The sequence below is a fragment of the Paraburkholderia guartelaensis genome, assembly GCF_004353905.1.
Classification (GTDB): Bacteria; Pseudomonadota; Gammaproteobacteria; order Burkholderiales; family Burkholderiaceae; genus Paraburkholderia; species Paraburkholderia guartelaensis.
Genome location: NZ_SMOD01000049.1, coordinates 1 through 54,000, shown reverse-complemented (window position 1 = coordinate 54,000; position 54,000 = coordinate 1). Strand labels below are relative to the sequence as shown.

Here is a 54,000-nt window from a genome sequence, read left to right as displayed (position 1 = left end):
CCGCTCTTGCCGTTGCGCTGGTTGGTCGCGTTCTCGGGCCGCACGGCGCCGGCCGGATAGCCCAGATGGTGTCCAAGTTCGGCGCCCAGCGCCCGCTCGATCAGCGCCTTCTTGAACGCCGCTGAGGCGGCATGCACCGCTTCGGCCGTCATCGGCCCCTTCACGAACTGGTCGATCAGTTCCTTCGGAATGGACGGCAACGCCGTCAGGGCCTCGGGGGACGTCTTGGGTTTGCGTGGCATACATGCTCCTTGAGCTACATGTTATGCCTTACACACAAAATTTATGACAGGCCCGGCTCGACAAGAAAATCGGGACCCGCGCACGAGTTTACGGCAGCAAATGGGGAAACTTCAGGAAACCCTTTAAAAGACAAGTATTTGCAAACGTTTGCAGCGTTTTGATCGCACTTCCTCTTTGTATTTGGCTCGAGCCCCAGTTGTTTGAGCGTGTGAAACGTGTATTGACGACGCGCAAGATCCGGAAGGCGCGTCCGTCTTCGCCAAGTGATTTGATGATCGCCCACTGACCGCGCGCTTCAGCCACTACCCGCACCACACGCGCTTCGTAACGCATCAACACACCGATCTTCGGGCAGGCCGCCTTCCGCCGACTGCGTCCTGTACGACTCATAACTTCACGCCGGACTTGCGGACAGCTTTCACAGGGACCGGCGCATTGCCGGGCCGCGCGTCGCGGAAACTGCCGTGCCGCACTGCCCGGACCGGACGCGTTCCACCGCAGGAATTCGAGCTCCTGCGCCTGTACAGCGTGGCTCGCCCGCATTGCATCAAATCGCCCGTCCAGCATAACCGTCTGATGGCGAAAGTCCGCCGGTTGTGTCTGCGGGGACGGGATCTCGGCCTGCGCACGCTCGATCTCGAGGAGCGCGCGTTTCTCTGCAGCCTGATCCGACCATACCCATTGCCTGCTCCAGGTCGCCAGCGACTCGTCCGTGTCGACCATGCCCGATAGCATCAACTGGACCTTCAACCCCAAGTCTGGTGGCAACGAACGTACCGCTTCCGCGACCGCGTCGGTCACCTCGCTGAACGCCCGTGCGAGGACATACCGTCGGCGCTCGCCGTCGTTCCTGAGCCGGATCCTATCCTTGTTTCTGTCAGGCGACTCGAACCAACGCGCGTTGACCGGGGCCGTGTCGGGCTTCAGAACCGTCCGCGCTTCAAGCTTGACTTACCCGTCCAGCAATTTTCCAATCGCGTCTTCGCTCGCCTCACTGGCAAACCTCGCGTGGGCGCGGCAAAAACGCCGAGCGGACGACTGGCCTGCGCAAACACGTCGGTCACTTAGTCTTCACGGGCGTTGTTTCACACGATGGCGTCCAGCCGGCGGCCCTCGTAAAAGCTATAGCGCCGCAAGACCACGAATGCGGCCACCCCGTACGGATAAACCGTCACGCAGGTCCAGAACCAGGGCGTCTGGGTTGGTTCGCCCTTTGGCCAGACAAACAGCACGACGAAAGCGCCGACGATCACGATCAGGAAAAAGACAATCGTCCAGCGTAGACGCGATGGTGGGTTATCGGTACAGGCTCCTCAGGGGGCAGGCTTGCGAAGTCAACTGGCATTGGCACTCCCTCAGAAACCGTTCGGCCGCGGACGAAGTGTGCGGGACACAATATCCCACACGGCGACGGCTTCGCTCTCGCTCATGGACGCAGCCTTGATGCGATCCTGCATAAAGGCATTGGGCGAACCCGTATTAAAATCCATCGTCAGCAACGGCGACTGCGCACTGCTCGTCATCGAGTTCGCCTCAAGGGTAAACATGCTCCCTGGCACTTCCAGATCTGTCTCCCCAACGATGAGCCATTCTTCAGCATCAATTCCTTGCAACTTGACGGCACCTTTCCGTATGGCTCGCCCCTCCTTCATGGACCTCAGGCCGGCATTGATCTGATCACCGCGCTGCAGGAGCGTGTTGGGTTCACGAATGCTCGAATTGCTCTCGAGTCCAAGACTCACGTCCCGGTTGTTGGGAAACACAAACTGTGCCCCGACATCTTCCTTGTCCGTTGCTTTTCCAGGAAGAAAGGCACCAAGAAAACAAAGTCCAGGTTCCGTGGGTATTTCATCCTCGCTGCGCCAACGTAGTCTTTTGACAAGGTCGAATATGAGGGCCGTCTTCATCGGGACATCATTCTTCACATCCAACGCCTGGATATAAGGCTTACTCGTTTGATCGGGATGGAGGTAATCATGTCCATCTATTCCCAACTTGAATCGATACCCATGATCCCACTTGTACGCCTCGAAAACGCGACGGCCAGGTCCGATGCTCCGATTACCCCGATGGATGAAGTAGTGCGTATTCGGACCCTCCACCTCACCATCTGCGTAAAGAAAAGGATACGGGTCGATACTCTTCGTCCCCCGGAGCTCCGCCTGGCGGCTCGCAATCTCCTGCAGATACGCTTCATGCGTCATTGCTTCCGAATCGATCATCACGCCCTGCACCGTCGCATCGCCCGACACCAGCACATCGGCCGGCATGTCAATCAGATACCGCCCCACGCAATACGGTTTCAGATTCTGGGTCAGTTCACTCATGTGATGTTTCTCCTGCTCGGTCAGGGGGGCCAGCTGGCGTCCACAGGCGGAAACCACCAGCAATGGAAGCAATAAAAGCCATTTGTTTGCTCGGAGGGTCATCACTTGTATTCCAGGACTGTGCCCTTGACGTTGGAAACAATCCTGGTGACAGCCCATAACGCGAAGTAGTGCTGTGGACGATTCTTGTACGCTCCCTCGTGGTCAACCCCCGGATAGGCCACACAGGCCTGCACACCGGATTGCCCCGTAGGCGCACGACCGGACCGGATCGGAACCGTTCCATCGCCGTTCTCTGAGGGCGGCATCAGGTTATATTGCATATTGATGGGGTCGCGCCCACTGCGCTGGAGCAGTGACTGGCTACCAGTCCCACTGTCCTGTAGTACCTGTCCATTTTCGAGGTGGTCGACCTTCGCATATGAATCGGTCCACTTCAGCACCGGATTCAGCTTGCTCTCCCAGACCACATCACCCCAGGTCTTGTGCTTCTCGTCGTTGCCGTAGAACGCATAGGTGGCGCGATGAAATTTTCCCCGCATCGCTTCATGGAATGGCTGCACATCGTCATTTATCAATGACGTATATGCATCCCAGTCCGCGTCGATGTTCTTCTTCGCCGGATCCATCGGGTTGATCAGCTTGTCATTGACCAAACTCCACCACTGCCCACGTTGCAGGTATACCTCCGAGTAGGGATCGGTCACTGGCAGTGAGGTCTGTTCCTTGCCGTTCCGCAGTTTGAGCCACCCCATCCCGTACTCCACGGCCGGAAGCAGTTGCAGCGGTCCCGGAGACTGCGCAAAAACCGGGGTCATCGTGGAATTGTCCGGCCCGAGGACTCGGCCAGCAGACCCCTCGCTGCCCGTCGTGACACGCTTGTAGGCTGTTGCCGACCCCGTTGTTGGCATCACACCGTGGACGATCCCGAGTACCTTGTCACGATGCCCATCGACTTCCGAGTAATATCGCGCCACCAGCCCACCCATGGAATGGGTAACAATAATGACTTTCTCGCAGAGCTTGTTCTGCTTTTTGTAGTAGTCGGTAAATTCTTTGATCTTGGCCGCAAGATGTTTTGCCGAGTCCGAGTTGGATTGCAGCCAGTTGTATCCGACTGCGTGAACCGGCATGTAATACTTGTATGACAGCGCAACTTCATCGTGTGACAGCACACTCACGCCCGGTGCCTCGGCCACAAGTTCTTTCATGAGGCCCGCCCGGAAACCAGCCTTGCACTCATGCGCATCGTTCAGAGCATTTTCCAGGAAGGGAAGGAACGTTCCATAACTCATCTTCGCCACCGCCCCCCAGCCTCGCCGGCGCAGTTCCGCCACACTCTGCGCGGTCCCGGACGGAATATCACCACCTTCGTAGACGTCTGTAGTCTTCGGATCGAGCTTTTGCTTCCGGGTCTCCGGGCCGCGCCATAACCATGCCTTCGCGGCACCCGCGCCACCGTTTACCAGCCAGACGGGACTTCCCTTGTTTATTCCTTTAATCGCTATGAGGTTACTTCCCATGACCCCCGGAACGAAGATCACGGGAATAACCCGATTGGGGACCATGTAGCACACAGCAGTGCTGTCGTCAGGCTTTGACATGACGGAGGCGTAGTGGGCAGATCCGTCGTCCGCTATGGTCGCCGGGATGATACGTTCAGTTGTGGCCATGTCCAGGAGTTCCTTGGTCGAAGCAAAATTGGCGTCCAGCGTTTTGCGCGCGATCAGGATCACGCGGGATCACCGTCAAGCCGAAGGCGCAAGCTCTCAGCAGCCTGGCCGTGCTGCAGCCCAGTCTTGCCCGCTGCATCTGTCGAGCCCTGGATAACGCTGCCGTCGTCGCGAATAATCGAGAACTTCTGGTTGTAGACCCACTTCAAGGTGTACTCGTCGTCGAAAGGCGCATACTTCCCGTTGTTGACGGTTTCCGCGAGTGAACTGTGCCCCTGGCGGCTGAAGGCCGTCGATTTGATAGTCCGGTTGATTTCGCTCCATCCTCGATACCAGCCGATGCAATTCGGACGTACGATCCACCTCATTTTAGAAGGAGCTCTTCGTTTGGCTCGATAGTGATACATCCATTTGCACTCCTGATTTACATGTTCTTGTCGGAAATCAAGTACATGTCGTCGCTCTGTGACTGGAATCACGGCATCGGCAGTACGCGTCTCTTCACCGATGTGTGCTGCAGCGCTGATACAAGTCTTCCTTCATCCGACGACTTTCGCGAACAACTGGGAACCAGCTTCGTTGCCTGGCGCGAGCAAGCGTGCCTGATCGAGGCGGTCGCCCGGCTGAACCGGGGCGAGTCAGTCACGCGCGTCGCCTACGAACTGGGGTACGGCAGCCCCACGGCGTTTTCGACGATGTTCAAGCGTGTCATGGGCGTGTCGCCGCAGCGATACCTGAGCGGCGAGCCGTAAGGCCGCGCTGGGTCGCTGCGTCGCTGGAGAAACTACCAATAGCACGATCGTACTATTTTAGGTACGCTAGGCGCCTTCTCCTCTCAAGATGCGAGACCGTTCCGCCATGTCGCTGATCCTTTCCCGCCGCGATCTGAACTTCCTGCTCTACGAATGGCTCGATGTCGAAAGCCTCACGCGCATTCCGCGCTACGCCGACCACACGCGCGAGACCTTCGACGCCGCGCTCGACACCTGCGAGAAGATCGCCACTGACCTCTTCGCGCCGCACAACAAGAAGAACGATCAGCACGAGCCGCACTTCGACGGCGAAACGGTCACGATCATCCCCGAGGTGAAGACGGCGCTAAAGGCGTTCAGCGACGCAGGCCTGATGGCCGCCGGCCAGGACTACGAATACGGCGGCATGCAGTTGCCGCTCGTCGTCGAGAAGGCGGGCTTCGCGTGGTTCAAGGGTGCGAACGTCGGCACGAGCGCCTATCCGTTTCTCACCATCGGCAACGCGAACCTGCTGCTCGCGCATGGCAGCGCAAAGCAGATCGACACCTTCGTGCGCCCCGAACTGGAAGGCCGCTACTTCGGCACGATGTGCCTTTCCGAGCCGCAAGCGGGTTCGTCGCTTTCGGATGTCGCCACGCGCGCCGACTTCGAATGCGATTCCCCGCTCGGCGCGCAATATCGTCTGCGTGGCAACAAGATGTGGATCTCGGGCGGCGAGCACGAGCTTTCCGAGAACATCGTGCACCTCGTGCTCGCGAAGATTCCCGGTCCCGACGGCAAGCTCATTGCGGGTGTCAAAGGCATCTCGCTGTTCGTCGTGCCCAAGTACCTCGTGAACGAAGATGGCTCGCGCGGCGAGCGCAACGACGTCGTGCTCGCGGGCCTCAATCACAAGATGGGCTATCGCGGCACGACGAACTGCCTGCTGAATTTCGGCGAAGGCACGAAGCACACGCCGGGCGGCCGCGCGGGTGCGATCGGCTATCTCGTGGGCGAGCCGCATCAGGGGCTCGCGTACATGTTCCACATGATGAACGAGGCGCGCATTGGCGTGGGGCTCGGCGCGACGATGCTCGGCTACACCGGCTATCTGCATGCGCTCGATTACGCGCGCAACCGTCCGCAGGGGCGTCCCGTGGGCGCGGCGGGCAAAGATCCGGCTTCGCCGCAAGTGAGGCTCGTGGAGCACGCCGACGTGCGCCGCATGCTGCTCGCGCAAAAGAGCTATGTGGAAGGCGCGCTCGCGCTCAACCTCTGGTGCGCCAAACTCGTGGACGAAGCAAATGCCGCCAGCGGCACGGCGCGCGAGCCGCTCTCGCTGCTGCTGGACCTGCTCACGCCCATCGCCAAGAGCTGGCCTTCGCAGTGGTGTCTCGCGGCCAACGACCTCGCCATCCAGGTGCACGGCGGCTATGGCTACACGCGCGAATACAACGTCGAACAGTTCTATCGCGACAACCGTCTCAATCCGATCCACGAAGGCACGCACGGCATTCAGGGGCTCGACCTGCTCGGCCGCAAGGTCGTCATCAAGGATGGCGCGGCGCTCAAGATCTTCGTGGAGCGCGTCCAGGCTACGCTCGAACGCGCACGCGCTTCGGGCGCGGCAGACGAGACCGCCCACGCAAGCGCGCTCGCTGCCGCACTCGAGCGGCTCACGCAAGTCACGCGGCGGTTGTGGGCAGCAGGCGACCCGGCAGTGACGCTCGCCAATGCTTCGGTGTACCTGGAAGCGTTCGGCCACGTGGTGCTGGCCTGGGTGTGGCTCGAACAGGCGCTCGTGGCACGCGCGGCGCTCGCAGCGCCCACTCAGGCAAGCGGCGAGGAGGCGGACTTCTATCGTGGCAAGCTCGCGGCCGCCGCCTACTTCTTCGCATGGGAGCTGCCGAAAACAGGCGCGCAGTTCGATCTGCTCGCCTCGCTCGACCGCACTACGCTCGACATGCAGGACGCGTGGTTCTAAAGCCGCGAACACGGCGCGAAAGCAAAACGCCCCAAAAGACCGGACTGGTGTCGGCCTTCTGGGGCGCTGCCCGATACCTCGCCCGAGGCATCGGATCACTTCACGTGCGTTGGACCGTCAGTTCGCCGCCTGCTGCTCGAAGCGCCTGAGCAGGTCGTTGCCGCGCGAGTTGGCCGAATCGAGCGCCTGCTGCGGCGTCTTGGCACCCGTCCACACCTGTTCGAGTTCCTCGTCGACGATCGTGCGGATCTGCGGCATGTTGCCAAGGCGCAGGCCCTTGGTCCACGGCAGCGGCGGCTTGTTGAGCATCTGCTTCGTGGCCGTATCGGCGCCCGGATGCGACGCGTAGAAGCCCTGTTGCTGCGTGAGTTCGTACGCGGCCTTCGTCACCGGCAGATAGCCCGTGTCCTGATGCCACTTTGCAGCCACGGCCGGCGAGCTCAGGTACGCGAGGAACTTCGCCACGCCCTTGTAGACCTCGGGGTTCTCGCCGCCCAGCACCCACAGGCTCGCCCCGCCGATGATGGCGTTCTGCGGCGCGCCCTTCACGCTCGGGTCGTACGGCATCATGCCGGTGCCGAACTTGAACTTCGCATACTGCTGCACGTTCGCCAGCGCGCCCGACGAGCCCATCATGATGCCGCAGTCGCCGCTATAGAACTTGGCGGTGGCTTCATCCTTGCGGCCCACATAGGTGAAGGTGCCTTGCTTCGCCATGTTCTGCAGGAAGGCGATATGCGCGACCTGCAATGGCTTGTTGATTTCGAGTTGCGCGTCGAGGCCGTCAAAGCCGTTGTTGCGCGTCGCGATCGGTGCGCCTTGCCACGCGCTGTAGTTCTCGATCTGGATCCAGCCCTGCCAGCCCGTGGTAAAGCCGCAGCTCATGCCCGAGGCCTTGAGCTTCGCGGCGGCTTCGGCGACTTCGGGCCAGGTCTTCGGCGGCGCGTCGGGCAGGCCGGCCTTCTTGAAGGCGTCGCGATTGTAGTAGAGCACCGGCGTCGAGCTGTTGAACGGCATCGACACCAGATGGCCCGTCTTCGCGTCGCTGTAGTAGCTCGCAATCGTCGGCACGAAGGCCTTTTCGTCGAGCGGCACGCTGGCGGTCTTCATCACGTCGTACACGGGCAGCACGGCCTTCTTTGCGTTCATCATCGTGGCGGTGCCGACTTCGTACACCTGCAGGATGGCGGGCGCATCGCCGCTGCGATAAGCCGCGATGCCGGCAGCGAGCGTCTGGTCATAGGTGCCCTTGAAGACGGGCACGATCTTGTATTCGCTTTGCGACGCGTTGAATTGCTCCGCGATCGCGTTCACGCGCTCGCCGAGCTGGGACTCCATGGCGTGCCAGAACTGGATTTCCGTGGCGGCATGCGCGGCTTGCGCGCCGCCCGCCAGCACCACGGCGGCGATCAGCGCGCGCAAGCGGCCGCGCGAACCTGCGCGTTGTATCTCGTGCTTTTTCATCTGGGTCTTCTTCCTGTTATTGATCGTTGTCCCGACGGATGCGCGCGACGAGGCGCGGCTCGGGACTTTGGTTCAGGACTTCGATTTTCGACTTCGATACATCGGGCCGTCCGCCGGCGGTCGTTCGCACGCGCGCACGGCACCCTCGGCCCAAGGCAGGGCAAGGGTAGCACAGCGAATGGGACGCCCGTGTGATGGCTCGTGCCGCGGCGTGTCAGTGGTCCGCGGGATCGTGGCAACAGACGCAGAGCTTGTTGCCTTCGGGGTCGCGAAAGTACGCGCCGTAGTAGTTCGGGTGATAGTGCGGGCGCAGGCCGGGCGCGCCCTCGTCGGCGCCGCCGTTAGCGAGCGCGGCGGCGTAAGCGGCGTCGACTGCCGCGCGCGAAGGCGCGAGCAGCGCGACCATCTGGCCGTTACCGGGTTGTGCGGCCTTGCCGTCCCACGGCCGGCCGACCAGGAAGAGCGGACGCGGCACACCCGGCTCCATCCAGCCCGCCCAGGGGTAGTCGGGCTCGCGGAATTTCAGCGCGAAGCCCAACGCCTGCATGATCGGAGAATAGAACGTAAATGCCTGGTCGAAATCGTTCACGCCGATGTACACGTGAGAAATCATCCCCATCGTCTTTGCCTCCTCGTTTGCAGCGGCGCGCGGGTTGGTGTCAGCCGCGCCGTTGCGCCATGAACAGGACGGAAGCGGGCTTGCCGCTGCGCGGGTCGAGCGGCTCGCGCATCGCACGCAAGTCGAGACCGCTCTCGTCGAGCAATGCGATCCAGCTTTCGAGCGTGCGAAAGTACCACGGCGGCGCGTCGCGAAACGCACTGCTGAATCCGGCCCACGATCCGGCGCGCCAACCGTCGACATAAGGCTCATCGCCGCATGCCATGAGCGGATGCAGCGTCTGCACGATGAGCGTGCCTTGCGGCTCGAGCAACGTGGACATCGCGCGCAGCAGATCATCGACACTGGTCGAGCCGATGAGCGAGAAGTTGCACACCACCGCATCGGCGCGGCAGTGTAATGCGCCCTGCGCGACCTGATCGTAGGTTAGCAGGCGGCAGTCCGCGAGCCCCGCCGCGCGCGCGGACTCCACGAGTTCGGGCACCGCGTCCACACCCGTGACGGCGACGCCACGGCGCGCGAGCGCCAGCGCGAGCCAGCCCTCGCCGCAGCCGAGATCGATCACGCTACGCGGCGTGCACGCGAGCACGGCGTCGAGCACCGCTGCGTCGGTCACGAGCCGGCGGCTCGCGATCTCGCCGCCGCGCACGGCGGCGATCCAGGGCGTCGCGTTGCGCTGCCACGATGCGAGGACTTCGGCGTCGGTGCGGATATCGCGGCTCATGGGTCTCCTTGTCAACGCAGATCGTGGATGCGCCACTCAAGCGCATATTATGCGCGCCGCCGGACACCCGGAGCGGCGCGAGAACACAGCCGCGGAAAGACCGGTCTCGCAAACTACGAACCGAAGAACGGTACACAAAAGCCAGCCGGCCCGACACAATCGCCGGGCCCGTTGGGCTTCGGATGCAAGTTCGCGCATCCGGAAAAGGCGGCGGCGACTGTAACGCACAGCGCGGCGCGCAACACGTAATAAAGAATGCGTGATTTCATGAATGGGATGGAGTGAGCCGAAGTTGACTGGCCGCGATGCGAGGTTCCGTCACGTCGCGCGGCCTGTTCGCCGCGACGGAAACGCTGCACCGGCTTCAGTGATGCGCGTACAGCGTTCGATCGAGCGTCTGCATCTGCCCGTCGCGTTCGGCGTGCACCAGTTCGTGGCGCACCTGTGCGCGTGTGACCGGCGCGTCGGCCTGCGGGACTTGCGCGCTTGCCAGCTGCTGCACGCTCGCCTGCGGTGCGCTCGCCGCCTGTGCATGCGCGAGCGCCGATATCGACAGCATGATTGCGGCGCACGCGCCGCCCTTGAATATCCTCACCTCGTTTCTCCTGTGCGGCCTTGCGGGCCGGGGCTATCGGTCATGGCCGGAAGCGTTGCGCGTTCCGGCATCGAATCGGCTTGCGACTCGTGAGGCAAGGATAGAGGCGCGACTTTCGCCAAACATCCGCACGCAAATGAAGAAATGTTTAATCAGTCACGTGTGAATATCGGCTGCGATATTTATTTAGGTTTTCTTATCAACCGCGAGAATGCGCCGCAAAAAAACAACGCCAGCGCATGTCACATGCCTTGTGAAGCCGCACTGGCGGCGCATTCGCGCTCATGCAATTTCTGAAACTCAGTCTTTCCGTTTTTCAAATTCGTTCACGGAGGGCCTTACGCATAATCGCCGCTGAATTTCGGGCCGTTGGCAAAGCCGTGCCTCAGCGTGCCTTCACGCGCCGCGATTTCACTCTCACTTATGCCACTCATCAACGAAGACCATTCAATGAAAAGAACCGCTCTCGCCGCCGCCTTCACACTGGCATCGTTTGCCTCCATCGCCCACGCGCAAAGCAGCGTGACGCTCTACGGCTCGCTCGACACCTCCGTTGCCTGGTTCGGCAACCAGCAAGGCAAGAACGGCTCGGGCGGTACGTTCCAGATGACGTCCGGCAATCTGTCGCCGAACCTCTGGGGTCTGCGCGGCACCGAGGACCTCGGCAACGGCCTTTCGGCGATCTTCAAGCTCGAAAGCGGCTTCAACGTCGACAACGGCAAGCAGGGCCAGGGCGGCCGCTTGTTCGGCCGCACGGCGATGGTCGGCCTGAATTCGACCACGGCGGGCACCGTCACGCTCGGCCGCCAGTACGATCCGCTCATCGACTTGCTGCAGCCGCTCACCAACGACGGCGCATTCGGCTCCGCGTTCGCCACGCCGGGCGACATGGACAACTACGACAACAGCTACCGCACCAGCAACTCGATCAAGTATGCGAGCCCTAACTTCGGCGGCCTGCAGATGAGCGCGATGTACGCGTTCGGCGGCCAGCCGGGCAGCACCGGTGCGGGGCAGACGTGGGCCGTGGCGGCTGCGTACAACCATGGTCCGTTCGGCTTCGGTGCGGGCTATTTCAAGGCCAACAGCAACGGCGGCACGGCCGCAACGTTCGACGGCCTGAATCCGAACACCGACGTCAACGTGGATTCCACCGCCATTACGGGCGGCTTCGTCTCCGCGAATTCGCTGCAGATCATTCGTGCGGCGGGCGACTACACGTATGGGCCGGTGACAGCGGGCCTCGCGTACAGCAATGTGGAGTACGCGAACTATCAGAGCGCGTACGGCGCGAACAGCAACACGAAGTTCAACACGGGCCAGGCGTTCATCAACTATCAGGTCACGCCGGTCGCGCTCGTCGGCTTCGGCTACAACTACACGAAGGGTCACGGCAACGGCGTGGACGCGAGCTACAACCAGTTCAGCCTGGGCGGCGACTACTTCCTCTCGAAGCGCACCGATATCTACGCGCTCGCGGGCTACCAGAAGGCGTCGGGCAAGACGATCGACGCGGACACGGGCGAACTCGTCAACGCGGTCGCCTCGTTCGGCGACTTCGGCAACGACGCGAGCAACGACAAGCAGGCGATGGTGATGGTGGGCCTGCGTCACAAGTTCTGATTCGCTTCGCGCGAGGCATGCGCGGCGGCCGCGCCGGAAATCGCTCGCCGCCATGAAGTTCGGCTATAATCGCCCCCTGTCTTAGGGGAGTAGTCTGCAACGCCTGCTTTGGCGTTGCGCCGCCGTCAACATAATTGGTGCCCCCTGCACCATGGCGCCGGCAGCCGTATTGCGAATCATTGCAGCCAATCGCTGCAATTGCGCGGCCTGACGAGACCTATGACGTTTTCCCTTTCACCCGAGCCGGGCGAAGGGAAGCGTCATGGTTTCGGTGCCCGGCTCGCACATCACGGCAATAACAATGACTCGTCTCGCCCCGCATCACCTCTTCATTTGCGCCACGGAGCGTTCGTCATGATCTTGACGTTCGCCTTACTCATTGCCGCGGCCGGCATCATCTACTTGTCCTGCGAGACCTTCGTCAATAGCGTCGAGTGGCTCGGGCACAAGCTCAAAGTCACGCAAACCGCCACCGGCACGATCCTCGCCGCATTCGGCACTGCGCTGCCCGAGAGCGTGGTCACGCTCGTTGCCGTCGCTTTCGGGGGCGATCCCGCGCACAAGGAAATTGGCATAGGCGCCGCGATTGGCGGGCCGCTCGCGCTCAGCACGATCGCCTATGCTGTCGTGGGCTTCGCGTTGCTTGCGACAGCGAAGCGCGTAGGCCGCGAGCGCGCGGCCACCGTCGACGTGAATACGCGCCGTCTGCGTCGCGACCAGCTCTGGTTCCTCGCGATCTTCGTCGCGAAGATCGCGCTGGGGCTCGTGGTCTTCAGCTTCAAGCCGTTGCTGGGGATCGCGTTTCTCGCGGCCTACGCGTTCTACTGCTGGAAGGAGCTTTCCGCTGAAGATAGCGGCGAGGTGGAAGGCGATCTCGAGCCACTGAAGCTGCGCCCGCACGACGAAAATCCCGCCATGGTGTGGATTCTGCTGCAGACGCTGGGCGCGCTCGCGGTGATCTTCGCGGCTTCGCATCTGTTCGTGCAGCAGATCGGCGCAGTGGGACCGTGGCTCGGCCTGAGCCCGCAGTTGACCGCTGTGTTGTTCAGCCCGATCGCCACCGAGCTGCCCGAGATCATGAACGCGATCATCTGGGTGCGCCAGGGCAAAGAGCGGCTGGCGCTGGCGAACATCAGCGGCGCGATGATGATTCAGGCCACCATTCCCACGGCGTTCGGCCTCTTCTTCACCCCGTGGCATCTCGGCGCGCCTTCGATTCTCGCGGCCGTGACGACCATGATCGCCATCCTGATCCTGCAATGGGCGTTTCGCGCGCCGAAGGTGCGCAGCCGTCAGCTCACGCATGTCGGCTGGCTCTACGCAGTGTTCGCGGTGTTGCTGTTCGTGGTGTGACGAGGCCTGGCGCCTCGTTCAAGCCGCCCCGGCGGCGGCCTGGGCGGCGCCCGCGTGGTAATGGAGCCAGCGGATCATGTCCGAATGCCTGACCACGCCAACCAGCCGACGCGCATCGTCCATCACCGGAATGTCGTGATAGGCGTGCTCGATGAAGATCGGCACCAGATGCGCAAGCGGCGTGGCCCGATGAACCGCGTGCACGCCGGCCGCCATCACGGCTTCGACCGTTTCTTCCACGCGCGCCGACTCGCGCAGCACCGCGCGGCGCAGCGTGTTCCAGAATCGCTTGAGGCCAGCCGCCGGCGCAAGGTCGCCGAGCGCGTGATGGGTGACGACGCCGACCACGCGGTCCATCGCGTCGACCACGGGCAGCGTCGAAGCCCCGTGGCGGCGGAACATTTCGTGCGCCGCTCGCGCGCCCATTGTTGCGGGCACGGCGGGACACCCAATCGACATGATTTCCTCGCAAGTTAGTTGTTCGAACGACTTCTGCGGAAAATCCAGCGGCTCGAGCAGATGTTGCGAGAGCGCGGCAAGCGGCGCGGCAACGGCTTCCGGCGTGGGACGAAACGCGGCGCGCGGATAGCGGTGCCCGGTCAGCGCGTGGAAGGCAAGCGCCGCACTGAGCAACGCAAAGGACTGGAACACGATCGGAGCGAGCACGAAGTGAAAGCCGAGCGCGTGAACCGCGGGGCCGCCCAGCACGGCGGTCAGCGCTACGGCGCCTGAAGGCGGATGCACGCAGCGGCACAGGAACATCGCGCAGATGGCGAGTGCCACCGCCACGGAAGCCGCCGCGACCGGCGACGCGATCCATTGCGCGCACGCCACGCCCACCAGCGCGGAAACGAAGTTGCCGCCCATAATCGACCACGGCTGCGCAAGCGGACTGTCCGACGCGCCGAAGAGCAGCACGGCAGAAGCGCCCATGGGCGCCACGAGCAGCGGGATATCGCCCGCGGCGCCGAACATCACGTGAGTTGCGAGTCCCGTGAACGCGATGCCGATCAGCGCGCCGCCGCAACGCCGCGCCCGCTCCCGCCATTGCGGCGCGGCCGGGTTGGGCACGAAACTCGTCAACCATTCGATGATTGCGGTGCGGGACATGTCTGGGGCTTGCTGGTCGGTATGTCGGCCAGATTACCGACGCGCGCCGAATATCAACAATTGATATTTCTGTGCGTACATATAATTCATCCTGTATGCATGTTTGGATTCACCGAGCGAATTTTTCTCGGCAATTTGGAATCGCTTGGTCTAGAATGACGTCATGAAATCCGATCTCCGTTCTGGCCCCGGCCGTCCACGCGAATTCGACGAGCAGGAAGCCGTGCAGAACGCGCTAGAGGTGTTCCGCACGCGCGGCTATGCCGCAACGTCGCTGCCCGACCTGATCGAAGGTACGCAGCTCTCGCGCGGCAGCCTCTACAAGGCGTTCGGCGACAAGCACCAGCTCTTTCTCGCGGCGCTCGACTTCTATACCGAGCGCGGTATCGCGCGGCTCACCCGCAACCTGCGGCACGCCTCGGCGCGCACCGCGCTGCGCGAGGCATTGCGTCACTACGTACGCCTTTCCGTCGGCCTCGAAGGGCTTGCGGGCTGCCCGGTTACGGCCGCCGCAACCGAATGCCTGCCCTTCGATGCCGAAGTGAAAGCCCGCGTCACGGACATGTTCACGCGCATGCAAGCGCTGCTCGCCGGTGCGATCCGGCGCGGCCAGGCTGCGGGCGAACTAGCCGCCGACCAGAATGCCGACGATCTCGCGCGCTTCCTGCTCTGCACGATCGAAGGCATGCGCGTGCTGGGCAAGACCGACCTCGGCGAGGACGCGATCGATGCCATTGCTGAAATCGCGCTGAGCGCCATCCGCTAGTTTTTTTGGCAAATTCGGAACTGATTAGTTCCATATGGAGGCCGCATGACGAACCTTTCGACTGTGGAAATGCCGCCCACCCGAGCGGGCGCACGCACCTGGTGGGCGTTGACCGTGCTGCTGATGGGTACGCTGTTGCCACCGCTCGACTTCTTTATCGTCAACGTCGCGCTGCCGTCCATGCAGTCCGGGCTGCATGCAAGCGCCGCCATCGCGCAACTGGTGATTTCGGCTTATGCGGCGACCTACGCGATCTTTCTCATTACGGGTGGCCGGCTCGGCGACCTGTACGGGCGGCGGCGCATCTTTCTCGTGGGGATCCTCGCGTTCGCGGCGGCTTCGGCCGTTTGCGGGTTCGCCAGTTCGCCCGCTGCGCTGGTTGCGGGACGCATCCTTCAGGGCGCCGCCGCGGCCGTCATGGCGCCCCAGGCGCTTGCGTCGATCCACGCGCTCTTTCCGGCGCATCAGAAGGGGCTTGCGCTCAGTCTTTTTGGCACGGCTTACGGGATCGCTTCGGTCGCCGGCCAGGCGCTCGGCGGCGTGCTCGTCTCGGCCAATGTATTCGGACTGGGCTGGCGCAGCATCTTCCTCATCAACCTGCCTGTCGTGATCGTGGCCGCGCCCGCGGCGTACTGGCTCGTGCGTGAAAGCCGCTCAGACCACCCCGCGAAGCTCGATCCCGGCGGCATGGTCTTGCTCGCCGTGGCGCTGGCTGCGGTCGTCGTGCCGCTGATCGAAGGCCGCGAGCGCGGCTGGCCAGTCTGGACGTGGGCGTTGCTCATTGCCGCGGCGCCCCTGTTCGCGATCTTCTGGCGCTACGAGGCGCGCGTCGCGGCCGCCGGGCGCGATGCGCTCGTGCCGCCCATCATCTTCGCCGCCCCTGGTCTCGTGCGCGGGCTCGTTGCCACGCTCTTCTTCTATTCGCTCGCACCGTTCTTCATGATGTTCGCGATCTACGTGCAGCGTGCGCTCGGCCTCGCGCCACTCGAAGTCGGATTGCGCATTCTGCCCGTGGGCATCGGCTTTCTGATCGGGCCGCTGCTCAATCCGCTGATCGTGCGCCACTTCGGGCACCGCGCGGCGGCGGCCGGCATGGCAATCGAGGGTTGCGGATTACTTTGGACTGCCATGCTTGTTCACGATGCTCAACTGCACGCGCTGAACGCATCGCTCTTTCTGATCGGCTTCGGCCAGGGCGTGGCGCTGCCCGCACTCGTCAGGCGCAACGTCGAATGTGTCGATCGACGCTGGTCCGGTCTTGCCGCCGGGCTCGTCAGCTCGGTTTTGCAAGTCAGTGCCGCGCTCGCCGTGGCGTTGCTCGGTGGCTTGTTCTTCGCGCTTGCCGGGCCGGATTCGAGCGGCGCGCACGTGGCTCGCGCGTTTGCCACGACCGTTGCGATTATCGGCATTCTGCTTTTCGTTGCAGCGTTTCTCGCCGGCGGGCGCAATAATCACGTGCCGCAATTGCGCAAACAGCACGTATAAGAATAAGTGCGCCCAGCGCGCTGCATGAAACGATGGCCATTCGCCGGGCCGCGTGATTAACACGGCCTGCGCGCAATGCCGCCATGAAGGGAAAGCAAATCGTCGCTTTCTAAATTTGTTTTCATCTGGAGTGCGCCGCAACTTAAAGCATGCGTTCCGATTGGGCACCGATAATGCCTTCCAGTTTCAGCACTGCGAGGAACGCAATATGCAAAAGCCGATGTCGATCGAACTCGTCAACGAATACGGCCAGCACGCGGTGTGCGTGAAGGTAAGCGGTCAAGCCGCCCTGCTCGATGCGCCCGATGTGGATGGTCTGATCGAAGAACTCAGCAAGCTGCGCGCGCTCATGCAGCCGGCCGTACCCGAGCAGCCTTTGCGCTCGCATCAATATGTGCTCGAGATCGATCCGTGCTGGTACACGGAACGCAATCCGCTCTTCGACGGCACCGTGGTGTTTCTGCGCCATACCGGCCTCGGCTGGGCGGGCTTCGCTATTCCCACCGAAAGCATGCATCGGCTCAAGGCCGCACTCTCGGCACACGAAGCCGCCGCGCAGCGCGACGCGCATGCCTATGCGCAAGCACTGCCTAATTAGGCGCGCTGCCAGCCCACTCATTCTTCCCGTCTGACCACGCAAGAAGCGTGGATGAAACGTCGCCGCCATGCGCGGCGTCGAAGCCCGCGCTCGCCCTCTCGGCGGCGCGTCTGCCCAGGACTATCGCCCATGAACCAGCTCCAAGCCATGCGCGTCTTTACGCGCGTCGTCGATCTGAGCAGCTTCAACCTTGCCGGCAAGCAGCTCGGCATGTCGGCCGCGGCCGTCACGCGCAGCGTCGGCATGCTCGAAGCGCATCTGAACATGCGCCTCCTGAACCGCTCCACGCGCAGCCTTTCGCTCACCGAAGCGGGACGCCTCTATCTGGATGGCTGTCGCGCCGTGATCGAGAAGCTCGATGAAGTCGAATCGGAACTCGTGCGCGCCACGCGTGACCCTAGCGGCGTACTGCGCATCGCTGCGCCCGCGGTATTTGCAAGCTCGGGACTGCCCGCCGTGCTCGGCGCGTATCGCGCGGTCAACCCGCGCGTCGAATTCGACGTGACGGCGTACGACACGCATATCGACCTCATCGAAGGCGGCTTCGACGTGTGCTTCGCGACCGACCGCCAGAGCGTGAATGCCTCGCTCGTGAGCCGCAAGCTCACGTCGATCAAGGAAATGCTCGTGGCCACGCCCGCCTGGCTCGCGCGCCACGGCATGCCGCGCAATCCTGCCGAACTTGTCGAGCACGGTCTGCTCGCGGTTTCCGATGCGCCGCGCCACTGGGAGTTCACGAACGCCGAGGGCGTGCAGCGCATCAACGTGAACGGCCCGATGACGGCCAACGGCTACGCAACCGTGCGCGCCGCCGCGCTCGCGGACATGGGCATCGCGCTGCTGCCGCTGCCCCTCGTCGCCGACGACCTCGCGCGCGGTGCGCTCTTGCCCGTGCTCAATGCGTTCGACGTAAACGGCGGCGTGCAGCACATCTCGATCGTCTATTCCGGCCGCAATTACCTCACGATGAAGATTCGCAGTTTCATCGACTTCGCCGTGGAGCAGTTCCGCACGAATGTGGCGCAGACGCGGTCCGCGCCGGCGCCGCTGCGCGCGGTTGCCTGATGCTGTCTCCCGTTCTTTCGCCACAACGCGTGCAAAGCCATGCCCAGAATACTAACCATTGAAGACGACGCCGTTACCGAGCGAACCGTCGTGCCCACGCTCGCCTCGACCGGCTTCACCGTCGACGTCGCCCGCTCGGGCCGCGAAGGCATCGCGATGGTGATGGCGGGCGACTATGACGTCGTCGCGCTCGAGCGGCGCCTGCCCGACCTCGACGGGCTCACGATCGTCACCACCATGCGCGGCGTGGGCATCGAAACACCCGTGATCGTGATGAGTTCGACCACCGGTGTGGAGGAACGCATCCAGGGCCTGCGGGCCGGCTGCGACGACTACCTCACACGGCCGTTTTCGATCGACGAGATGTCCGCCCGTGTCGAAGCACTCGTGCGCCGGCGCACGCGCCCCGCGACGACGGAAACCGTACTGCGCGTGGGTCCGCTCGAACTCGATCTCGTCAAGCGCCGGCTCAGCTGCCGCGACAAGGTGCTGCGTCTGCGTCCCACCGAGCTGCGCGTGCTCGAGTTCATGATGCGCCATGCGGGCCAGGTGCTCACGCGCACCATGATCTTCGAAGGCGTGTGGGGCGGCCGCTTCGACCCCGGCACCAATCTCGTGGACGTGCACGTGGGACGCCTGCGCAACCGCGTGGACACACCGGGCCAACCCTCGCTTATCCGCACGATACGCGGCTCGGGTTATCTGCTCGGTTGACGCGATCCTCAACTTTGCCGCCGCTCTCTTTGCCGAGTTTCATTTCGCACTCCTTTTGGCTTCACGAGACCGGCGCGCAGCTAAATCTTTTTTCATTTGCCTGGCTCCCGCGTGTTAGGACGCGCCCGACACAATACCGGCGTCGGCTGCACCCACGCGTGGCGCGCAGCTTGGCGCCGATGTTTTGAACGGAGCCCCATCTGATGCTGAAAATCGTCCGGCTAGCCCTGAACCGTCCGTATACGTTCATCGTGCTGGCCCTCCTGATCCTGATCGCGGGCCCGCTTGCGGCGTTACGCACGCCTACCGATATCTTTCCCGACATCCGCATCCCCGTGATCAGCGTCGTGTGGAACTACGCGGGGCTGCAGCCCGACGACATGGCGGGCCGCATCGTCAGCTATTACGAGCGCACGCTCGGCACCACCGTCAACGACGTGGCGCATATCGAGTCGCAGTCGTTTCGCGGCTACGGCGTGGTGAAGATCTTCTTCCAGCCGACTGTCGATATCCGCACGGCCACCGCGCAGGTGACCTCGGTTTCGCAAACGGTGCTCAAGCAGATGCCGCCGGGCACCACGCCACCGCAAATTCTCAACTACAACGCGTCCACGGTACCGGTGCTGCAACTCGCGCTCACGAGCAATACGCTCGACGAGCAGAAGCTCGCGGACTACGCGACCAACTTCATCCGTCCGCAACTGCTTTCCGTGGCGGGCGTCGCCATTCCCACGCCTTACGGCGGCAAGGTGCGCGAGGTGCAGATCGACCTCGACCCGCAAGCACTGCAGGCAAAGAAGCTGTCGGCGCAGGATGTGGCGACCGCGCTCGCGCAGCAGAACCAGATCATTCCCGCCGGTACGCAAAAGATCGGCCGCTACGAATACAACGTACGCCTGAACAACAGCCCGCTGACGATCGATCAGCTCAACGCGCTGCCGATCAAGACCGTGGATGGCACGGTGATCTATATGCGCGACGTGGCCCACGTGCGCGACGGCTATCCGCCGCAAAGCAACATCGTGCGCGTGGACGGCCATCGCGCCGTGCTCATGAGCATCATGAAGAACGGCTCGGCTTCGACGCTCGACATCATCGCCGGCGTGAAGGCCAAGCTGCCGCTCATCGAGCAGTCGTTGCCGCCTGGGCTCAAGCTCGTGGCACTCTCCGACCAGTCGGTGTTCGTCAAAGGCGCGGTAAGCGGCGTGGCGCGCGAAGGCCTGATTGCGGCCGCGCTGACCTCGGCGATGATCCTGCTCTTTCTCGGCAGCTGGCGCTCAACGCTCATCATCGCCGCCTCGATTCCGCTCGCCGTGCTCGCCGCAATCGCAGGGCTCGCCGCGTGCGGCGAAACGCTCAACGTGATGACGCTAGGCGGCCTCGCGCTCGCGGTCGGCATACTCGTCGATGACGCCACGGTCACGATCGAAAACATCAACTGGCACCTCGAGCAGGGCAAGGACGTGCGCAGCGCGATCCTCGACGGCGCGGCGCAGATCGTCATGCCGGCGCTCGTCTCGCTGCTTTGCATCTGCATCGTCTTCGTGCCGATGCTGCTGCTCGACGGCATTGCGCGCTTCCTCTTCGTGCCGATGGCCGAAGCCGTGATCTTTGCGATGATCGCCTCGTTCGTGCTCTCGCGCACCTTCGTGCCGATGATGGCGCGCTACCTGCTCAAGCCGCACGCTTCGCATGGTCACGCTTCGGGCGAACTGGCCGCCGTGATGGCGCCGCATGGTGCGCACGACCACGCACCGCCCACGCGCAATCCGCTCGTGCTGTTTCAACGCGCGTTCGAGCGACGTTTCGAACGCGTGCGCGCGGGCTATCACGTCGTGCTCGGACTCGCGCTCACGAACCGGCGGCGCTTTGTCGTGGGCTTTCTCGCTATCGTGGCGCTTTCGTTCGCGCTCACGCCGTTCCTCGGCCGAAACTTCTTCCCCGATATCGATTCCGGCGAGATCGCATTGCACGTGCGCGCACCCATCGGCACGCGCGTGGAGGAAACCGCCGACCTGTTCGACCATATCGAAGACACCGTTCGCGAAGCCATTCCGCCTGACCAGCTCACGAGCGTGATCGACAATATCGGACTGCCAAACAGTGGCATCAACCTGACTTACAACAACAGCGGTACGATCGGGCCGCAGGATGGCGACATTCTCATCTCGCTCGCCAAGTCGCACGCACCCACCGCGCAATACGTGCGCGAACTGCGTACGGAATTGCCGCGCCGCTTTCCGGGCACGACGTTCTCCTTCCTGCCTGCGGATATCGTGAGCCAGATCCTCAACTTCGGTTCGCCCGCGCCGATCGATGTGCAGGTGAGCGGACCGAACCAGGCCGCGAACAAGGTCTACGCGAATGAACTGCTGCACAGGATCGCGAGGATCCCCGGCATTGCCGACCCGCGCATCCAGCAGGCGTCGACTTATCCGCAACTCACGGTTGACGTCGACCGCTCGCGCGCCGACGAACTCGGCATTACCGAGCAGGACGTGACCAATTCCGTGGTGGCGAGCCTGTCGGGTACGAGCCAGGTGTCGCCCACCTACTGGCTCAATCCGAAGAATGGCGTGTCCTACCCGATCGTCGCGCAGACGCCGCAGTACCGCATGACCACGCTCTCCGACTTGCAGAACCTGCCGGTGACGGGCAAGAGCGGCGGTTCGCAGATTCTCGGCGGCATTGCCACAATCACGCGCGGCGTGAGCGACGCGGTCGTCTCGCACTACAACATCGAACCGCTCTACGACATCTATGCGACCACGCAGGGCCTCGATCTCGGCGCCGTCTCCTCGCAGATCGACACCGTGATTCACGCGACCGCGAAGGACTTGCCGAAGGGCTCGACGGTCACCATGCGCGGCCAGGTGCAGACCATGAACAGCGCGTTTACGGGTCTTCTGCTCGGTCTCGCCGGTGCGGTGGGGCTCATCTATCTGCTGATCGTCGTGAACTTCCACTCGTGGAGCGATGCGTTCGTGATCGTGAGCGCCCTGCCCGCTGCACTTGCGGGCATCGTCTGGATGCTGTTCACCACGCACACGCCGCTCTCCGTGCCGGCGCTCACAGGCGCGATTCTCTGTATGGGCGTGGCGACCGCGAACAGCATTCTCGTGGTGTCGTTCGCACGCGAGCGTCTCGCCGTCACCGGCGACGCCATGCGCGCCGCGCTCGAAGCGGGCTTCACGCGCTTTCGCCCCGTGCTCATGACCGCACTCGCCATGATCATCGGCATGGCGCCGATGGCGTTCGGCATGGGCGATGGCGGCGAGCAGAACGCGCCGCTCGGCCGCGCCGTGATCGGCGGCCTGCTGTGCGCAACCTGCGCGACGCTGCTGTTCGTGCCGGTGGTGTTCAGCCTCGTGCACAAGGGCCAAAGCGGTGAAGGCAGCCGCAACGACGATAGCAAGCATGACGAATCATCCACGGATCAACCTGCCCTCGAATCGGGAGAAGCCCATGTCTACTGAAATCGACATCGCCTCGCCGCAGCCGCTGCGTCACCTGAAATCCACTGCCGCCATCGCGTTGATGGTGGCGGCCGGTATCGTGTCCGGCGGCATCTTCAGCCGTGTACACGCGCATCAGGAACTCGCCACGTGGACTGACGCGCAAGCCATTCCCACCGTCGCCACCGTGCAGCCGCAAGCGAGCCCGGCATCGCAGCCGCTCGTGCTGCCGGGGCGCCTTGCCGCCTACATCAACGCGCCCATCTATGCGCGCGTGTCCGGCTATCTGCACGCGTGGTACGCCGATATCGGCACGCACGTGAAGGCGGGCCAACTGCTCGGCGTCATCGACACGCCCGACCTCGACCAGCAGCTACAGCAGGCGCGCGCCGATCTGCAGAACTCCGTCGCCAACGAGAAGCTCGCCGCCACCACGGCGAAGCGCTGGACCGAGATGCTCAAGCAGGACTCGGTCTCGCAGCAGGAGGCCGACGAGAAAACCTCCGACCTGATCGCCAAGCAAGCCACCGTGGAGGCGAACGAGGCCAACGTTCGGCGGCTCGAAGCACTCGAATCGTTCAAGCGCATCACGGCCCCGTTCGATGGCATCGTCACCGCGCGCAAGACCGACGTGGGCGCGCTGATCGACGCCGGCAGCGGCAGCGGCCCCGATCTCTTCACCGTCTCCGATGCGAGCCAGTTGCGCGTCTACGTGAGCGTGCCGCAAAGCGACGCCGCCTCGATCAAGCCGGGCATGCACGCCACGCTTACCGTGCCCGAGCGCCCCGGCGTGAAGTTCGACGCAAAGCTCGTGGACACCGATCAGTCGATCTCTCCCGCTTCGGGCACGATGCTCGTGCAGCTCGCCGTGGACAACAAGCAAGGCCAGCTCTTTCCCGGCGAGTACACCGAAGTCCACCTCGCAATGCCGGGCGACGCGCACGCGCTCTTCGTGCCCGCGAGCGCACTGATCTTCCGCGCGCACGGCATGCAAGTCGCCGTCGCGGACGCGCATCAGCACGTGCAGTTGCGCGATGTGACCATCGGCACCGATCTCGGCACGCGCGTGGAGATCACGTCCGGCCTGCATGCGGGCGAGCGCGTGATCGACAATCCACCGGATTCGCTCGCGAGCGGCGACCTCGTGCGCCTCGCGTCCACCAACGCGCCGGGCGCGCAATCGACGCAAACCGCAGCCATGCACGACCCGGAGCGTGCGCATGGCTAAGCAGTCCGTGCCTGCGCACACGTTGCGCGCCGTTGCGCTTGCAGCGGCCCTGCTGCTCTCGGCGTGCTCATTCGCGCCCACGTATCACGCACCCGCCACCGCCATCCCCACGCACTTCAAGGAAGCGGGCGACTGGCAGACGGCACGCCCAGCGGACCAGCTTCCGCGCGACGGGTGGTGGCGCGCGTTCGACGACCCCGTATTGAATCAGCTCGAGCCGCAGGTTGCGAAAGCGAATCCCAATGTCGCCGCAGCGCTCGCGCGTCACGACGAAGCCGATGCGCTCGTCGCGCAGGCGCGCTCCGCACTGCTGCCGACCGTCGGTGCAGAGGCGAACGTCTCGCGCGAGCGCCAGTCGGCGCTGCGCCCGCTGCGCGGCTCGGATCAGCCCAACGTGTACAACTCGAACACGCTGGACGTCGGTATCGGCTACGACCTTGACCTGTGGGGCAAGGTGCGCAACGAGGTGAAGGCAGGCGAAGCGTCGAGCGTTGCCAGCGAGGCCGATATCGCTTCGCTGCAACTGAGCCTGCAGGCGAAGCTCGCCACGACGTGGTTCGACCTGCTCGGACTCGACCAGCAGTCGAAGCTGCTCGACGACACCATCGCCGCTTACCGCCACGCGCTGGAGCTGACCGAGAGCCGCCATCGCGGCGGCATCGCTTCGTCGCTCGACGTCTCGCGCGCGAAAACGCAGCTCGCCTCGGCGCAGGCCGCAGCCGATGACGTGAGCGCGCGCCGTGCGCTCTACGAGCACGCCATCGCCACGCTCATCGGCGTGCCGGCCTCGCAGTTCAACGTCGCCACGGATACGATCCGACCACATTTGCCGAATCTGCCTGCGGGACTGCCATCGGCGCTCCTGCAGCGGCGGCCCGATATCGCTGCGGCGGAGCGGCGCGTCGCCGCCTCCAACGCCCAGATCGGCGTGGCGAAGGCCGCGTTCTTCCCCGATCTTTCGCTCGGCCTCGACGGTGGCTTCCAGAGCGACACCTTCTCGCCGTGGATCGTCGCGCCCAACGAGATGTGGTCAATCGGCCCCACGCTCATGATGACGATCTTCGACGGCGGCCGCCGCGCGGCGGTCGTGCGCGGCGCGCAGGCGAAGCTCGCCGAAAACGGCGCGCAGTACAAGGCCACGGTGCTGAGTGCGTTCCAGCAGGTCGAGGACAACCTCGCGCTGCTACACCATCTCGGTGACGAAGCACAGCGCGAAGACGAGGCGCTCGCCGCCGCGCAAAGCACCCTCACGCTTTCGATGTCGCGCTACCGCGACGGCGTGGTGAGCTACCTCGACGTCGTGACGGCGCAAACGACCGAACTCTCCACGCAGATTGCGTCGCTGGAACTGGACACGCGGCGCCTCGATGCCACTGTGGGCCTCATACAGGCGATAGGCGGCGGCTGGAGCACGCAGGACCTGCACGTGGACAAGCAGGCTTCCTGAACGCATCTGAAGCGGCGCTAGCCGCATTGATCGCCACCCGAACCCCGCCTCTGCGCGGGGTTTTATTTTCACCGAATCCTCTCGCGCCGATAAACATTTCTTCATGGTGCTGCATCGGGTTCGATAGGGTGACCTAACTATTCTACTCACACCGGGATGCGATTTATCGCATTCGCTAACCGGCTAACCGATCTCACCCCTGGAGGAATAGTCACATGAAGGCTCTCATGATCATCGCTGCAATCACCGGTGTCGTCGCCACCACGTCCGCTTTCGCACAGACTTCGGCACCAGCGGCCGGCGCGCAAGCCAGCCAGCCCGCGGCAGCGACCCAGGTCGCGGCGAACGACACGGCCCCCACCGTTGCTCCCGGCGGATGGGTACCCCCTTATGGGCAACCGGTCCATGAAAAGACCCGCGCCGAGGTGTACCACGAGCTCGTTCAGGCGGAGCAGGACGGTCAGCTTGCGTACCTGAACTCCACGCTCTACGCGCACTAAGCACGACAGGCGGGGCTTTTCAGGCACAGGTGAACGGCACGCGCTCAGCGTGCCGTTTGCTTTTCGATGTTAACAAACTCACGCGTCCGGACGCGGATAGGTAACCGGTTCCCACAAACGGTTACCTCAGCGCGCGAGTCAGTCGAACGTCGGCAAGGTCAGTTGATAGCCGTAGCGGCTGATGGTGTCGATGCGCACTTCGATGCCCTCGCGCGCGAGCTTGCGGCGCAGTCGCGAAACGACGAGGTTGACGGTCGAAGCGTCGATGTCGTCCTTCTCGGGCCACGCGTAGCGGATCATCTGGTCGCGTGGCACGGGCACGTTGGTTTGACGCAGCAGGCACTCGACGAGCAGGTATTCGCGTCGCGTGAGTTCCGCGCGGCGCGCACCCTCCACGATCTCGCGCGTACCCGCATCGAGCTGCGGCGCGTTCTGGAGGGGCTGGGCGCCGCTTGCGGGCTGCGCCGGCTGTATGCCCTGCACGCCGCCCCCGCTCGCCCCTGTGGTGCGCATTAGCGCGTGCATGCGCTCGTGCATTTCGATGAACGAGAACGGGTAGCGAAAGCACGCATCGGCGCCCGCGCGCAGCACCTTCGAGCGCTCGCTCGCGCTCGCTTCGATGCCGAGCACGGCGATGATTGTCGCGCCCCCCGTGCCCCTGGAGAGCCCGGGAAGGATGCCGTGCAGCGCAGGCAGCAGCGCGCTGTCGAGCGCCATGACGATCACCGCATCGAATGGCTCCTCTCCGGCGACGAAAAGGCCGTCGCGCAGGTCTTCCGCGCGCTGCAGGCTGTGCGCGCTTTCGTGCAGGGCCTTCTGGAGCCAGGCGCCTTCGGCGTGATTCGGGGAGATGAGGAGTATGCGCATGACGGCGAGTGCCCGACGGCTGGACAGGAAGCGTCAGGCGAGCGAGCGCGGCCAGCATTCCACGCTCATGCGTGTACCCGGGCGGCCAGGCTTTTCGCCTGCCAGTTCGCGCGCGTCGTCGATGCGCAGCGTGAAATCGTGGACGCGCATCACGGCGGCCACGACGCAAAGCCCCAGGCCCGAGCCGGCGATATGACGCACCGCCTCGCCGCGATAGAAGCGCTGCAGGACCGCCGCGCGCTCGCCAGGCGCAATGCCGGGACCGTTGTCGGCTACTTCGAGCAAGGGGCCGAGCGGCGTCGAGCGCAGCGTCACGCTCACCACGCCGCCTTGCGGCGCGAACTTGATGGCGTTGTCGATGAGATTGTTGAACGCCTCGAACAGCAGCGCGCGGTCGCCGTGAATCTCGGCGACGGGCTCGGCCGTGATGCGCCATTCGAGTTCGCGGCTCTCGGCGAGCGGCTCGTAGAGGTCGGCGAGTTCCTGCACCAGTTCGTGCAGGTCGACGGTCGCAAAGCCCCCACGCCTTTGCAGCGTGCCGATCTCGGAGATGCGCAACATCGCGCGGAAGCGTTCGAGCAGTTGGCCCGTTTCGGTGCGAGCCTGATCGAGCAGCACCGCACCGGCGGCGTCGCCGCGCATGCTGTCGCGCTCGGCCACACGCGCGAGCAGCGTGTGCAGATGCACGAGCGGCGTACGCAGGTCGTGTGCAATGCCGTCGCAAGCGCCCTTCACTTCGCCCATCAGCCGCTCCACTTCGTCGAGCATGTGGTTCACGAGATGGGCGAGCATATCGAGTTCGTCGTCTCCGCCCACGGGCAGGCGCCGATCGAGGTCGCCTCGCGCGATGCATTCGGTCACCCGGCGGATTTCGCGTACGCGCCGGATCTGGCGCATGCCGAGCACGAGGCCGCCTGCCGCGGCCGCAAGCAACGCGAGCACGGCGCCCGCAGCGAGCGTGCGCACCATGATCTTGCGAATGCGCAGCACGCTCGTCATGTCGCGCGCGACGACGAGGCGCAACCCGCTCGGCCGCACCTCGCCCATTGCGCGGACGACGGGCGAAACGTCGCGGTCGAGCAGCTTCACCGTATGGGCGTGCGTGCTGCCTTCGCGCGTATAGGTCAGGTGCGGCGGAGGCGCGAGCAGGTCGCCCGCGATGTAGCGACCGTCACTCGTAAAGAGTCCGCAATAATTGACGTGCATGCGCTCGTGTTCGAGCCGCTGATGAATCGCCTCGGGCAACTGCGCATCGGGAATCGAATCGAAATAGATGAGCTGCCAGCCCATGATCGAATCGGCGTCGCGTTCGATCGTCGTGCTCGCGGTCCACGCAATGAAGCCGACAAGCAGCGTGAGAAAGACGCCGAACAGCGCGGTGTAGGCGCACAGCCAGCGGAATGTCGTGGTGGGCCAGCGCCGGCGCAACGGCGCGGACGTGGCGGAAGAAGAACGACTCGACAAAGCGGTTTATCCGAGAATGTAGCCGGAGCCGCGCACGGTCTGAATGAGCGGCGGCACGCCCGGCGGATCGATTTTCTTGCGCAGGCGGCCCATATGCACGTCGATCAGGTTGGTGCCTGGATCGAAGTGATAGCCCCATACCGCTTCGAACAGCATGGTGCGGGTGATGGTCTTGCCTGCATGGCGCATCATGAATTCGAGCACGCGATACTCGGTGGGCAGCAGCACGACCTCTTCGCCGTCGCGGCGCACCTTGCGCGAAATGAGGTCGAGTTCGAGCGGCCCCACGCGCAGCGCGGTCTCGCGAGCGACGCTCGCGGCCTGGCGGCGGCGCAGCAGCACCTCCAGGCGCGCGGTGAGTTCTTCGGGGTCGAAAGGCTTGGTGAGATAGTCGTCGCCGCCTGCCCGCAGGCCGCGCACGCGTTCGTCTACGTCGCCGAGCGCGCTCAGCATCAGCACCGGCGTTTGAATGCCGACCGTGCGCATGGCCGTGAGGATCGAGAGACCGTCCACGCCCGGCAGCATCCGGTCGAGCGTAATGGCGTCGTATTCGTCGCTCATCGCGCGCGCCATGCCGTCGCGGCCGTTATCGACCCATTCGACCGCAAAGCCGCGCTGCGTCAGCTCGCTGACGATCTCGTTGGCTGTGACGGCATCGTCCTCCACCGTCAAAACGCGCACCTGACTCATCTTTCTCGCACTCCGTCGTGCCGGCGGCACGACTATTCAAGAGCCTCGAGTTTACCGTTGCGTCCGCGCCGCGCCGCGATTCCTTTCATGAAATTAAATTTAAGGTTGCAACAGCAATACAGTCGCGCGCGGTGCCTGGGTGCTTACGTATCGATTACGCCGATGATTGCCTCTCGCGCGTGCAGATCGAGTTGATAGCCGTAGCGGTTCACCGTCTCCACGTTCGCATGCGCGCCGTGCGACGCGAGTTTGCGCCGCAGACGCGACACGACGAGGTTCACGCTCGACGGCTCGACGTCGGCTTTGTCGGGCCACGCATAGCGGATCAACTGCTCGCGCGCGACGGGCGCGCCCGCATGGCGCAGCAGGCATTCGACGAGCAGATACTCGCGCGTGGTGAGCGGCACGCGCCGGACGCCTTCCACGAGGTCGCGCGTGGACGGGTCGAGGCGCACGAGCGGCGCGCTCGCGTGAACGAGCGCGCCACGGCGCAGCGCGAGCATGCGCTCCTGAATTTCGATAATGGACCAGGGCTGCACGAAGCACGCATCGGCACCCGCGCGCAGAAGGCGCGCGCAGTCCGCGGGTGTCGCGCGCGCGAGCGCGACGACGATCGCCGGCGCGTCGGGCAAGCGCGTGAAAGCCGCAAGCGCACTGGCGATGCCATCGTGCGCCTCAGGCGCGGCAGCGCAGAGGAACACCGTATCGAATGGCTCCTGCGACGCGAGATAGACGGCGTACTCGACGTTATCGGCAACCTCGACGCTATTCAGGCTCTCGCTCAACGCCTTGTAAAGGTAACCTCGCTCGGCAGCCGATGACGAGCACAGCAGGAGTCTCATCGGTCACGGACCCGTTTGGCCGTGGCGCGCTTGATGCGTCCAGCAGTCGATCGTGACGATCGTCCCCGGCTTCGCCTCGCCAATGGCAAGGCGAAAATCGTGCAGCCGCACGATCGCCGAAACGATGCCGAGCCCGAGGCCCGTGCCAGGGAGGTGGCGGGTGCGCTCGCTGCGATAGAAGCGCCCCAGCACCGCGTCGCGCTCTCCGGGCGCGATGCCGGGTCCGTTGTCGGTGATGTCGAGCTGCGGTCCGCGCGAGTCCGCGCGCAACTCGACCTGCACCGCGCCGCCGCGCGGCGCGAATTTGATGGCGTTGTCGAGCAGATTGCTCAACGCTTCGAAGAGCAGCGCGCGGTCGGCGTGAATGGGTTCGACCGGCGCGACGCTGACGTACATGTCGATGGCTTTTTCCTCGGCAAGCGGGGCGTAGAGTTCGCATAGCTCGTGCACGAGATCGGACAGGGCCACACTCGCAAAGCCGCGGCGCCGATCAATGGCGCCGATCTCCGAAATTCGTAGCAGTGCAGAGAAACGGTCGAGCACGGCATCGGCCTCCCCTCGCGCGCCGACCAGCACGTCGGCGAGCACCGCCTCGCCGCGCTGCTCCATCGCTTCGGCGGCGTGTGAGAGGCGCAGGCGCAAGCGCGTGAGCGGTGTGCGCAGATCGTGGGCGATGCCGTCGCAAGCGCTCTTCACCTCGCCCATCAGGCGCTCGACTTCGTCGAGCATGCGGTTCACGAGATGCGCGAGCATGTCGAGTTCGTCGCGCCCGGCGACCGGCAGCCGCATTGCGAGGTCGCCGTTCGCGATGCGTCGCGTGGCGCGCTTGATCTGGGCCACGCGCCGGATCTGCCGCATGCTCAGCACGAGTCCGGCGCACAGGCTGCCGGTGAGACACAAGAGGCCGCCGCCGATCAGTGCCTTCATCAGTTCGTCATGAACGTGGCGCACGTCGGAGAGCGTGCGCGCGACGACGAGGCGCGCGCCATCGGGGCGAATCTCGCCCATGGCGCGCAGGGACGATCGCACGGAACCGGGATCGAGCACGAACGTCTGGCCGCGCGTGTGCTCGTGCGACTGGCCGTAGTGTCCCAGCGCCAGACCCGTGGGGATCACGCGGATATCGCCGGCGAGCCAGCGTCCGTCCGGGGCGAACAGACCGTAGAAGTTGTCGCGCCGGTCGGGACGTCTGAGGCGCGCGTCGATGGCGCCGGCAAGGCTCCCGTCGCTGCGCGAATCGAAGTAGCGCAGTTGCCAGCGCAGGCCGCTGTCGGTTTCGCGCATCATGGCGCGCGTCACGGAATATTCGATCACGCCGAGCAGCGCCATGAACGCGAGCGAGAAAATCGCGGCGTAAGCGGTGAACCAGCGGAACGTGGTCGTCTGCCAGTGGTCGCGGCCAATGTCCCGCACGTCCGGCAGCGCCGGCGACGACGCCGGAACGAACAAGCCACGCCCGAGCGCGACCCAGGCGGGCAGGTTCACCGCGCGCCTCGCATGCGGGGCCCCGAGTCGTGCAAGGCCGGCACGCGTGCGGCCGTGCTCCGTGCGTGCGTTGCTTTCTCGCTGACTGGCATGGCTACCCCCGATGGCAATGAATGGTCGGCTCGACGACTCACTGGCGAACCCACGAACGCGGATGCGCTCGTGCCTGGCCATCTTAGTGGCGCGCTCTCGACACAACGGCATCACGGCAATGAAGAGCGCGTCATCTTCTTACTGGCGCGTGACGCGCACCTGTCATTTTGTCAATTCGTGCGTACGCGAGGTCTCTCGTCACGCGCGAGTGGGGTAGATGAACCTTCTGTCATTCGGCTGAGCCCGATCCTGCATCGGCATCTCCTTATCCTCGAATCCGCTTTTTCGCGCGTTCGCGCTTTGTCATTTCGTTGCGGGTTCATCAAAAGGAGGATTCATCATGAGGTCATGGCTGAAGTTCGTATGGGTGCCGTTTGTGGGAGCGTTGAGCGTAAGTGCGGTCGCCGCGCCGCATCTGACTCAGCAGGAATGCCACAGCTACCCGTTCGTCAAACCGGCCCACGAGGTCACGCATGCGGACCTGATACGGGAACTCAAGGAACTCGAGGCGGTAGGCTACGAACCGAACGAGGACAACGAGAACTATCCCGCCGATATCGAAGCCGCGCAGCAGCGTCTCGCGGACGTGTACCGCAGCGATTGCCTGCCGCAGCACACCGCGGCCGCGGTGACCTTTCCCGCGAATTCAGACTGAGATCGGGGTACTCGGCGGCCCGTAGGTCACCGGTGGTCTTTGTGCAGTGCACCTTGCCCGGTTTCCTCCGGGCTTTCCGGGATCGCTTTGGGTCGCCGCTCATGTGGACCTTTGGCTGATCCCATATTTGGTGACCTGAGGTGGGTAACCGGAAATGGGAAGAACGGTTGGCTCACGCGTGCGTTCTCCAGGTTGCTAGTTCCTGCGAGCTGGATTGAGTGGGCGTCCAGGGCGGGCAGGACGCTTCGTGGCCGCGTTCCGCAGGGTTCTGTAGCAGTTGAGCCGATCCCATAGGCAGTTACCTTTGAGCGAAGAACAGCACCATAGGCGGAGACCATCCAAGTGTTTTTTCTAACAAATCAATGAGATGCTTACCGCTCTAAATGTTGATTCTCAAGAAGAGGGGGCTTAGGTAATGCTCTATGGTGCCCGCAGAGCATTGATAGACCGGCTAGGTAACCAGGAATGGGGTTACGGAGGTTGGTGACCACTCACATGCATTAAGGTCCCCGGTTTTGGGAGACGTCTTTCTCATCGAACGCGTGTTTCAGTGTTTACCTTTTACGCTTTAACAACTTTAGTAAACCTTTAGGCGCCTCAAACCCTTACCAGGCAAGGCTTTGCGGCCGATTTGGTGGCGCGTTATGGGATTTGCGGTCCCGGGTATGGGAATTCGGGGTTGTGGATATGGGACTTCGGTAGCCGGGCATGGGGTTTACGGGTTGTGGATATGGGGGGAAGGTCGCCCACTATGGGAAAAGGAGCGGTTTTGCCTTCAGGTCGCCGTTTATGGGAGTCATGGAAGGTCGCCGCTTATGGGGCGGGCGCCGTTCCTGAAGGCGTTTTAGAGGCCTGCTCGTCTGGATTCAGGTAACCGTCTTTGGGAATCGGCTTGGGTAACCAGATATGGTGGCTTCGCGGGAGAGGAATTCCTGCGTCATCGAGCGACGAATCGGCTCCCCCGCATGAATCCTTGCATGTGGAGACGCCAGCTCGACCAAGGTAACAGCCTATGGGATCCGGTATGGGTCACCAGCTATGGGGGCAACTGCTGATTCGCGGATCTCCGGAGCCGTATTTTGCCTCTGTGTGGGTAGCCATCTATGGGAGCCAGCTCAGGTCACCATTTATGGGCGTCAGGAACGTGGCTTCGCTTGGCCCACCTGCTCCGAGCTACAGCCCGACTAGCGGCGTGAAAAATCCCATGGATGGCTACCTGTCGAAGCTCAATTCACTGAGTGAGTACTCACATCCTGCCTAAAGGTCACGAGCTATGGGACGCGTTTCCGGGTTCGGCGATACAAAGGTCACCAGTTATGGGTTCATGCGCGGGATCTGCTCTGAGCGCTGCGGAGCGCTTCGCGGTGGCCGTCGAGGCAGAGAATCAGCGGCTGTCAATGCTCGTCGCCCTTTGGTGTCGTGCCACGTCACGATTGCGTTCGCGGCCTTGAGTCACCTGGTCGGTTGGTATACAGTTACCAACCGACCAGGTTCCCTTTCATCGTGGGTCATATGGCAAGAAAAAAGGCCGAAGCCGGCGACGCCGACAAACAAGGTGCACTCGTATTCCAGCAAGGCCAGCCGCCTGATCTGTTCCGCAAGGCCGTTCCGGCGATTCATATCGCACCGAAGTCCGGATCGATCAGCCTGCAGCAGCGCAAGATGTTCAGCTCGCTGATCAAGAACGCCATTCGCCAGGATTCCCTCGACCGCGGCCGCTCGTCGTTCGAGATCACGATCTCCGCCCTCTCCCAGGACGTCGATCTGAACAGCAACAACACCGAGTACGTCAAAGAAACGATCAACTCGCTCATCAGCACGGTCGTCAACTGGGACTACCTCACGCAGGACAAGCGCAGCATCTGGAAGGCGTCCGGTTTGCTTGCCGGTGCCGAGCTCGAGCGATCGGTCTTGCGCTACACCTTCTCCGAGCAGATTCGCGGCGAACTGCTCAATCCTGAAATCTACGCGATGATCGACATGCGCATCACGCGTCAGTTCAGGAAGGCGCATTCGCTCGCGCTTTGGGAGAACGTCGTTCGCTACGAGGCTGTGGGTGTGACGGCGCGCTTCCCGCTCGCGACGCTGCGTGACCTGATCCTTGGGCAGGATACTTCGGCGCAATCGTACAAGCTCTACAAGCAGTTCAAGAGCCGTGTGCTGGTGCCCTGCATCAAGGAAGTCAACGAGATTTCGGATCACAATTTCGAGCTCATCGAGCACAAGGTGGGACGCTCGGTCGTCGCCCTGCAGTTCCGTGTGACCCGCAAGCCGGAGACTGATCCGTCCCAGGAACTGCGCGCAAACGAAACGCTGCTGATCGGCGAGATGTCGAAGTTCAGCATTCCGGTTTCCGAGGCGCGGCGCCTGCTCAAGCAGTACGGTGAGGACAAGATTCGCACGGCGGTCGCTTATACCGCGGCGCGGGTGGCGCAGAAAAACGCAGCGCCGCTCGCTAACGTTGCGGCGTATTTCCGCAAGGCGCTGACTGAGGGCTACGAGTTGCCAGGTGCGAATGCCGCCTCGCCTGCCGCCGACGCCGGCCGCGCGCGCGAAAGTCAGGATCAGGTGAAGGACCGCTATATCGCCGCGAAGATCAATGAGGCGCGCGCCTACTTCAATGAACTTGAATACGACGACCAGACTGCGCTGATCAAGCGCTACAACGAGACGGTCGGCATGGACAAGCTCAAGGTGTCGACGGCGAAAGTGCCAAGCAAGATGGCATCAACGAACTTCTTCCGTTGGGTGGTGCTGGACACCTGGGGCCAGCCGACTGCTGCCGACCTGCTCGAATTCCTGTTGAGCGGACAACAGGCACCGGCTGGGGGCGAAGGCTTGCAGGCTGCCGAAATCGATCTTGCGTTGAAAACGCGGGACGAGTGAAGGCGATGAAGGTAACGAGACGGCGGCTTCGGCCGCCGTTTTTTTGGGGGCGTTTTGCTGTGTGTGAACGCGGGCTGCGTGCAAGGAAATTTGGCTAAATATAATTATCTAGAAATCGTAGCCAAATATATATTTTGAGACTCCTGCGTGTTAAGGAGACTCGCTTTCTTTGAAGCGCCAGGCTTTGACTGGTTGAGTGCCTCGGAGTGGTGTTCACGCTTCGTCTCGGGGCGCTGTGGATGCTGATGCCATTCCGTTAGTTCGTGCTGCTCGCGTTGATCTCCACGTGGAGAGTCGCCGCTTCAAATGATCAAACGCGTGCGGGTTCAGCGCCATGCTCTTAGTGGACAGTACCCGCTTGCTGTCACATCCCATCTTGGATACCACCTGCTCGCGCAGGAGCATTCCTCGCGAATGCCGGTTGATGAATCTCCACGTGGAGATTCGATAGTCACACGCACAGGTCGGATCGTTCCTAGTTCACCCCGATCACACTCACAGCACAGGGCAGATCGAGCTCAAGCCGACGAATCTCCACGTGGAGATTTGTGCGATGCTCCTCATCTCCTTCCGCCAGGAAACTCCACTCCAGCACTTTCGCCCAACTCAAATCTTCTACCCATCGTCACGCGCGCATTACACGGCGGTGCAAAGATGTTGTGACTCATCGACCCGCTAGCAGACCGACTCATCACCTTCGATAGCAATCTGCGATCTCCACGTGGAGATTGATTTCCGCCGTCGTTGAAACATAGCAATCCAGCCAATTCGACCGCTCGCCAATCCACCGCATTGCGTCGAATCCTTATCCGTTCGGCCAATTGGTTGTGAACTGACAACGTCTGAGGCAGAAATCCTAGAATTTACTTTAAGTTGCCAGTAGACTCTCGAATGACTTGCTGAAGTCTCCACGTGGAGAGTGCGCCTGGGGGACTCGTCCGCTGTTGAACAATTGCATGGAGAAACGAATGGGTCTCGTGATAGCCGTAGCGAACCAAAAAGGTGGCGTTGGCAAAACCACCACCAGCATGAATCTGGCTGGGGCATTTCAGGCTGAAGGCTATAAGGTCTATGTCGCCGATGCCGATGGTCAGCAATCTTGCATGAGTTGGTGTGCAGCGGCCGGTCCTGAAACGCCCCTGCCGTTCCGCGTCGGCAGCATTCACAAGCTGGAGAAGATGATTGGGCCGGAGATCGCAGCACTGGCGAACGACTACGACGTCGTCATCGTCGACTGCCCGCCCAATATCAACGACCTGACTACCGCGCGAGTGCTTGCCGTCGCCGACGCCACTGTCATTCCGACGGATGCATCGCCGATCGACATCTGGAGTAGCGAAGGGATGATGGAGTTGGTCGAGCGAACCCGCGTGGCCAATCCGGCCGGAAAATTCGCAATTTTGCTGAATAAATCTAATTCGAAGACGCTGCTGCATACGCAGATGAGCGCCATCCTCGCCGAGAGCAACGTCCGCGTATTTTCGGCAACCATCAAGCAGCGCGAGCTCTACCGTCAGGCGGCAGCGCTTGGCCGCACCGTCTTCGATGTGCGCGGCGTGCGCGGGGCGAAAGTCGCGAAGGACGAGATCAGCGCCGTCTACAACGAGATCATTGCGCTGGTTCAGGAAGAAGAAGAGGAGGTGGTCGATGGCCGCTAAGCTGAATTTCACCAGCAAGGTCCGCGCGGGCATGGCCGCCGAGCGCGTTTCGGCTGGCGAGCGTCTCGCCGAAGCCGATGTCGTCAATATCGCGCAGCGCGACGCGGGCGCGCCCAATGTAGTGGACACGCCGGCCACCCAGCCAGCCGAAGTCATCGAAGCGCTCGAGGCGCCGCTTTCGCTGCATGCGGTCCGGAAGATTTCGGTCGAAGATGTCGTCTCCAATCCGTACAACCCGCGCGCGTTCTACAGCGCCGAGACCATCGACGAACTCGCCGAAAGCTTTGCGACGCAAGGCCAGATCACGCCGATCCTGGTCACGAGACTCGCGGCGTTTCCCGGCCAATATGTGATCGTCGACGGCGAGCGGCGTATTCGCGCTGCCCGCTCGCGCGGCGACAAGTTCATCGACGCCGATGTCCGCGAGGGTCTCGACAACCAGAACCTGTACCTGCGCGCCTATCACGCCAACAAGGAGCGCGAGGAGCAGACGGTATTCGACGATGCGCTCGCGTGGAAGAAGCTGCTCGACGAACGTGTCTACGTCGACCAGGTCGAGCTTGGGGTGGCCGTAGGCGAAGATCCGAAGCACATCAGCAAGGTGATCGCGCTCACGTCGCTGCCGCCCTATCTGCTGCAGAGGATGGCGCAGAATCGCAAGGATGTCGGACTCGGACACGCCTACAACATCAAGCTGATCTTCGACCGGGCGGGCGCAACGGTCGCCGAGCATTGGCTTCAGCAGGTGATTGAAGGGAAGGCTAGCGTGCGCAAGCTCGAGGCGGCAGCTTCGGCTGAAGCCGGCGCGCGCAGCGTAGGACCGCGCCGTACGCATTACCAGTCCCGCGTCCAGTTCAATCGACCGGACGGCGTTGCGTTGGGCGAACTGAAGCTGTTCGGCGATGGGCGCGCGGAGTTGAGCCTGAAGGGCATCGCGCCTTCCGATCAGCAACGTTTGGCCGAGCGCGTGAAGGCGGTCATCGAGCAATGGGCTTCGGAAATGGACACGACCGGGATGACCTGAGCGTCGCGAGCATCGGCCAACGGTAGCAGGGGAGGGCGTCGTCAGACGCCCTTTTTCGTTGTAGCGGTGATGCGGGTCATGCGTCAGCCATGACCGGGGTCGAATCCGTGAAACACGCGAGACAAAATACCGGATCAGGTAAAATCGTTTGATATCAATCAGTTAGATCATGTTTTCTAGAATGTTTCACGAAACATGTTAGCTTCGCTCGAGCTAAATCACGTTTTTTACGCCTTTCGCCACGAAGATACCCGCTGCAAGCGAAAAACGTAGCAAACAAGACGTAATTTGTAGTGCATTACAATCGACAAGATTGTGAGCAATTGACAACGTCCGTCCCCCAGGTCATCCTTGCTTGCATGAACTGCCGCCTTTTCACGATTGCGCTGATTATTCGCACCATTCAACGAATGGTGGGTTAGCGTACGTCTGGCAGCAGTGACAACAACCCGCCCCAAGAGGCGGGTTTTTTGTTTCCGCCTCCTGGCCAAAACGAAAGTGAAGACAGGAGCCGTCATGCAGGTGCATCAAAGCCGCCCCACCGCCGAAGCAACCGAAGTCGTCGAAGCCACTGATTCCGCAGAGTCTCGACGCGACGAAAACGACTATCTCCGGAAGATTCTCACGGCGCGTGTCTACGACGCCGCCCGCGAGACCGAACTCGAGCGCGCCCCGAACCTCTCGGCCCGCCTGCGCAACGCCGTGTTCCTCAAGCGCGAGGATAACCAGCCGGTGTTCTCCTTCAAGCTGCGCGGCGCGTACAACAAGATGGCGCACCTCTCGCCCGCGCAACTCGAGCGCGGCGTGATCACCGCCTCGGCGGGCAATCACGCGCAGGGCGTGGCGCTGTCGGCGGCAAAGCTCGGCGTGAAGGCCGTGATCTGCGTGCCGGTGACCACGCCGCAGGTGAAGGTCGATGCGGTGCGCGCCCACGGCGGCGCGACCGTCGAGGTCGTGCAGGCCGGCGAGTCGTACAGCGATGCCTACGCCCACGCCGTGCGCCTGCAGGAAGAACGCGGCCTGACCTTCGTGCATCCGTTCGACGATCCCTACGTGATCGCCGGCCAGGGCACCGTGGCGATGGAGGTGCTGAGCCAGCATCAGGCCCCGATTCACGCGATCTTCGTGCCGATTGGCGGCGGCGGACTGGCTGCGGGCGTGGCGGCATACGTGAAAGCTGTGCGCCCGGAGATCAAGGTGATCGGCGTGCAGACCGACGATTCCTGCGCGATGGCGCAGTCGATCAAGGCGGGCAAACGCGTGGAGCTCACCGAAGTCGGCCTGTTCTCCGACGGCACGGCCGTCAAGCTGGTGGGCGAGGAAACCTTCCGTCTGTGCCACCAGTATCTCGACGAAGTGCTCACCGTCGACACGGACGCGCTTTGCGCTGCGATCAAGGACGTCTTCCAGGACACGCGCAGCGTGCTCGAACCCGCAGGCGCACTGGCCGTGGCGGGCGCGAAGCAGTACGCGGAGCGCGAGGGCATTGAAGGCCAGACGCTCGTGGCGATCACTTCAGGCGCGAACATGAACTTCGACCGCATGCGCTTCGTGGCCGAGCGTGCCGAGGTGGGTGAGGCGCGCGAAGCCGTGTTCGCCGTGACGATCCCCGAGGAGCGCGGCAGCTTCAAGCGCTTCTGCGAGCTGGTCGGTACACGCAGCGTGACCGAGTTCAACTACCGCATCGACGACGCCGAGCGCGCCCACATCTTCGTGGGCGTGCAGATCCGCAACCGCGGCGAGTCGCAGCAGATCGCGAAGACCTTCGTCGATCACGGCTTTCCGACCGTTGATCTGACCGGCGACGAGCTGTCGAAGCAGCACATCCGCTACATGGTGGGCGGCCGTTCGCCGCTCGCGCACGACGAACGCCTGTTCCGCTTCGAGTTTCCGGAGCGCCCGGGCGCGCTCATGCGCTTTCTCTCGTCGATGGCGCCGAACTGGAACATCAGCCTCTTCCACTACCGCAACCAGGGCGCCGACTACAGCTCGATTCTGGTGGGCATCCAGGTGCCCGCCGCCGAAGATACCGAGTTCCGTCGTTTCCTCGCCACGCTCGGTTATCCGCACTGGGAAGAGACGCAGAACCCGGCGTATCGGTTGTTCCTGCAATGAAAATAGTCAGTCGTCCCACCAATCGGGACGTCTGCATCTGAAGCGCATAAAGCGTCGAAAGAGTGCAGGAAAACACCAGGCCCCGCGGCAGTGCGCGTCAGTATACTGAGCCACTGCTGCCGGGCGTGGTCGCCTCGGGAAGAATGGGCGCCGTGCGTCGGACTCACCTGGAGGAAGACAAACATGTTGCGCATCGCTCTTGGCTGTCTGATGGCTCTTTCCACGATCGTCGCCGGCGCACTGCCCGGCGTAGCGCACGCGGATGCGGCGCATCCCGTCGTCGCGCTATTGCCCGGCGTCACCGATCCCTTCTACTTCACGATGCATCGCGGCGCCGAGCGCGCGGCGAAGGAAGAAAACATCCAGTTGCTGTTCCAGGTTCCGAAGGCCTGGAACACCACGGAACAGGTGCCGATCCTCAAGGCGTTCATCGCCAAGCATCCTGACGTGCTGCTCGTTTCGCCCGTCGACAAGCAGCAGCTCATCGGCCCGCTCAAGGAAGCCGCCGACGCCGGCATCAAGGTCATCACCGTCGACACCTATATCGGCGACGGCCATTATCAAACCGGCAAGGGCGACGCCGACTTCCCGCTGTCCTATGTCGCTTCCGACAACCTGGAAGGCGGCCACGTGGCGGCGCGCGCGCTCGCCAAGGCGATCGGCGACAAGGGCACCGTCTATTGCGAGAACAACAAGCCGGGCATTTCCAGCACCGACGCGCGCGCGCAAGGTTTCATGGAAGAGATGAAGAAGCACCCCAACATCAAGGTGCTGGAGACGCAGTACAACGAGGACGACGCCAATCGCGCCGCCTCGCACGTGGCGGCGGTGCTCGCGCGCAATCCCGACCTCGCGGGCGTATTCGGCGCCAACACGTTTTCGGGCGCAGGCGCGGCGCAAGGCGTGAAGAACGCGGGCAAGCAGGGCGTGGTGAAGGTCGTCGTGTTCGACGCCGTGCCGGGAATCGACGAGCAGATCAGAAGCGGCCTCGTCGATATCGCCATTGCGCAGCTTCCCGACGAGATGGGCTATGACGCCGTGAAGTTCGCCGCCGACGCCATCCACGGCAAGAAGATTCCCACCTACAAGGGCACGGGCTTCGTGGTGCTGGACAAGTCGAACATCGACAAGCCGGAGATGAAGCAGTACATCTACTCGAACTAAGCCACGCGAACAGAGCCACATGAACGACAAACGACTCGACAGGCTCGCGCTCGTCAGCAAGGTCTGGCCGTGGCTCTTTCTCGGCACGCTGCTCGTCTTCTTCGAGGCGTGGGCGCGCATCTCGGCGCATCGGTCGTTCGTCTTCAACGCGTACAACCTGCAGTCGATCGGGCTCGCGGCGAGTGCGCCGCTCCTGCTGGCCATCGGTCAGACTTTCGTGATCATCACCGCGGGCATCGATCTTTCGGTGGGCTTCGTGATGGGGCTCGCGGCAGTGTGCGTCGCACAGTTCACGATTCCCGGCGGCGCATCGCCGTGGATCCTGCTGATGTCGATTCCGCTCACGGTGCTCGTGTGCCTGATTCCAGGCTTCGTGAACGGCGTATTGATCGCGCGCCTCGGTGTGCCCGCTTTCATCGGCACGCTTGGCATGTATGGGGTCGCGCGCGGCGTGGGCTTTCTCGCTGCGGGCAGCGGCATGACCGTCTCCGTGAACAATCCTGGGCTCGCGTGGCTCGGCAGCGGCTGGACGCCCGTGATTCTCACGGCCGTGCTGCTCGTCATCATGCACTTCGTGCTCTCGCAAACGCGCTTCGGTCAGTACACCTACGCGATAGGCGGCAATCCGCAGTCGGCGATGCGCGCGGGCATCAACGTGCGCCGTCATCTTTTTGCGATCTATCTGATCGCGGCGGCTTTCGCGGCGGTGGGCGGCATCGTCTACACAGCGCGCTTCGCCGCGGGCGCGGCCAATGCGGGTGAGCCGATGCTGCTCGATTCGATCGCCGCGGTCGTGATCGGCGGCGCGAGTCTCTTTGGCGGCACCGGCAACGTCATCGGCACGCTGATCGGCGCGCTCATCATCGCCGTGATCGAGTTCGGGCTCGTGTTCATCGACGTCAACGCGTTCTGGCAATTCATCGTGGTCGGCATCGTCATCATTCTTTCGGTGCTGATCGACCAGTACAAGGATCGGCTCGGAGGCGCGCAATGAGCGGTGAGAGCGCCACGCCGATTCTGGAGGCGCGTGACGTCTCGATCCGCTTTGGCGGCGTCGAGGCGCTCAAGCGCGTGTCGTTGCGGCTCATGCCGGGCGAAGTGCTCGCGCTCGCAGGCGACAACGGCGCGGGCAAGTCCACGCTCATCAAGATTCTCTCTGGCGTGTATCGCGCCGATGCGGGCGATCTGCATTTCGAAGGGCGTCCGCTCCAGCTGCGCGATCCGCAGGATGCGCGCTCGCAGGGCATCGAAACCATCTATCAGGATCTCGCGCTCGCCGACAATCTCGATGTGGGCAGCAACATCTTCCTCGGCCGCGAACCCGTGCGACGGCTACTCGGCTTCCAGGTGATCGACCGGCCGCACATGGCGCGGGTGGCGCGCGAAGTGCTCGAGCGGCTCGATATCGTGATCCCGCCGCGCAAGCTCACGGGCCCCGTGAAAATGCTCTCGGGCGGCCAGCGCCAGGCCATTGCGATAGGCCGCGCGATTTACTGGAACGCGCGCGTGCTCATCATGGACGAGCCTACCGCGGCGCTCGGCGTACCCGAGCAACGCAAGGTGATGGAGTTGATCCGCGGACTCAAGGCGCAGGGCGTGGCCGTGATTCTCATCTCTCACAACCTGCACGATATTTTCGCGGTGGCGGAGCGCATCGTCGTGCTGCGGCGCGGCGAAGTGGCGGGAGAGCGGCGCGTGGCCGAAACCGATGGCGACGAGATCGTGCGGCTGATGGTCGGCGACACGTATTCAAACGGCGCGCACTGAAGCGCAACGTGGTGTGTTCGCCTGCGCGGTGCGGGCAATCGATGGACAATGTCGGCTCGAACCCTCACCGCATTCCTGCTCCCGCCATGAACTACCTCGATCCCGCCGATATCACGAGCTGGCACGCCCACGTCTATTTCGACGCGGCGACGCGCGACGCCGCATGGACCTTGCGCGAGGCGATCGAAGCCCGCTTCGGCGAGATCGTACAAATCGGGCGCTTTCACGAGCGTCCGGTCGGGCCGCATCCGATGTGGTCGTATCAGCTCGCCATTACGCGAGAGCATTTCATGACGGTCGTCGAATGGCTCACGCTCAATCACGGCGCACTCGACGTGTTCGTGCATCCGAACACCGCCGATGCCCTGCGCGACCATCGCGACGCTGCCGTCTGGATCGGCCATTCGCACGCGCTCAATCTCGGCGCGCTCGGCGGCTGACCGCTCCGCGGACTGCGCCGCCCAGTAGCCTGCGGCACGGCGCAATCCACCACACGCCAGCGGGCCTCAGTGCCCGAACGACTCCGTCTTTGCCGCCGACGATCCGCTCGCCTGCGGCCGCGCGGCCTGCTTGATGAGCAGCGCTATGCCGGCAATGAGACCGGCGACGGCAACCGTCGCGAAGATGCCCGCAAACGTGAAGTGCCGGCGCGCGAGTTCGGCCACAAGGAACGAGCCCGCAATGCCGCCGAAGCGCCCGATGCCGAGCATCCAGGCCACGCCGGTGCCGCGTCCCTGGGTCGGATAGAACGCGGCGGCGAGCGCGGGCATCGACGATTGCGCCGTGTTCATCAGCACGCCGGCCACGAACACCACGAGCACGAGCAGGGCCACGTTGCCCGCCGCCTGGCCGATGAGCCACACCGAAAGCGCGGTGAGCACGTAGCACGCGGCGATGATGCGGTTCGCGTTGAAGCGGTCCATGAGCATGCCGCTCAGCACCGCGCCCACGCCGCCAAGCGGGAAGAGCGCCGAAATCAGCGTGGCGCTCGAGGCCGTGAGGCCGGAGTCCTTGAGCAGGAGCGGCATCCAGTTGATCGACGCGTAGAAGATCACGAGCCCCATGAAATACGCGACCCACAGCATCACCGAGCCGACGAGGTACAGCGGCGAAAGCACGACGCCGAGGCCCTTGCTTTGCGTCTGCGGGGCGTGCTCCGTCATCGTGAACACCTGCGCTTTGGCGGCGTCGGGCGAGATGCGGGCGAGCGCGGCGCGAATACGCTCGACGGGCCGTTGATTCGCCACCATGTAGCGCACCGATTCCGGCATGCGCAGGAAGAGCGGAACGGCGAGTACGAGCGGCGTCACACCGCCGAGCATGAGCACGCTGCGCCAGCCGAAATGCGGAATCATCCACGCCGCGAGAAAGCCGCCGCAGGCCGCGCCGAGCGGAAAGCCGCAGAACATCAGATTGATCACGGTAGCGCGGTTCCGGTCGGGGCAGAACTCGCCCATCATCGTGACCGCGTTCGGCATGGCGGCGCCGAGACCCACACCCGTAATAAAACGCAGCCACGTGAGCTCGCCGATGCTGGTGGAGAACGCCGAAGCGAGGCAGGTCACGCCGAACAGCAACACCGAGCCGACCAGCATGGCGCGGCGCCCGAGGCGATCGGAAAGCGGTCCGGACACGAGTGCGCCGCAAGCAAGGCCGAAGAGCGCCGCACTCAGCACGGGCGCGAGCGCGGGCTTGGGGATGCCCCATTCGCCGAGCAGCGAAGGCGCGATGAAGCCGATCGCCGCAGTGTCGAAACCGTCGAGCAGGACGATGACGAAGCACATCGCGAAGATGAACCACTGGAACGGCGAGAACGGATGTTCGTTGATAAAGGTTTGGACGTCGACGGCGCGCGGCTGGTCCATGGTTTTGTCTCCTGTCGACTGAGGTTGTCGTTGTATCGGCCCGCTGTGGCGAGCCGCTTTTTCTGATTTGCCTTACAACCCGGAATAGTAACCGCAGCGCGGCGTTTGTTGGAGATCAACATCGGGCGCGGCAGGCGGTCGTCTGCTAGCCTGAAAGCAGCACGGCGAGCACATGCGTGCTGCAAGCGCGTCGCGTTGCGCGACAAGGAGTTCCAGATGAAGCCTTTCTTCGCCCACGCGGCCATGCCGTGCCTCATGGCCAGCGCGATGCTGGCAGGTGCGCCGGGTCAGGTTTATGCCCAGCTTGCGCCGAATGACGACTTGCGTACGCCACAAAATAGCCTCGCGCTCATGCCGGGCGCCCAACCGGGCAGCGAATATCCGACGCACGGCAATCGCCAGGCCGGCGAGATGCCGGTCGGGCCCACCGATCCGCGCGGGCAACTCGCGAACGGCCACCCGAACAACGCCGAGGCGGGCGGCTACGGCGCGCCGTTGGCGGGCGTGCGCTCGGGTGGACAAGGCGGCGCGGGCATGTAAGCGACTGGCCGCTTCAGGTCCGCTCGGGTTGCCAGGCAAGCTGGGCTTCGAGCGTTTCGCCGGGAGCGAGCACGGTGCCGCCCACGTCGATGCGCTGCACGGTGCCTTCGTGACGCAGATTGAGCCAGTCCGTCGTGTTGCTGACGGGTTCCGCGCAGAAGTACGGCAGGCCGGGCGGGCAGAAGACCACGAAGAAGTCGAGTGGTGTGCTCGCGCGCAGCGCGAGGCGACGGCCTTCGTGCGGCCACTCGATGACCGCCTCGCGGCGCCAGCCGGAGAAGTTGTTGTCGAGATCGAAGTCGTCGACGAGCAGGCCGGCCTGCAGGGCGTCGACGGCCGGGTGGGTGCTGAGCGAGACCGGCAGGACCTCCGTGTCGATTTCCCACATGGCGCGCACGCGCGCGGCGATGCGCGTGCCGGGCGGGCGCGGATAGTACGGGTGATGGCCCAGGCCGAACGGCATGGGCCGCGCGGCCAGGTTGCGAGCCCACAGGCGCACGGTGAGGCCGCTGGCGTCGAGCGTGAGGTGCTGGCGCGCTTCGTAGCGAAACGGCCAGCCTGTACCGACGTGTGAATTGGCCTTGCGCGATCCGTGGGATCCGTGCGCTTCATGTAGCTCGTTCGGCTCGTGCAGGAAGTGCAGCGTGAGCGTATCGGCCGTTTGCGCTTCGACCGTCCAGGGCCGCCGCCATGCGTGACCATGCAGCGCGTGGCGCAGCGCGCCGGTGCCGCTCGGCAAGTCGATCATCTCGCCTTCGAAGCGGAACCGCCCGTCGCGGATGCGGTTGCAGTACGGCATCAGCGGAAAGCTCGCCATGCCGAGCGGATCGCGCGTGTCGATGGCGGTGCGCGTGGCGGGACGCAGCCAGTGTGATGCCGGCCTCTCGCCGGCCGCGTCGTAGAACGCGGCGATCGAGCCGCCGACGTGCGGCGCGACGAGCACGCGCGCATCGCCGTGGGCCAGCGTGACGAGCTGGCCGTCGTCGAGCGCGGCAGCGTCGAAAGCGATCTCCGGGGACGGCGAGGGTGTCGGTCGGGCAGTCAAATGAGCGTTCTCCAGTGCATCGTTTTATTACTAATAAAAGATAATATAGGCGCTGAAATCGCTGATGATGGCGCCAAAAAATGGTGACATACTCCAATTGATGGCCCAAATTATTAGTGCTACGCTTCGGGCCAACAGCGCGGCCCCGAGCGCGCGCCGCCGCGCCGCGCAGCCCTCCCGCAGTCCCCCTCAGATCCGATGAAAAAATCGACGCAACGCCGCCCGACCATGACCGACATCGCGAAGGCCGCAGGCGTGTCGCAATCGACGGTTTCCCTCGTGCTCAACGGCGCGGTCGGCGCCAAGCTTTCCGAAGCGACGCGCCGGAAGGTTCACGAAGTCGCGCAATCGCTTGGCTATCAGCTGCCGATCCGCGCGGTGCAGACGCCTGCCCCGGCTGGCGAGCGCAACCTCATCGTTTATCTCGCCGACGAAGTCTCGACGAGTCCGCACCCGGTCGTGAGCATCGACGGCGCGCGCGACGCCGCCTGGAACAACGGCTGTCTGCTCGCGGTGTTCTCGACGCATGGCAACGCCCAGATGGAGCAGCAGGTGCTGCAAACGCTCGCCATGCCGAACGTGCTCGGCGTGATCTACGCGACTGTGTACACGCGCAAGGTCACGGTGCCGCCTGCGCTGCTGAAGGTGCCGGCCGTGCTGCTCAACTGCTACGCGTCCGATCACGCGCTCTCTTCGGTCGTTCCGGCCGAAGTGGCGGGCGGCCATACGGCCACTGAATATCTGATCGAAGCGGGGCACCGGCGCATCGGGTTCATCAACGGCGAAACCTGGCAGGACGCCGCGAAAGACCGTCTGAAGGGCTATCGCCAGGCGCTCGCGACCGCGGACCTGCTGTTCGACGAGCGCCTCGTGCGCGACGGCGACTGGAGTTCGGGCAAGGGTTTCGAACTCACGCTCTCGCTCATGCGCGAGCCGAATCCGCCCACGGCGATCTTCTGCGCCAACGACCTGACGGCGATCGGCGCGATCGAGGCGCTCAAGCAACTCGGGCTGCGTGTGCCCGAAGACGTTTCAGTGATGGGCTACGACGACCAGGAAATCGCGCGCCACACCCACCCGCCGCTCACCACCGTCGTGTTGCCCAACTACGAGCTTGGGCGCTGGGCCGTCGAGACGCTGCTGCAGGAAGAGCAGAACCGCAGCGCCGGCGCGCCGGTGCGCCACCGCACGGTGAAGCTCGACGGGCCGCTCATCGAACGGACCTCGGTGTGCGCGCCGGCCCCCGACTCCCCCGTGAATACCCTCATTAATATCTCCGAAAATTGACTGGTAATATTAGCTGAAGCAGTGACCGTAATAATTCGGTACCGAGCCTCGTGCGCGGCGCCGATGAAACCAGAACGACAAAAAAAGCCGCGGTGGGGCCGAAGGCCTGCGCCGTTCGTGTCATTCACAGCTTTGCATGGGACTGCACCAGGCGCTGAAGCGTGACGTGCGGTCGACAGGAGACAGCCATGCGTCACCAACGAATCCAGTCCGCCCTCATCGCCGCCGGTTTTTGCTTCGCGAGCGCGTTCGCCGCGAGCGCTAACGCTCAGTCCACTGCCGGCGCGCAGAAAGTCCAGTCGAATTCCAGCGAGAGCTGCACGAATCCCAAGCCGGGCGGCAAGAAGCTGAGCGACATGGTGGTGGGGTTCTCGCAGTCGGAGAATGAACAGAACCCGTTCCGGGCGACCGAAACCGCCTCGGTTCGCGCGGCGGCGAAGGAAGCGGGCGTGAAGCGTCTCCTGTATACGAACGCGAACGCCAACCAGGCCAAGCAGGTCGCCGACATCGAAAGCATGATCAACCAGGGCGCCGAGGCGCTCATCATTGCGCCCAACGACTCCACGGGCTTGCAGCCCGCGCTCGCCCAGGCGCGCGCGAAGGGCATTCCCGTCGTGACGATCGACCGGCAGACGGCGGGCACGGTGTGCGACGACTTCATCACGTTCCTCGGCTCCGACTTCTATAAGCAGGGCGAGCGCGCGGCGAAGGCACTCGCCGACGCCACGGGCGGCAACGCGGTCATCGCCGAGATTCAGGGCGGCTACGGCAACACGGTGGAAAGCCAGCGCACGGACGGCTTTGCGAACGGCCTCAAGCCCTATCCCGGCATGAAGATCATTGCGGCGCAAACCGCGAACTGGTCGACGACCGAAGCGCAGAAGGTGATGGAGCAGATCCTGCTCGCGCATCCGGACGTCAACGCCGTCTACACCCACGCCGACACGATGACGGTCGGCGCGATCAAGGCGCTGCGTCAGGCCGGCAAGCTCAACGGCGTGAAGATCGTCTCGATCGACGGCACGAAGGAGATCGTCTCGGATATCTCGAACGGCATCGTCGCCGCCGACGTCGAAACGAATCCGCGCTTCGGTCCGCTCGCGTTCAAGTCGCTGGAAGACTATCTCGCGGGCAAGCCGGTGCCGCAAAAGCAGATCATGGACGACGCGCTCTTCGACCGGAGCAACGCGCAGCCGTCGCTCGCGCAGGGCAAGGTCTACTGAGCCGCGTTCGCACGATGACGACGAGCGCCCCCGCCGATCGCACCAATCGCACCGGTCGCGCCGGTTCCGCCACAGCCGCGCCACGCGCCGTGCTCGAAACGCACGGCGTTTCGAAGACCTTCGGCGTGGTGCGCGCGCTGCGCGACGTCTCGCTCACGCTGCGCGCGGGCGAGGTGCACGGCCTCGTGGGCGAGAACGGCGCGGGCAAGTCCACGCTGATCAAGGTCCTCACCGGCTTTCATCAGCCCGACTCGGGCGCGCTCACGCTCGACGGCGCGGACGTCGCGTTCGACAGTCCACGCGCCGCGCAGGGCGCGGGCGTGTGCGCCGTATATCAGGAAATCAACCTGATCCCGGAGCGCAGCGTGGCCGACAACATCTTTCTGTGCCACGAGCCGAAACGCTTCGGCATCCTGACCGACCGGAAGCGCATGCTCGAGCGCGCCGCCGACATCGTGCAGCGTTACCGGCTCGCGGTCGATCCGGCCGCGCGTCTCGGTTCGCTTGGGCTCGGCGCGCAGCAGATGGTGGCGATTGCGCGCGGCGTTTCGCTGGGCGCGCGCGTGCTGATCCTCGACGAACCGACTTCGGCCCTGAGCGGTGCGGAGGTGGACGTGCTGTTCGAAGTCGTCGATCGCCTGCGCGCCGAGGGCATCGCGCTGCTGTTCGTGAGTCACCGGCTTTCCGAATGCTACCGGCTGTGCGATCGCTTTACGGTGATGCGCGACGGCGCCGTGGTCCGCACGGGTACGCCCGCAGAACTGCCGCGCGCGGCACTGATCGCGGCCATGCTGGGCCGCGAGAGCGCGGGCGAGCACGCGTGGGCCGAGCGCTCGGGCAGCGCCGACGCGGACGCCGACGCGACGCCTGCGCTCGCCGTCGACCATCTGCAGTGGGGCAATCGCGTGCGCGACGTGTCGCTGCGCGTGGCCCGCAAGGAGATCGTCGGCCTGGCCGGTCTGCTCGGCTCGGGCCGCACGGAAACGTTCAAGACGATCTTCGGCGCGCAGAAAGCCGATGGCGGCGAGGTCGATATCGCTGGGCGCGCGCTCACGCATGCAAACCCGGCGCGCTCGATCGGGCGCGGGCTCGCCTTCCTTTCCGAAGACCGCCGCGTGGAAGGCATCTTTCCACGTCTCTCGGTGCGCGAGAACATCGTCGCGAGCTTGCTGCCGCGCATTTCGCGCTTCGGCTTCATCTCGCGTGCGAAGGAAGCGCAAGTGGTGCGGGAATCGATCGAGCGGCTCGGCATCAAGACGGCCGGGCCCGGCGCACTCATCACGACGCTCTCGGGCGGCAATCAGCAAAAGGCGCTGATCGCGCGCTGCCTGTCGACCCGCCCAACGGTGCTGCTCCTCGACGATCCCACGCGCGGCATCGACGTCGGCGCGAAAGAGGAGGTGCATCGCGTCGTGCAGGAATTGGCGCAGGAGGGGCTTGCGGTGGTGGTCACGTCGTCGGAGATGGAGGAGCTGCTTGCGCTGACCGACCGCCTCGTCGTGCTCAACGAAGGCGCGACCGAGGGCGGCATGCCGACCGCCGGCGCGCATCCCGACGATGTGCTCGCCGTGCTGGCCGGCGCCGGATCCGACGACAGCGCCGACCACGACGGCGGCACCGCGTGAGCAACCCCGCGCCAAACCCGCCACAATCCACGACAACCGCTCCGATGGCGACCAACCTTGAATCGAACGAGGCAAGCTTGAGCCCCTCGAATCCTTCGAATTCGTCGAGCCGTTCCGTCTCGCCCACGTCTGGCGCCGCGGCGCGCGCGCAGACCTGGCGCACCGTGCTGCGCGAGCACAGCGTGTACTTCGCGCTCGCCGCGCTCGTGGCGTTCAATCTCGCGGTCACGCCCGGCTTCTCGAATCCCTTCGCGGCGCGCAGCCTGCTGTTCGAGGCGGCGCCGATCGTTCTGATCGCGCTGGGCCAGAATCTCGCGATCGCGACGCGCGGCATCGATCTCTCCGTAGGCTCGGTGATGGCGCTCGCCAGCGCGTCGATTGCCGTGTTCCTGCCGTATGGCGTGGGCCCGGCGCTCGTGGGCGCGGTCGCTGTAGGCACCGTCGTCGGCTTGTGCAACGGGTTCCTCGTGGCGCTGCTCGCCATCGATCCGCTGATCTCGAGCCTGGCCTTGCTGGTCGCCGCGCGCGGGCTCGCGCAGGCGCTGCTAGGTGGCTCGCGCGTGAATCTGCCCGACACCCCCGCGTTCGATCTGCTTGGCGCCGGTGCGCTCGGCCCGCTGCCCATCGTCATGCTGATCGCGCTCGGGCTCGCGGTCGTGGTGGCGTTCGTCGTGCGGCGCACGACCTTCGGGCGCTACGCGATTCTCGTGGGCGCGAGCCGCGGCGCCGCGTTTCTCGCGGGCATTCCCGTGCGGCGCACGCTCTTTCTCGTCTATGCAGTGAGCGGCACGCTCGCCGGACTCGCCGGCGTGTTCGCGTCGTCGCGGCTTGGCGCGGCGGATCCCAACTATGTGGGTGTGAATTTCGAACTCGATGCGATTGCCGCCTCGGTCATCGGGGGCACGCCGCTCTCGGGCGGGCGCATCTCGATTGTCGGCGCGGTGTTCGGCGTACTGCTGCTCCAGGTGCTCGACGCGAGCTTCATCATGAACAACATCAGCTTCACCTACGCGCAGATCCTCAAGGCGGTGTTCATCGTCGTCGCGCTGTATCTGCAACGCTCGGGAGGCTGACGCGATGCAAAACGCGAAACCAGCGGACGCTCAAGCCGCCGCCGCACCAGGCACCAATCGGCGCGCGCAAGTGATCGCGCTCGTGCAGTCGCGCGGGGCGATCGCGATGCTCGTGGTCGTCGCGCTCGTGGCCGGCATGGTGTTTCCCGACTTCCTGCGCCCCGCGAACCTCGCGGACATCGCCTCGAACGGCGCGTTTCTCGGGCTCGTCGCCGTGGGCCAGAGCATCGTCATCATCCTGGGCGGCTTCGATCTTTCGGTCGGATCGATGGTCGGACTCGGAACGGTGCTGGCCGCCTATGCCGCGCCCTATGGGTGGGGCGCCGCGATGCTCGCGCCTGTGGCGGCGGGCTTCGTCGTCGGTCTGGTGAACGGCGTGCTGATCGCCCGCGCGCGCATGGCGCCGTTCATCGTCACGCTTGCGGCGCTGCTTGGGCTCAAGGGGCTCGCGCTCGTGCTCGCGAGCCAGGATCTGCTGATCGCCAATCCGGGTTTCTTCGCGCGCATCGCCAATGGCTCGGTGTTTGGCGTCAACAATCTGATTTGGGTGCTGGTGGTCGTCTATGCGCTCGGCGGCGCGCTGCTCAATCACACGCGCTTTGGCGCGGCGATCTTTGCGATCGGCGGCAACGAAGAGGCGGCGCGCATGCTGGGCGTGCGCGTGGAGCGCGTGAAGATACTCGCCTATGGATTGTCCGGTGCGCTGGCCGGGCTCTCGGGGGCGCTGCTGGCGTCGCACCTGGACTCGGGGTTGTCGGGGGCGGGGACCGGCTACGAACTGCAGTCGATTGCCGCGGCCGTGATCGGCGGCGTGTTGCTCACGGGCGGCGTGGGAACGATGGCCGGACCGCTGGCCGGCGTGCTGCTTCTCGGTGTCATCGACAATGTGATCAATCAGGTCGGCACGCTGAGCCCTTACTATCAGAACCTTGCGAGCGGCGCATTCCTGCTCGCTGCGGTGATCGTGCAGACTGTGCTCACCGGCCGCCGGCATGGCGCCGCGCAGGCTGCGGGCACGACGCGGCGGCGGGCGGCCGCGGGCTCTTGATAGATGACGTCTCGAGCTGCCGGCCTCGAACGCGTTTGGCCGATGGCATGCCTACTGATGCGAAACGCTCAGCTTCACACGCGTTGAGCCGTCGGTCTGCGCTGTGATCTCGGTCCGGCTGCCGCGCTGCCCCAGATAGAAGTGCTGGCGGCCAGGCGAGTTCACGTCGTGCGTTGCGTCGGGCAGGCACGAGGCAATGTCGGCGCCTACCCCTTCGAGCGCGTTCGTCCCCGATCCTGCGTCGCGCGCGCTCCAGACGCATTGAAAACTCCCGCCACTCGTTGCGCACTGCGCGTCGTCACCATAGGGTTGCGCGACGGCGCGCCCGTCGTCAGGACTCAGTGACGCGAAGTGCTGCGGTGCTGCCGCGACGATGCGCTTTAGCGCCGCGCAGGGGCTTGCGCTGTCGTCCGCATGAGCGGCCAGGGGGATGCCTGGTATGACAATCGCTGAGCAAAGCGCGAGCATCCGGATGATCGGTGGGTTCATGGCGTTCCGCTGCGCAAGGGCAGCGCCTCATCGTGGCAGGTGTGGGGAGCGCTGCAAGCGGCGTGCCGGGAATATTCCTTGCAGGGTCACGTCGGACCACGCATCACGAGGAGAACGCCATGAGGAAACCGTTCGATCGCATGATGAAAGCGGGCGCATTGCTGATCGGCCTCACCTTCGCGATGGCGAGCAGCGGCGAATCGCGCGACGAGCAGGAGCACGCGTGCCGTGGCGATGCGTTCCACTTCTGCGCGCATGCGATTCCCAATAAGAAGAAGATCGCGGCGTGCATGAAGGAGCACTACGACGAGCTCTCGCCGCCGTGCAAGGCGCTGTTCGATCCGCCGACGAAGGACGATCCGAAGTCTTGAGCGCGAATGCCGCTCAGTGAGAAGAGGCGTACTGCGCCTCTTCTCAATTGAGTCGATGGAAAGGGCTTGCGGACTCGCGATCGAGGCGATAAGATTCGCCCCCTTCGCAGTTCGATGTCTCTGACGTCAGGCAGCGAGGGCCGCCGTGGAAACCGGCGGACGCAGGAGTCAGCAAGCTTTTTCAAGCGGTGAGCGAAAAAAAAGGGGTTGACGAAGCGAAAAGGATTCTTCATAATCTCATTTCTCTGCTGCTGATGCAGCAACGCAGAAAACGCCGGGTAGTTCGATGTGGTAACGGCGCTTTCGCGATCGATCTTTAAAAATTTACAGCCGATAAGTGTGGGCGCTTGATGCGGTGGCGACCCGGCCTCGTTCTTCGGAGCAAAGCCGGGAGCAGCAAAAGTATCAAGAGTCTCACACTAAAGTAAGTCAGGTTTTTGAAGCAATTCAAATTCCTGTCAGCTTTGAGTGAGCGACCGGTTCTTAACTGAACCGAAAACAGTAACAGGTATTGAACTGAAGAGTTTGATCCTGGCTCAGATTGAACGCTGGCGGCATGCCTTACACATGCAAGTCGAACGGCAGCACGGGTGCTTGCACCTGGTGGCGAGTGGCGAACGGGTGAGTAATACATCGGAACATGTCCAGTAGTGGGGGATAGCCCGGCGAAAGCCGGATTAATACCGCATACGATCTACGGATGAAAGCGGGGGATCGCAAGACCTCGCGCTATTGGGGTGGCCGATGGCGGATTAGCTAGTTGGTGGGGTAAAGGCCCACCAAGGCGACGATCCGTAGCTGGTCTGAGAGGACGACCAGCCACACTGGGACTGAGACACGGCCCAGACTCCTACGGGAGGCAGCAGTGGGGAATTTTGGACAATGGGCGAAAGCCTGATCCAGCAATGCCGCGTGTGTGAAGAAGGCCTTCGGGTTGTAAAGCACTTTTGTCCGGAAAGAAATCCTGGTGGCTAATATCCGCCGGGGATGACGGTACCGGAAGAATAAGCACCGGCTAAC

General features: G+C 63.8%; 46 protein-coding genes, 1 rRNA gene, 1 pseudogene and 1 riboswitch. Of the genes and pseudogenes, 30 read left to right on the top strand and 18 right to left on the bottom strand.

Annotated features, from left to right (window positions below):
• The 5 genes and pseudogenes from E1N52_RS37240 to E1N52_RS37220 all read right to left on the bottom strand — a co-directional run.
• A pseudogene (locus E1N52_RS37240) lies at positions 1 to 242 on the bottom strand (IS256 family transposase); the annotation flags it as partial.
• Positions 243 to 330: 88 nt separating this feature from the next.
• Positions 331 to 1,044, bottom strand: coding sequence for a hypothetical protein (locus E1N52_RS37235; protein ID WP_133189346.1), 714 nt, complete (start codon positions 1,042 to 1,044; stop codon positions 331 to 333).
• Between the two features lie 554 nt (positions 1,045 to 1,598).
• On the bottom strand, positions 1,599 to 2,570 hold the full coding sequence (locus E1N52_RS37230; protein WP_133189344.1) for a T6SS immunity protein Tli4 family protein: 972 nt from the start codon (positions 2,568 to 2,570) through the stop codon (positions 1,599 to 1,601).
• A 101-nt stretch (positions 2,571 to 2,671) separates the two neighbouring features.
• Positions 2,672 to 4,306, bottom strand: a complete 1,635-nt coding sequence (locus E1N52_RS37225) for an alpha/beta hydrolase (RefSeq protein ID WP_133189342.1) — start codon at positions 4,304 to 4,306, stop codon at positions 2,672 to 2,674.
• Entirely contained in the window at positions 4,303 to 4,650 is a 348-nt protein-coding gene (locus E1N52_RS37220) for a hypothetical protein (RefSeq protein WP_205965730.1), read from the bottom strand. Before E1N52_RS37220 ends, E1N52_RS37225 begins: the two co-directional genes overlap by 4 nt.
• Positions 4,651 to 4,695: 45 nt before the next feature.
• Here E1N52_RS37220 and E1N52_RS37215 point away from each other — a divergent pair, with 45 nt between their 5' ends.
• Together E1N52_RS37215 and E1N52_RS37210 are read left to right on the top strand one after the other, a co-directional pair.
• Entirely contained in the window at positions 4,696 to 4,995 is a 300-nt protein-coding gene (locus E1N52_RS37215) for a helix-turn-helix domain-containing protein (protein WP_246089389.1), read from the top strand.
• 106 nt (positions 4,996 to 5,101) lie between these two features.
• Positions 5,102 to 6,958: an acyl-CoA dehydrogenase gene (locus E1N52_RS37210; protein WP_133189336.1), complete on the top strand. Its 1,857-nt coding sequence runs from the start codon at positions 5,102 to 5,104 to the stop codon at positions 6,956 to 6,958.
• Positions 6,959 to 7,075: 117 nt separating this feature from the next.
• Here E1N52_RS37210 and ugpB read toward each other — a convergent pair whose 3' ends face one another.
• The 4 genes from ugpB to E1N52_RS37190 form a co-directional block, all read right to left on the bottom strand.
• Positions 7,076 to 8,422, bottom strand: coding sequence for a sn-glycerol-3-phosphate ABC transporter substrate-binding protein UgpB (ugpB, locus tag E1N52_RS37205; RefSeq protein WP_133189333.1), 1,347 nt, complete (start codon positions 8,420 to 8,422; stop codon positions 7,076 to 7,078).
• Between the two features lie 214 nt (positions 8,423 to 8,636).
• Positions 8,637 to 9,035 (bottom strand): VOC family protein, encoded by a 399-nt coding sequence (locus E1N52_RS37200; protein WP_133189371.1) that lies wholly within the window; start codon positions 9,033 to 9,035, stop codon positions 8,637 to 8,639.
• 46 nt (positions 9,036 to 9,081) lie between these two features.
• Entirely contained in the window at positions 9,082 to 9,765 is a 684-nt protein-coding gene (locus E1N52_RS37195) for a class I SAM-dependent methyltransferase (RefSeq protein WP_133189330.1), read from the bottom strand.
• A 364-nt stretch (positions 9,766 to 10,129) separates the two neighbouring features.
• Positions 10,130 to 10,360: a DUF4148 domain-containing protein gene (locus tag E1N52_RS37190; protein WP_246089388.1), complete on the bottom strand. Its 231-nt coding sequence runs from the start codon at positions 10,358 to 10,360 to the stop codon at positions 10,130 to 10,132.
• A 450-nt stretch (positions 10,361 to 10,810) separates the two neighbouring features.
• Between E1N52_RS37190 and E1N52_RS37185 the strand changes: the two genes are divergently transcribed.
• Positions 10,811 to 11,983: a porin gene (locus E1N52_RS37185; RefSeq protein ID WP_133189328.1), complete on the top strand. Its 1,173-nt coding sequence runs from the start codon at positions 10,811 to 10,813 to the stop codon at positions 11,981 to 11,983.
• A 72-nt stretch (positions 11,984 to 12,055) separates the two neighbouring features.
• Positions 12,056 to 12,227: riboswitch (yybP-ykoY riboswitch) on the top strand.
• Positions 12,228 to 12,337: 110 nt separating this feature from the next.
• Positions 12,338 to 13,336, top strand: coding sequence for a sodium:calcium antiporter (locus E1N52_RS37180; RefSeq protein WP_133189327.1), 999 nt, complete (start codon positions 12,338 to 12,340; stop codon positions 13,334 to 13,336).
• An 18-nt stretch (positions 13,337 to 13,354) separates the two neighbouring features.
• Here the strand turns inward: E1N52_RS37180 and E1N52_RS37175 are convergent, their stop codons facing one another.
• Positions 13,355 to 14,446, bottom strand: a complete 1,092-nt coding sequence (locus tag E1N52_RS37175) for an HPP family protein (RefSeq protein ID WP_133189326.1) — start codon at positions 14,444 to 14,446, stop codon at positions 13,355 to 13,357.
• A 163-nt stretch (positions 14,447 to 14,609) separates the two neighbouring features.
• Between E1N52_RS37175 and E1N52_RS37170 the strand changes: the two genes are divergently transcribed.
• The 9 genes from E1N52_RS37170 to E1N52_RS37130 all read left to right on the top strand — a co-directional run bounded on the left by E1N52_RS37170 (position 14,610) and on the right by E1N52_RS37130 (position 25,704).
• The gene (locus E1N52_RS37170) at positions 14,610 to 15,212 is read left to right on the top strand and encodes a TetR/AcrR family transcriptional regulator (RefSeq protein WP_133189324.1); all 603 of its coding nucleotides are present in this window, start codon (positions 14,610 to 14,612) and stop codon (positions 15,210 to 15,212) included.
• Between the two features lie 45 nt (positions 15,213 to 15,257).
• Positions 15,258 to 16,697, top strand: coding sequence for an MFS transporter (locus E1N52_RS37165; RefSeq protein WP_205965729.1), 1,440 nt, complete (start codon positions 15,258 to 15,260; stop codon positions 16,695 to 16,697).
• Positions 16,698 to 16,905: 208 nt separating this feature from the next.
• Positions 16,906 to 17,295: a hypothetical protein gene (locus tag E1N52_RS37160; RefSeq protein ID WP_028208348.1), complete on the top strand. Its 390-nt coding sequence runs from the start codon at positions 16,906 to 16,908 to the stop codon at positions 17,293 to 17,295.
• Positions 17,296 to 17,424: 129 nt separating this feature from the next.
• A complete protein-coding gene (locus tag E1N52_RS37155) occupies positions 17,425 to 18,360 on the top strand; it encodes a LysR family transcriptional regulator (protein ID WP_133189323.1) in 936 nt (311 codons plus the stop codon).
• A 39-nt stretch (positions 18,361 to 18,399) separates the two neighbouring features.
• A complete protein-coding gene (locus E1N52_RS37150; protein WP_133189322.1) occupies positions 18,400 to 19,074 on the top strand; it encodes a response regulator transcription factor in 675 nt (224 codons plus the stop codon).
• Between the two features lie 203 nt (positions 19,075 to 19,277).
• The gene (locus tag E1N52_RS37145; RefSeq protein ID WP_133189321.1) at positions 19,278 to 22,550 is read left to right on the top strand and encodes an efflux RND transporter permease subunit; all 3,273 of its coding nucleotides are present in this window, start codon (positions 19,278 to 19,280) and stop codon (positions 22,548 to 22,550) included.
• On the top strand, positions 22,540 to 23,757 hold the full coding sequence (locus tag E1N52_RS37140; protein ID WP_133189319.1) for an efflux RND transporter periplasmic adaptor subunit: 1,218 nt from the start codon (positions 22,540 to 22,542) through the stop codon (positions 23,755 to 23,757). The genes E1N52_RS37145 and E1N52_RS37140 overlap by 11 nt, the downstream gene beginning before the upstream one ends.
• On the top strand, positions 23,750 to 25,204 hold the full coding sequence (locus tag E1N52_RS37135; RefSeq protein ID WP_133189317.1) for an efflux transporter outer membrane subunit: 1,455 nt from the start codon (positions 23,750 to 23,752) through the stop codon (positions 25,202 to 25,204). The genes E1N52_RS37140 and E1N52_RS37135 overlap by 8 nt, the downstream gene beginning before the upstream one ends.
• A 215-nt stretch (positions 25,205 to 25,419) precedes the next feature.
• Entirely contained in the window at positions 25,420 to 25,704 is a 285-nt protein-coding gene (locus E1N52_RS37130) for a DUF4148 domain-containing protein (protein WP_133189315.1), read from the top strand.
• A gap of 138 nt (positions 25,705 to 25,842) precedes the next feature.
• On the opposite strand, the gene E1N52_RS37125 is transcribed toward E1N52_RS37130, so the two are convergent.
• The 5 genes from E1N52_RS37125 to E1N52_RS37105 all read right to left on the bottom strand — a co-directional run bounded on the left by E1N52_RS37125 (position 25,843) and on the right by E1N52_RS37105 (position 30,989).
• Entirely contained in the window at positions 25,843 to 26,571 is a 729-nt protein-coding gene (locus E1N52_RS37125) for a response regulator transcription factor (RefSeq protein ID WP_133189313.1), read from the bottom strand.
• A gap of 33 nt (positions 26,572 to 26,604) precedes the next feature.
• The gene (locus E1N52_RS37120; RefSeq protein ID WP_246089387.1) at positions 26,605 to 28,035 is read right to left on the bottom strand and encodes a sensor histidine kinase; all 1,431 of its coding nucleotides are present in this window, start codon (positions 28,033 to 28,035) and stop codon (positions 26,605 to 26,607) included.
• 6 nt (positions 28,036 to 28,041) lie between these two features.
• Positions 28,042 to 28,716: a response regulator transcription factor gene (locus tag E1N52_RS37115; protein ID WP_028208339.1), complete on the bottom strand. Its 675-nt coding sequence runs from the start codon at positions 28,714 to 28,716 to the stop codon at positions 28,042 to 28,044.
• A gap of 152 nt (positions 28,717 to 28,868) precedes the next feature.
• Positions 28,869 to 29,567, bottom strand: coding sequence for a response regulator transcription factor (locus E1N52_RS37110; RefSeq protein WP_133189311.1), 699 nt, complete (start codon positions 29,565 to 29,567; stop codon positions 28,869 to 28,871).
• Positions 29,568 to 29,570: 3 nt separating this feature from the next.
• Entirely contained in the window at positions 29,571 to 30,989 is a 1,419-nt protein-coding gene (locus E1N52_RS37105) for a sensor histidine kinase (protein ID WP_246089391.1), read from the bottom strand.
• Between the two features lie 496 nt (positions 30,990 to 31,485).
• Here E1N52_RS37105 and E1N52_RS37100 point away from each other — a divergent pair, with 496 nt between their 5' ends.
• From E1N52_RS37100 to E1N52_RS37060, 9 genes are all read left to right on the top strand, one after another.
• Positions 31,486 to 31,800, top strand: coding sequence for a DUF4148 domain-containing protein (locus tag E1N52_RS37100; RefSeq protein WP_133189309.1), 315 nt, complete (start codon positions 31,486 to 31,488; stop codon positions 31,798 to 31,800).
• Positions 31,801 to 33,312: 1,512 nt separating this feature from the next.
• Entirely contained in the window at positions 33,313 to 34,686 is a 1,374-nt protein-coding gene (locus tag E1N52_RS37095; RefSeq protein WP_133189307.1) for a replication initiation protein, read from the top strand.
• Positions 34,687 to 35,654: 968 nt separating this feature from the next.
• A complete protein-coding gene (parA, locus tag E1N52_RS37090; RefSeq protein ID WP_133189305.1) occupies positions 35,655 to 36,344 on the top strand; it encodes a ParA family partition ATPase in 690 nt (229 codons plus the stop codon).
• Positions 36,334 to 37,368 carry a ParB/RepB/Spo0J family partition protein gene (locus E1N52_RS37085; RefSeq protein ID WP_133189303.1) on the top strand — a complete coding sequence of 345 codons (1,035 nt, stop codon included), beginning with the start codon at positions 36,334 to 36,336 and terminating at the stop codon, positions 37,366 to 37,368. Before parA ends, E1N52_RS37085 begins: the two co-directional genes overlap by 11 nt.
• Positions 37,369 to 37,884: 516 nt before the next feature.
• Positions 37,885 to 39,483 carry a threonine ammonia-lyase, biosynthetic gene (gene ilvA / locus E1N52_RS37080; RefSeq protein WP_133189301.1) on the top strand — a complete coding sequence of 533 codons (1,599 nt, stop codon included), beginning with the start codon at positions 37,885 to 37,887 and terminating at the stop codon, positions 39,481 to 39,483.
• 183 nt (positions 39,484 to 39,666) lie between these two features.
• Positions 39,667 to 40,647, top strand: a complete 981-nt coding sequence (locus E1N52_RS37075) for an ABC transporter substrate-binding protein (protein ID WP_205965728.1) — start codon at positions 39,667 to 39,669, stop codon at positions 40,645 to 40,647.
• Between the two features lie 19 nt (positions 40,648 to 40,666).
• Complete coding sequence (locus E1N52_RS37070; RefSeq protein WP_133189299.1) at positions 40,667 to 41,641, top strand: ABC transporter permease subunit; 975 nt, start codon at positions 40,667 to 40,669, stop codon at positions 41,639 to 41,641.
• Entirely contained in the window at positions 41,638 to 42,414 is a 777-nt protein-coding gene (locus E1N52_RS37065) for an ATP-binding cassette domain-containing protein (RefSeq protein ID WP_133189297.1), read from the top strand. Before E1N52_RS37070 ends, E1N52_RS37065 begins: the two co-directional genes overlap by 4 nt.
• A gap of 86 nt (positions 42,415 to 42,500) precedes the next feature.
• The gene (locus E1N52_RS37060) at positions 42,501 to 42,854 is read left to right on the top strand and encodes a DOPA 4,5-dioxygenase family protein (protein ID WP_133189357.1); all 354 of its coding nucleotides are present in this window, start codon (positions 42,501 to 42,503) and stop codon (positions 42,852 to 42,854) included.
• Positions 42,855 to 42,920: 66 nt separating this feature from the next.
• Here the strand turns inward: E1N52_RS37060 and E1N52_RS37055 are convergent, their stop codons facing one another.
• Entirely contained in the window at positions 42,921 to 44,279 is a 1,359-nt protein-coding gene (locus tag E1N52_RS37055) for an MFS transporter (protein ID WP_133189295.1), read from the bottom strand.
• Positions 44,280 to 44,495: 216 nt separating this feature from the next.
• Between E1N52_RS37055 and E1N52_RS37050 the strand changes: the two genes are divergently transcribed.
• A complete protein-coding gene (locus tag E1N52_RS37050; protein ID WP_133189293.1) occupies positions 44,496 to 44,819 on the top strand; it encodes a hypothetical protein in 324 nt (107 codons plus the stop codon).
• A gap of 13 nt (positions 44,820 to 44,832) precedes the next feature.
• Here the strand turns inward: E1N52_RS37050 and E1N52_RS37045 are convergent, their stop codons facing one another.
• Positions 44,833 to 45,864, bottom strand: a complete 1,032-nt coding sequence (locus tag E1N52_RS37045; RefSeq protein WP_246089386.1) for an aldose 1-epimerase — start codon at positions 45,862 to 45,864, stop codon at positions 44,833 to 44,835.
• Positions 45,865 to 46,062: 198 nt separating this feature from the next.
• Between E1N52_RS37045 and E1N52_RS37040 the strand changes: the two genes are divergently transcribed.
• The 5 genes from E1N52_RS37040 (at position 46,063) to E1N52_RS37020 (ending at position 52,120) form a co-directional block, all read left to right on the top strand.
• Complete coding sequence (locus E1N52_RS37040; protein WP_133189291.1) at positions 46,063 to 47,151, top strand: LacI family DNA-binding transcriptional regulator; 1,089 nt, start codon at positions 46,063 to 46,065, stop codon at positions 47,149 to 47,151.
• Positions 47,152 to 47,339: 188 nt separating this feature from the next.
• Positions 47,340 to 48,374, top strand: coding sequence for an ABC transporter substrate-binding protein (locus tag E1N52_RS37035; RefSeq protein ID WP_133189289.1), 1,035 nt, complete (start codon positions 47,340 to 47,342; stop codon positions 48,372 to 48,374).
• A 14-nt stretch (positions 48,375 to 48,388) separates the two neighbouring features.
• On the top strand, positions 48,389 to 49,999 hold the full coding sequence (locus E1N52_RS37030; RefSeq protein ID WP_133189287.1) for a sugar ABC transporter ATP-binding protein: 1,611 nt from the start codon (positions 48,389 to 48,391) through the stop codon (positions 49,997 to 49,999).
• Between the two features lie 44 nt (positions 50,000 to 50,043).
• Positions 50,044 to 51,072, top strand: a complete 1,029-nt coding sequence (locus E1N52_RS37025) for an ABC transporter permease (protein WP_133189285.1) — start codon at positions 50,044 to 50,046, stop codon at positions 51,070 to 51,072.
• A gap of 4 nt (positions 51,073 to 51,076) precedes the next feature.
• Complete coding sequence (locus E1N52_RS37020; RefSeq protein WP_133189283.1) at positions 51,077 to 52,120, top strand: ABC transporter permease; 1,044 nt, start codon at positions 51,077 to 51,079, stop codon at positions 52,118 to 52,120.
• Between the two features lie 51 nt (positions 52,121 to 52,171).
• Here E1N52_RS37020 and E1N52_RS37015 read toward each other — a convergent pair whose 3' ends face one another.
• On the bottom strand, positions 52,172 to 52,609 hold the full coding sequence (locus E1N52_RS37015) for a hypothetical protein (protein ID WP_133189281.1): 438 nt from the start codon (positions 52,607 to 52,609) through the stop codon (positions 52,172 to 52,174).
• Positions 52,610 to 52,728: 119 nt separating this feature from the next.
• On the opposite strand from E1N52_RS37015, the gene E1N52_RS37010 reads away from it, so the two are divergent.
• Both E1N52_RS37010 and E1N52_RS37000 read left to right on the top strand, forming a co-directional pair.
• Positions 52,729 to 52,980 (top strand): hypothetical protein, encoded by a 252-nt coding sequence (locus tag E1N52_RS37010; RefSeq protein ID WP_425468195.1) that lies wholly within the window; start codon positions 52,729 to 52,731, stop codon positions 52,978 to 52,980.
• Positions 52,981 to 53,493: 513 nt separating this feature from the next.
• Positions 53,494 to 54,000, top strand: a 16S ribosomal RNA gene (locus tag E1N52_RS37000); the annotation flags it as partial.

Coding starts and splice junctions, on each gene's coding strand:
- E1N52_RS37230 (WP_133189344.1), bottom strand. CDS start 2,570: ATGAGTGAACTGACCCAGAATCTGAAACCGTATTGCGTGGGGCGGTAT.
- E1N52_RS37220 (WP_205965730.1), bottom strand. CDS start 4,650: ATGTATCACTATCGAGCCAAACGAAGAGCTCCTTCTAAAATGAGGTGG.
- E1N52_RS37215 (WP_246089389.1), top strand. CDS start 4,696: ATGTCGTCGCTCTGTGACTGGAATCACGGCATCGGCAGTACGCGTCTC.
- E1N52_RS37210 (WP_133189336.1), top strand. CDS start 5,102: ATGTCGCTGATCCTTTCCCGCCGCGATCTGAACTTCCTGCTCTACGAA.
- ugpB (WP_133189333.1), bottom strand. CDS start 8,422: ATGAAAAAGCACGAGATACAACGCGCAGGTTCGCGCGGCCGCTTGCGC.
- E1N52_RS37200 (WP_133189371.1), bottom strand. CDS start 9,035: ATGATTTCTCACGTGTACATCGGCGTGAACGATTTCGACCAGGCATTT.
- E1N52_RS37195 (WP_133189330.1), bottom strand. CDS start 9,765: ATGAGCCGCGATATCCGCACCGACGCCGAAGTCCTCGCATCGTGGCAG.
- E1N52_RS37185 (WP_133189328.1), top strand. CDS start 10,811: ATGAAAAGAACCGCTCTCGCCGCCGCCTTCACACTGGCATCGTTTGCC.
- E1N52_RS37180 (WP_133189327.1), top strand. CDS start 12,338: ATGATCTTGACGTTCGCCTTACTCATTGCCGCGGCCGGCATCATCTAC.
- E1N52_RS37175 (WP_133189326.1), bottom strand. CDS start 14,446: ATGTCCCGCACCGCAATCATCGAATGGTTGACGAGTTTCGTGCCCAAC.
- E1N52_RS37170 (WP_133189324.1), top strand. CDS start 14,610: ATGAAATCCGATCTCCGTTCTGGCCCCGGCCGTCCACGCGAATTCGAC.
- E1N52_RS37165 (WP_205965729.1), top strand. CDS start 15,258: ATGACGAACCTTTCGACTGTGGAAATGCCGCCCACCCGAGCGGGCGCA.
- E1N52_RS37160 (WP_028208348.1), top strand. CDS start 16,906: ATGCAAAAGCCGATGTCGATCGAACTCGTCAACGAATACGGCCAGCAC.
- E1N52_RS37155 (WP_133189323.1), top strand. CDS start 17,425: ATGAACCAGCTCCAAGCCATGCGCGTCTTTACGCGCGTCGTCGATCTG.
- E1N52_RS37150 (WP_133189322.1), top strand. CDS start 18,400: ATGCCCAGAATACTAACCATTGAAGACGACGCCGTTACCGAGCGAACC.
- E1N52_RS37145 (WP_133189321.1), top strand. CDS start 19,278: ATGCTGAAAATCGTCCGGCTAGCCCTGAACCGTCCGTATACGTTCATC.
- E1N52_RS37140 (WP_133189319.1), top strand. CDS start 22,540: ATGTCTACTGAAATCGACATCGCCTCGCCGCAGCCGCTGCGTCACCTG.
- E1N52_RS37135 (WP_133189317.1), top strand. CDS start 23,750: ATGGCTAAGCAGTCCGTGCCTGCGCACACGTTGCGCGCCGTTGCGCTT.
- E1N52_RS37130 (WP_133189315.1), top strand. CDS start 25,420: ATGAAGGCTCTCATGATCATCGCTGCAATCACCGGTGTCGTCGCCACC.
- E1N52_RS37125 (WP_133189313.1), bottom strand. CDS start 26,571: ATGCGCATACTCCTCATCTCCCCGAATCACGCCGAAGGCGCCTGGCTC.
- E1N52_RS37110 (WP_133189311.1), bottom strand. CDS start 29,567: ATGAGACTCCTGCTGTGCTCGTCATCGGCTGCCGAGCGAGGTTACCTT.
- E1N52_RS37100 (WP_133189309.1), top strand. CDS start 31,486: ATGAGGTCATGGCTGAAGTTCGTATGGGTGCCGTTTGTGGGAGCGTTG.
- E1N52_RS37095 (WP_133189307.1), top strand. CDS start 33,313: ATGGCAAGAAAAAAGGCCGAAGCCGGCGACGCCGACAAACAAGGTGCA.
- parA (WP_133189305.1), top strand. CDS start 35,655: ATGGGTCTCGTGATAGCCGTAGCGAACCAAAAAGGTGGCGTTGGCAAA.
- E1N52_RS37085 (WP_133189303.1), top strand. CDS start 36,334: ATGGCCGCTAAGCTGAATTTCACCAGCAAGGTCCGCGCGGGCATGGCC.
- ilvA (WP_133189301.1), top strand. CDS start 37,885: ATGCAGGTGCATCAAAGCCGCCCCACCGCCGAAGCAACCGAAGTCGTC.
- E1N52_RS37075 (WP_205965728.1), top strand. CDS start 39,667: ATGTTGCGCATCGCTCTTGGCTGTCTGATGGCTCTTTCCACGATCGTC.
- E1N52_RS37070 (WP_133189299.1), top strand. CDS start 40,667: ATGAACGACAAACGACTCGACAGGCTCGCGCTCGTCAGCAAGGTCTGG.
- E1N52_RS37065 (WP_133189297.1), top strand. CDS start 41,638: ATGAGCGGTGAGAGCGCCACGCCGATTCTGGAGGCGCGTGACGTCTCG.
- E1N52_RS37060 (WP_133189357.1), top strand. CDS start 42,501: ATGAACTACCTCGATCCCGCCGATATCACGAGCTGGCACGCCCACGTC.
- E1N52_RS37055 (WP_133189295.1), bottom strand. CDS start 44,279: ATGGACCAGCCGCGCGCCGTCGACGTCCAAACCTTTATCAACGAACAT.
- E1N52_RS37050 (WP_133189293.1), top strand. CDS start 44,496: ATGAAGCCTTTCTTCGCCCACGCGGCCATGCCGTGCCTCATGGCCAGC.
- E1N52_RS37040 (WP_133189291.1), top strand. CDS start 46,063: ATGAAAAAATCGACGCAACGCCGCCCGACCATGACCGACATCGCGAAG.
- E1N52_RS37035 (WP_133189289.1), top strand. CDS start 47,340: ATGCGTCACCAACGAATCCAGTCCGCCCTCATCGCCGCCGGTTTTTGC.
- E1N52_RS37030 (WP_133189287.1), top strand. CDS start 48,389: ATGACGACGAGCGCCCCCGCCGATCGCACCAATCGCACCGGTCGCGCC.
- E1N52_RS37025 (WP_133189285.1), top strand. CDS start 50,044: ATGGCGACCAACCTTGAATCGAACGAGGCAAGCTTGAGCCCCTCGAAT.
- E1N52_RS37020 (WP_133189283.1), top strand. CDS start 51,077: ATGCAAAACGCGAAACCAGCGGACGCTCAAGCCGCCGCCGCACCAGGC.
- E1N52_RS37015 (WP_133189281.1), bottom strand. CDS start 52,609: ATGAACCCACCGATCATCCGGATGCTCGCGCTTTGCTCAGCGATTGTC.
- E1N52_RS37010 (WP_425468195.1), top strand. CDS start 52,729: ATGAGGAAACCGTTCGATCGCATGATGAAAGCGGGCGCATTGCTGATC.